The sequence below is a fragment of the Paenibacillus ihuae genome (genome assembly GCF_001368795.1).
GTDB lineage: Bacteria > Bacillota > Bacilli > Paenibacillales > Paenibacillaceae > Paenibacillus_AQ > Paenibacillus_AQ ihuae.
The window spans coordinates 308,960-360,381 of the sequence record NZ_LN831198.1; the positions used below are offsets into that span (position 1 = coordinate 308,960).

54 protein-coding genes and 1 pseudogene are annotated in these 51,422 nt (G+C 47.7%); 37 read left to right on the top strand and 18 right to left on the bottom strand.

The features are described 5' to 3' along the window. The 5 genes and pseudogenes from AQR02_RS01400 to AQR02_RS01420 form a co-directional block, all read left to right on the top strand. Window positions 1–2,226 (top strand): annotated as a pseudogene (locus AQR02_RS01400) (hypothetical protein); the annotation flags it as partial. Window positions 2,227–2,355: 129 nt separating this feature from the next. After that, entirely contained in the window at window positions 2,356–3,084 is a 729-nt protein-coding gene (locus AQR02_RS01405; RefSeq protein WP_054939070.1) for a hypothetical protein, read from the top strand. A gap of 598 nt (window positions 3,085–3,682) precedes the next feature. Beyond that, window positions 3,683–4,192: a phage holin family protein gene (locus tag AQR02_RS01410; protein WP_082451540.1), complete on the top strand. Its 510-nt coding sequence runs from the start codon at window positions 3,683–3,685 to the stop codon at window positions 4,190–4,192. A gap of 12 nt (window positions 4,193–4,204) precedes the next feature. Continuing rightward, window positions 4,205–5,122 (top strand): peptidoglycan recognition protein family protein, encoded by a 918-nt coding sequence (locus AQR02_RS01415; protein WP_054939071.1) that lies wholly within the window; start codon window positions 4,205–4,207, stop codon window positions 5,120–5,122. An 11-nt stretch (window positions 5,123–5,133) separates the two neighbouring features. After that, window positions 5,134–5,496, top strand: coding sequence for a phage holin, LLH family (locus tag AQR02_RS01420; RefSeq protein WP_054939072.1), 363 nt, complete (start codon window positions 5,134–5,136; stop codon window positions 5,494–5,496). 36 nt (window positions 5,497–5,532) lie between these two features. Here the strand turns inward: AQR02_RS01420 and AQR02_RS01425 are convergent, their stop codons facing one another. Then, the gene (locus tag AQR02_RS01425; protein ID WP_054939073.1) at window positions 5,533–5,760 is read right to left on the bottom strand and encodes a hypothetical protein; all 228 of its coding nucleotides are present in this window, start codon (window positions 5,758–5,760) and stop codon (window positions 5,533–5,535) included. Window positions 5,761–5,898: 138 nt separating this feature from the next. Here AQR02_RS01425 and AQR02_RS01430 point away from each other — a divergent pair, with 138 nt between their 5' ends. The 3 genes from AQR02_RS01430 (at window position 5,899) to AQR02_RS01440 (ending at window position 6,879) form a co-directional block, all read left to right on the top strand. Then, a complete protein-coding gene (locus tag AQR02_RS01430) occupies window positions 5,899–6,096 on the top strand; it encodes a hypothetical protein (RefSeq protein ID WP_054939074.1) in 198 nt (65 codons plus the stop codon). Next, window positions 6,093–6,308: a LexA family protein gene (locus tag AQR02_RS35405; protein WP_054939075.1), complete on the top strand. Its 216-nt coding sequence runs from the start codon at window positions 6,093–6,095 to the stop codon at window positions 6,306–6,308. Before AQR02_RS01430 ends, AQR02_RS35405 begins: the two co-directional genes overlap by 4 nt. A gap of 94 nt (window positions 6,309–6,402) precedes the next feature. Next, window positions 6,403–6,879: a YhjD family protein gene (locus AQR02_RS01440; RefSeq protein WP_054939076.1), complete on the top strand. Its 477-nt coding sequence runs from the start codon at window positions 6,403–6,405 to the stop codon at window positions 6,877–6,879. 57 nt (window positions 6,880–6,936) lie between these two features. On the opposite strand, the gene AQR02_RS01445 is transcribed toward AQR02_RS01440, so the two are convergent. Both AQR02_RS01445 and AQR02_RS01450 read right to left on the bottom strand, forming a co-directional pair. Further along, on the bottom strand, window positions 6,937–7,143 hold the full coding sequence (locus AQR02_RS01445; RefSeq protein WP_054939077.1) for a hypothetical protein: 207 nt from the start codon (window positions 7,141–7,143) through the stop codon (window positions 6,937–6,939). A 317-nt stretch (window positions 7,144–7,460) separates the two neighbouring features. Beyond that, entirely contained in the window at window positions 7,461–8,432 is a 972-nt protein-coding gene (locus AQR02_RS01450; protein ID WP_054939078.1) for a tRNA dihydrouridine synthase, read from the bottom strand. A gap of 291 nt (window positions 8,433–8,723) precedes the next feature. Here AQR02_RS01450 and AQR02_RS01455 point away from each other — a divergent pair, with 291 nt between their 5' ends. Further along, window positions 8,724–10,271 (top strand): hypothetical protein, encoded by a 1,548-nt coding sequence (locus tag AQR02_RS01455; protein WP_148449045.1) that lies wholly within the window; start codon window positions 8,724–8,726, stop codon window positions 10,269–10,271. A gap of 74 nt (window positions 10,272–10,345) precedes the next feature. Here AQR02_RS01455 and AQR02_RS32200 read toward each other — a convergent pair whose 3' ends face one another. The 9 genes from AQR02_RS32200 to AQR02_RS01490 form a co-directional block, all read right to left on the bottom strand. Continuing rightward, window positions 10,346–10,513 (bottom strand): hypothetical protein, encoded by a 168-nt coding sequence (locus AQR02_RS32200; RefSeq protein ID WP_159067660.1) that lies wholly within the window; start codon window positions 10,511–10,513, stop codon window positions 10,346–10,348. 1 nt (window position 10,514) lies between these two features. Beyond that, entirely contained in the window at window positions 10,515–11,930 is a 1,416-nt protein-coding gene (locus tag AQR02_RS01460; protein ID WP_054939080.1) for an S-layer homology domain-containing protein, read from the bottom strand. A 138-nt stretch (window positions 11,931–12,068) separates the two neighbouring features. Beyond that, window positions 12,069–13,892, bottom strand: a complete 1,824-nt coding sequence (locus tag AQR02_RS01465; RefSeq protein WP_054939081.1) for an ABC transporter ATP-binding protein — start codon at window positions 13,890–13,892, stop codon at window positions 12,069–12,071. 2 nt (window positions 13,893–13,894) lie between these two features. Further along, entirely contained in the window at window positions 13,895–15,061 is a 1,167-nt protein-coding gene (locus AQR02_RS01470) for a nucleotidyltransferase domain-containing protein (RefSeq protein WP_054939082.1), read from the bottom strand. 21 nt (window positions 15,062–15,082) lie between these two features. Next, on the bottom strand, window positions 15,083–15,487 hold the full coding sequence (locus tag AQR02_RS01475) for a lasso peptide biosynthesis B2 protein (protein WP_054939083.1): 405 nt from the start codon (window positions 15,485–15,487) through the stop codon (window positions 15,083–15,085). A gap of 66 nt (window positions 15,488–15,553) precedes the next feature. After that, window positions 15,554–15,871, bottom strand: a complete 318-nt coding sequence (locus AQR02_RS01480) for a lasso peptide biosynthesis PqqD family chaperone (RefSeq protein WP_054939084.1) — start codon at window positions 15,869–15,871, stop codon at window positions 15,554–15,556. Between the two features lie 5 nt (window positions 15,872–15,876). After that, window positions 15,877–16,791, bottom strand: coding sequence for a phosphoenolpyruvate carboxykinase (ATP) (locus AQR02_RS01485; protein WP_054939085.1), 915 nt, complete (start codon window positions 16,789–16,791; stop codon window positions 15,877–15,879). Between the two features lie 102 nt (window positions 16,792–16,893). After that, window positions 16,894–17,070: a paeninodin family lasso peptide gene (locus AQR02_RS35410; RefSeq protein WP_108721954.1), complete on the bottom strand. Its 177-nt coding sequence runs from the start codon at window positions 17,068–17,070 to the stop codon at window positions 16,894–16,896. A gap of 19 nt (window positions 17,071–17,089) precedes the next feature. Next, window positions 17,090–19,015 (bottom strand): asparagine synthase-related protein, encoded by a 1,926-nt coding sequence (locus tag AQR02_RS01490; RefSeq protein ID WP_054939086.1) that lies wholly within the window; start codon window positions 19,013–19,015, stop codon window positions 17,090–17,092. A gap of 260 nt (window positions 19,016–19,275) precedes the next feature. On the opposite strand from AQR02_RS01490, the gene AQR02_RS01495 reads away from it, so the two are divergent. The 20 genes from AQR02_RS01495 to AQR02_RS01585 all read left to right on the top strand — a co-directional run bounded on the left by AQR02_RS01495 (window position 19,276) and on the right by AQR02_RS01585 (window position 39,061). After that, window positions 19,276–19,524, top strand: a complete 249-nt coding sequence (locus tag AQR02_RS01495) for a hypothetical protein (protein WP_054939087.1) — start codon at window positions 19,276–19,278, stop codon at window positions 19,522–19,524. A 79-nt stretch (window positions 19,525–19,603) separates the two neighbouring features. Beyond that, complete coding sequence (locus tag AQR02_RS01500) at window positions 19,604–20,359, top strand: YveK family protein (RefSeq protein WP_054939088.1); 756 nt, start codon at window positions 19,604–19,606, stop codon at window positions 20,357–20,359. Next, entirely contained in the window at window positions 20,340–21,020 is a 681-nt protein-coding gene (locus AQR02_RS01505) for a CpsD/CapB family tyrosine-protein kinase (protein WP_054939089.1), read from the top strand. Before AQR02_RS01500 ends, AQR02_RS01505 begins: the two co-directional genes overlap by 20 nt. Before the next feature lie 178 nt (window positions 21,021–21,198). Continuing rightward, complete coding sequence (gene galU / locus AQR02_RS01510) at window positions 21,199–22,089, top strand: UTP--glucose-1-phosphate uridylyltransferase GalU (protein WP_054939090.1); 891 nt, start codon at window positions 21,199–21,201, stop codon at window positions 22,087–22,089. A gap of 20 nt (window positions 22,090–22,109) precedes the next feature. Then, complete coding sequence (locus AQR02_RS01515; protein WP_054939091.1) at window positions 22,110–22,805, top strand: sugar transferase; 696 nt, start codon at window positions 22,110–22,112, stop codon at window positions 22,803–22,805. Between the two features lie 21 nt (window positions 22,806–22,826). Further along, the gene (locus tag AQR02_RS01520; protein WP_425339953.1) at window positions 22,827–23,765 is read left to right on the top strand and encodes a GDP-L-fucose synthase family protein; all 939 of its coding nucleotides are present in this window, start codon (window positions 22,827–22,829) and stop codon (window positions 23,763–23,765) included. Between the two features lie 19 nt (window positions 23,766–23,784). Then, window positions 23,785–24,783, top strand: coding sequence for a GDP-mannose 4,6-dehydratase (gene gmd / locus AQR02_RS01525; RefSeq protein WP_054939093.1), 999 nt, complete (start codon window positions 23,785–23,787; stop codon window positions 24,781–24,783). 44 nt (window positions 24,784–24,827) lie between these two features. Continuing rightward, on the top strand, window positions 24,828–25,745 hold the full coding sequence (locus tag AQR02_RS01530; protein ID WP_054939094.1) for a glycosyltransferase family 2 protein: 918 nt from the start codon (window positions 24,828–24,830) through the stop codon (window positions 25,743–25,745). A 31-nt stretch (window positions 25,746–25,776) separates the two neighbouring features. Beyond that, a complete protein-coding gene (locus AQR02_RS33310) occupies window positions 25,777–26,550 on the top strand; it encodes a lipopolysaccharide biosynthesis protein (RefSeq protein WP_245237033.1) in 774 nt (257 codons plus the stop codon). Window positions 26,551–26,604: 54 nt separating this feature from the next. After that, on the top strand, window positions 26,605–27,120 hold the full coding sequence (locus AQR02_RS33315) for a lipopolysaccharide biosynthesis protein (protein ID WP_245237035.1): 516 nt from the start codon (window positions 26,605–26,607) through the stop codon (window positions 27,118–27,120). Window positions 27,121–27,352: 232 nt separating this feature from the next. Beyond that, window positions 27,353–28,603 (top strand): glycosyltransferase, encoded by a 1,251-nt coding sequence (locus AQR02_RS01540; protein WP_054939095.1) that lies wholly within the window; start codon window positions 27,353–27,355, stop codon window positions 28,601–28,603. Between the two features lie 220 nt (window positions 28,604–28,823). After that, window positions 28,824–29,762: a glycosyltransferase family 61 protein gene (locus AQR02_RS01545; RefSeq protein ID WP_159067661.1), complete on the top strand. Its 939-nt coding sequence runs from the start codon at window positions 28,824–28,826 to the stop codon at window positions 29,760–29,762. Between the two features lie 42 nt (window positions 29,763–29,804). Next, window positions 29,805–31,073, top strand: a complete 1,269-nt coding sequence (locus tag AQR02_RS01550) for a hypothetical protein (protein WP_209444107.1) — start codon at window positions 29,805–29,807, stop codon at window positions 31,071–31,073. After that, window positions 31,051–32,181: a glycosyltransferase family 4 protein gene (locus tag AQR02_RS01555; RefSeq protein WP_054939098.1), complete on the top strand. Its 1,131-nt coding sequence runs from the start codon at window positions 31,051–31,053 to the stop codon at window positions 32,179–32,181. The genes AQR02_RS01550 and AQR02_RS01555 overlap by 23 nt, the downstream gene beginning before the upstream one ends. 14 nt (window positions 32,182–32,195) lie before the next feature. Then, window positions 32,196–33,428, top strand: coding sequence for a glycosyltransferase (locus AQR02_RS01560; RefSeq protein WP_054939099.1), 1,233 nt, complete (start codon window positions 32,196–32,198; stop codon window positions 33,426–33,428). Beyond that, window positions 33,382–34,188 (top strand): WecB/TagA/CpsF family glycosyltransferase, encoded by an 807-nt coding sequence (locus AQR02_RS01565; protein ID WP_054939100.1) that lies wholly within the window; start codon window positions 33,382–33,384, stop codon window positions 34,186–34,188. Before AQR02_RS01560 ends, AQR02_RS01565 begins: the two co-directional genes overlap by 47 nt. A gap of 22 nt (window positions 34,189–34,210) precedes the next feature. Then, window positions 34,211–35,581: a sugar phosphate nucleotidyltransferase gene (locus tag AQR02_RS01570; RefSeq protein WP_054939101.1), complete on the top strand. Its 1,371-nt coding sequence runs from the start codon at window positions 34,211–34,213 to the stop codon at window positions 35,579–35,581. A 24-nt stretch (window positions 35,582–35,605) separates the two neighbouring features. After that, window positions 35,606–37,354: a phosphohexomutase domain-containing protein gene (locus AQR02_RS01575; RefSeq protein WP_054939102.1), complete on the top strand. Its 1,749-nt coding sequence runs from the start codon at window positions 35,606–35,608 to the stop codon at window positions 37,352–37,354. Window positions 37,355–37,374: 20 nt separating this feature from the next. Next, window positions 37,375–38,700 (top strand): UDP-glucose dehydrogenase family protein, encoded by a 1,326-nt coding sequence (locus tag AQR02_RS01580; protein WP_054939103.1) that lies wholly within the window; start codon window positions 37,375–37,377, stop codon window positions 38,698–38,700. Window positions 38,701–38,722: 22 nt separating this feature from the next. Further along, a complete protein-coding gene (locus AQR02_RS01585; RefSeq protein WP_054939104.1) occupies window positions 38,723–39,061 on the top strand; it encodes a hypothetical protein in 339 nt (112 codons plus the stop codon). 85 nt (window positions 39,062–39,146) lie between these two features. Here AQR02_RS01585 and AQR02_RS01590 read toward each other — a convergent pair whose 3' ends face one another. Continuing rightward, window positions 39,147–39,506 carry a helix-turn-helix domain-containing protein gene (locus tag AQR02_RS01590; RefSeq protein ID WP_054939105.1) on the bottom strand — a complete coding sequence of 120 codons (360 nt, stop codon included), beginning with the start codon at window positions 39,504–39,506 and terminating at the stop codon, window positions 39,147–39,149. Window positions 39,507–40,126: 620 nt separating this feature from the next. On the opposite strand from AQR02_RS01590, the gene AQR02_RS01600 reads away from it, so the two are divergent. Genes AQR02_RS01600 through AQR02_RS01605 form a run of 3 tightly spaced genes read left to right on the top strand, consistent with a single transcriptional unit; the run spans window position 40,127 to window position 40,927 of the window. Continuing rightward, window positions 40,127–40,438, top strand: coding sequence for a hypothetical protein (locus tag AQR02_RS01600; RefSeq protein ID WP_209444108.1), 312 nt, complete (start codon window positions 40,127–40,129; stop codon window positions 40,436–40,438). Then, on the top strand, window positions 40,435–40,611 hold the full coding sequence (locus tag AQR02_RS32205) for a hypothetical protein (RefSeq protein ID WP_159067662.1): 177 nt from the start codon (window positions 40,435–40,437) through the stop codon (window positions 40,609–40,611). Before AQR02_RS01600 ends, AQR02_RS32205 begins: the two co-directional genes overlap by 4 nt. Next, window positions 40,598–40,927 (top strand): hypothetical protein, encoded by a 330-nt coding sequence (locus AQR02_RS01605; protein ID WP_054939108.1) that lies wholly within the window; start codon window positions 40,598–40,600, stop codon window positions 40,925–40,927. Before AQR02_RS32205 ends, AQR02_RS01605 begins: the two co-directional genes overlap by 14 nt. A 102-nt stretch (window positions 40,928–41,029) precedes the next feature. Here the strand turns inward: AQR02_RS01605 and AQR02_RS01610 are convergent, their stop codons facing one another. The 5 genes from AQR02_RS01610 to AQR02_RS01630 form a co-directional block, all read right to left on the bottom strand. Next, a complete protein-coding gene (locus AQR02_RS01610; RefSeq protein ID WP_054939109.1) occupies window positions 41,030–41,539 on the bottom strand; it encodes an SRPBCC family protein in 510 nt (169 codons plus the stop codon). A 48-nt stretch (window positions 41,540–41,587) separates the two neighbouring features. After that, the gene (locus tag AQR02_RS01615) at window positions 41,588–41,923 is read right to left on the bottom strand and encodes an ArsR/SmtB family transcription factor (protein ID WP_054939110.1); all 336 of its coding nucleotides are present in this window, start codon (window positions 41,921–41,923) and stop codon (window positions 41,588–41,590) included. Window positions 41,924–42,065: 142 nt separating this feature from the next. Further along, the gene (locus AQR02_RS01620) at window positions 42,066–43,568 is read right to left on the bottom strand and encodes an NAD(P)H-binding protein (protein ID WP_082451544.1); all 1,503 of its coding nucleotides are present in this window, start codon (window positions 43,566–43,568) and stop codon (window positions 42,066–42,068) included. A gap of 145 nt (window positions 43,569–43,713) precedes the next feature. Then, a complete protein-coding gene (locus AQR02_RS01625; protein ID WP_054939111.1) occupies window positions 43,714–44,997 on the bottom strand; it encodes an ATP-binding protein in 1,284 nt (427 codons plus the stop codon). After that, the gene (locus AQR02_RS01630) at window positions 44,994–45,746 is read right to left on the bottom strand and encodes a LytR/AlgR family response regulator transcription factor (protein ID WP_159067663.1); all 753 of its coding nucleotides are present in this window, start codon (window positions 45,744–45,746) and stop codon (window positions 44,994–44,996) included. Before AQR02_RS01630 ends, AQR02_RS01625 begins: the two co-directional genes overlap by 4 nt. 195 nt (window positions 45,747–45,941) lie before the next feature. Between AQR02_RS01630 and AQR02_RS01635 the strand changes: the two genes are divergently transcribed. The 5 genes from AQR02_RS01635 to AQR02_RS01655 all read left to right on the top strand — a co-directional run. Beyond that, window positions 45,942–46,862: an ABC transporter ATP-binding protein gene (locus AQR02_RS01635; RefSeq protein ID WP_054939113.1), complete on the top strand. Its 921-nt coding sequence runs from the start codon at window positions 45,942–45,944 to the stop codon at window positions 46,860–46,862. Continuing rightward, entirely contained in the window at window positions 46,859–47,656 is a 798-nt protein-coding gene (locus AQR02_RS01640) for an ABC transporter permease (RefSeq protein ID WP_054939114.1), read from the top strand. Before AQR02_RS01635 ends, AQR02_RS01640 begins: the two co-directional genes overlap by 4 nt. Before the next feature lie 48 nt (window positions 47,657–47,704). Next, window positions 47,705–48,694, top strand: a complete 990-nt coding sequence (gene msrA, locus AQR02_RS01645) for a peptide-methionine (S)-S-oxide reductase MsrA (RefSeq protein ID WP_054939115.1) — start codon at window positions 47,705–47,707, stop codon at window positions 48,692–48,694. A gap of 201 nt (window positions 48,695–48,895) precedes the next feature. Beyond that, a complete protein-coding gene (locus AQR02_RS01650; protein WP_054939116.1) occupies window positions 48,896–49,987 on the top strand; it encodes a cobalamin B12-binding domain-containing protein in 1,092 nt (363 codons plus the stop codon). Then, a partial coding sequence (locus tag AQR02_RS01655) for an ATP-binding protein (RefSeq protein WP_082451548.1) occupies window positions 49,980–51,422 on the top strand: 1,443 nt, incomplete at its 3' end. The genes AQR02_RS01650 and AQR02_RS01655, both read left to right, overlap by 8 nt.

Sequence of the window (51,422 nt, forward strand, 5' to 3'; positions counted from 1 at the left end):
GATTCGACCGCAGCCCACGCTGCTGAGCACATAGCATATACGGGTCCAGTAGCTGGTGCCGGCAACATGAAAGCGGCTGTGGACAGCGTGCAGCAACAGCTTAATGAAGCCGTCATTTCTGGTGACAGCAGCGTTGAAGCAGCGCAGGCCCGGGTGAGCTCAACAGGGGAAACATACACCACATTGAAGCAGCGGCTTGACGATGAGCACGATACCGTTAGCGCGCAGTTGGCGGATATGGCGACAGCTGTTTTTTCTCAAACGGATATTCAAAGCGCTACTGCGCTGAATATCCCCTTAACTTTAAACATCGGCAGCGTTATCAGTATAAGCAGCAGTATCACAATCGGCAGTAAAATTAGGCTTATATTTCGTAATGGCGGGAAGTTGAGGGTGAAAAGTGGAGTAACGCTTACCATCAACGCTTATATTGATGCTGGATATTACAATATATTCGAATTTGAAGATGCAACAGCGCAGGTAGCAACACAAAATGTAGGTATCTGGAATGATGTATCCACGCCTACCATTGTGCATTATAAGGTGAAGGTGGACTGGTTTGGGGCTGTGCCAGATGCCGCGCCCCCTGTTAACGATACCGGAGGAAGTAATCTACCAACGGGCACAGACAGTTCAGATGCTTTTCGACGGGCGTTCAAATTCGCACTCCAGGCAAGTGTTAAAGGCACACCTTATTTTATCAAGCGGCCTAAAGTTACAGTGGAAGCTTCACCGAACGGAGCCTATTTTGTTCGTGGTAATAATCTAATGGGGTGTCAGGACGATTCTGTAAGGGCGGTATTGATTGATTTTGAAGGAAATAGTGCTCAAATATTTCATGAGGTGCTGCAAACAACCGATGTTTTGATTGACAATGCATATAAAATGTATGCCCCAAAGTACCGTAATTTCGATGTTGATGTATTCACGCAGACGGGAGCCACAAGAATCGGCAAGTTCATCGACCTTAAAGGTACGGGGAAATCCCGAATTGAATTTGTCACCCCAGTTTTTGAAAACGTAAGGATCGGCTGTGGCTTTATGAGCAGGGGGTACGATGTCATATTCAATATTGACGGATCTACCATGGCAGATAACGGATATATTGAAAATTGTCTCTTCGGTGCGTTTAATATACTTTTTAACTGTCTTAACGGAGAGGCGGTCAATTGGAAATTCGTTAAGTGCTATATCCAACCGACAACCATAAACGGCATAATATTTAACTTTTATAACACATACTCAGGTAGTTTCACTGCTGAAAATTGTGAATTTTTAATCTCATCAAATGGCGAACGGTTTATAAAAACTACTGGAGGTAATGATCCAGGAGGTTCCTTTAATTTTCTTAATAATCGTTCGGAAACACGTACCATCGTTGACACTATCTTTTTCGACTTAGATTATGGACAAGTAAATGTAAATGGGCTTAACTTTTTTGCCGGTGCGGGCACAGGAACAGTACCTGACAATGCAAGGATTGCAAGAATTGGTAACGGGGCATGCTTAAGGATCGCAGATAGCATTTTAACAAACAATAGGTTCGATATTGGGCCTTTAGACCATGTAATAGCAGGTAGCCCCCCGGCAAATGCACTATTTATAAACAACACTAATATATCAGCGTTAGGTCATGAGGGGTATCCGTATCTTAGTTTCAAACTTTTGAACGGTAGTGAATTAACCTTTAAACAAGCACTGGACGCAGGTTATCGTATTCGAAAGGTTATAATTGACAACCCTAATGCCTCCAGAGGTGTGTTTATGCCTAGCGTTTTTCAATCAGATTACGCAGACTATAAAAAGATTGTGTACGGGAATAATGTGTCAGGTAAAACAATTGCCCAAGGACTGAGTGTTAGAATTCCCTATAATACAGTAATAACATCTATGAAACTATTCTGTCCAGCCGTTGATACTGCAACTGTTAATAAATTGCAAGTTAATTTTAAGTTCATTGATGGATATGTAACCCCAGCATCATTTCAATATACATTTCCAGACGGAACACCTAAATATGGAGTTGAGTTAATTCCAGCAAATGAGCAGGTAGTCGTTGACACAGGAGTGGTGAGTCTTAGTTTTCAATTTATGGATGATGCTGTCGCACTTACTAACGATCAAGCGCCAAAAAGCTACATTGTCATTGAATATAGAGGATTAGCTAATTTTTCTGATTTTGGCTCAGGAGTAGGAGGAGGTATTGGAAAGGTGAGTGTAATATAAATGGTTATTCGATAGGTTTTAAAAATTTGTTGAAATGTAATATTTATCAATCCCTGTAATAATAATTACAGGGGTTGATTGATCCTTATGGTAATATTATCTAATAATAACCATTAGGGAGAGATATCATTGTATTTATCAGACATTCTCATTGAAACTAAATCTATTGATAGCCGTGCCTCAAGATTTTTAGTCAGTTTAAGTATTCTTTCGACTGTTTTTATTCAATTTTTCCTGGGTACGGATATTTACAGTGACATAAGAATTTTACTATATATGTTGCTTGCAGTAACTGTAGCCATAACCGTACCAAAACTAAAGATCGTAACGACTGCTTACTACCGTTTTTATATGTTGATCATATATCTAACTTATGTAATGTGTTTAGCATTGAGTTTTTTTAACAGCAGAATAATACTTTCACCAGCATTAGAAATAACTATGCCATTTGCTCTGTTAGCAATAGGCCATATAACTTCGTTCAAACTTGAAAAACTCCTTAATATGTATGTTCTTTTAACAACTTTGCTGGCCTTGTTTTTAGTATATTTTATGGGTAGTGGGTTTCAAATATCTGCTCAATACCTTATTTCTTCAAAAAATCAAGTCGGTCCATTTATCGCGAGTAGTGTCATTATTTTGTTTTTTAAGTTAAAGGAACAAAAAAATAAATTAAAAGTAAGTTCGAAAATTATTTGCTTTTTGTTGTTAATTACAAGCATCTCATGTGCATTAATTATAAGGAATAGATCAGGCTTACTCGCATTGACTATTTGTATTGGAGTCAATACCCTTATAAATGTTAGGCTTAAAAATACTCTTGGCAGTGTAGTAAAACTATTCTTTTTATTTTTTTAATATCATTAGCTTACATTTTCGGTTTTCTAAACCCTATCTATGAACTTATTAAAGAGTCGTTCTTTTTGAATTATATCTCGACTGATTTAAACTCTATTAGCGCAGGAAGGTTTGACGTCTATATTAAAGTAATTGATTTCCTAAAAGTTCACCCTTTTTTCGGGGAATTAATAGAAAGCTCTTATATTAATACCCAACCTCATAATTTCCTGTTAAATAAATTCCTTCAGTTTGGAGTTTTGGGATCATTCCCTGTAGCCGTTTTGTATATATCTTTATGGGTAAAAACGTTATACTCGATCATTATCAGAAAGGATAATAATTTATCTCTATACTTATTACTTTTTATGCTAATTGTTAGCATGTTCGAGTATACCTATCCTTTTGGACCATTAACCACAGTCTCATTAACATGGTTCATGTATGGGCGTTACTTAAAATCGAGTCTGTAAGAATAGGACGTAATAGGATCATACTGCGCAGCAAGGGAGGTGAGGCTCCGGCATGCAGAAACTGAATAGCACATAGACGACACGCCTGCACAAGGGCGTGTTTTTGCATTGTCATAAAAGTTATATAGACAGAGGGGAGCGAGGGAATGTTCAATCACATCAAGCAATTAACAACAATCATATACACGGCTGCTATCGGATCTGGAAGCCGTGAGGTTGCCACGGGGGGAGCAACAGCTATGGCGGGAGTATTGGCAACGGTAGCCGGGCTGCTGGGCGGGTGGGACAAGGGGCTGCTTGTGCTTATCGTCCTAATGTGCGGCGATTATGCAACTGGTGTCATGGGGGCGGTCAAGACCAAGACAGTGAGCAGTGACGTAATGTTTTGGGGCGGCGTGCGAAAGGCGGTAGTGCTTTTTGTCGTAGGGCTGTCCTCATTGATGGATGATTGGATTCAGCCGGGAGCGCCGATCTTTCGGACGGCCGCCATTTACTTTTACGCTGGCCGTGAAGGTTTATCTGTGGTTGAAAATCTTGGAGTCCTTGGCGTTCCATTGCCGCAGGCCATGAAAGACTTCCTACTTCAATTATCAGAGGACAAGTCGAAAAACAATCCAGCCAAGCCCGATCATCCGGATAACAATAAATCAGCATAAGGAGGGATAGACTTGATCAAAGATAAATACACGATCGAACGGCGCTACATAGACAAGCGCCAGAACGTTCGGCCCGGCTCTCGGCTTGTATCGGGAACGCCGGGCTTTTTAGTTGCCCATGATACGGGTAATCCCGGGGCTACAGCGGATAAACACTTCGAATATTTCCAAGGTCTTGTTAACCGCTCGGCCTCCGCGCAGGTCTTCATCGATGACAAGAAGATCCTGGAGATCATCCCTACGGGAACCGGGACGGATCCGGCTGAGAAAGCTTGGCATGTGCTCTACAATGTGACAGCGGATAACGAAAAGTATGGAGACGACGCGAACGACATCGCCCTGGGTGTGGAGCTCTGCTACGGCGGTAAGATCGACTTTCCCGAGGCGTACAAGCGATTTGTGTGGTATCTGGCTTATTGCTGTGACAAGTGGGGGCTTAACCCCCTGACGCATATTCCATCGCACAAGCAGCTGGACCCAACACGTAAGAGCGATATTGACCAGGCGTTGAAGACTGCCGACAAAACGCTGAAGGATCTTCTGTATGATGTTGCCAAAGAAATGCAGCAGGAACCTGTCGTGATCGTTGCTCCTACTGCTGTGCAGCTGCCGGCTAATGTTGCCCAGACACTTATTGATGAATATGTATCGCCGGCATGGTTCGCTGCCCGGCAGGCCGGTGACTCGGCAGGCACGCTGCATCTTCATAACCTGGCGAATAACCTGCGGATGGCTGCCAGGATACCCTTGCAGCCAGGATCGTCAGCGCCGTTCACGCAGCTGCCGAAGAGCAACGTCCAGGAGCTTGTGTTCCGGTGGCTTTCTCCGGGCTGGACTGCGGCAAAGGTGAAGGGTGACAAGACGGCCATGGCTTATTACAACAATACAGCAAATCACCTGCGGCGTGCCGCGGGGATGCCTACTGAATAGGAGAGGATACTATGCAATCATTTATTGATCAAGCACAGCCCTATATTACTGCTGCCGTGGTGGCTATTGTCGGAGTTCTTGCCACTGTAATCCTACGGACGATATCATTGCTACAGATAAAGGCGGACGCCTGGTTTGATGCTAAGCTATCTGTGTCTCAGCGGGAACTGCTGCATAAGATTTCTACGGAGGGCTTTGCCTATGCGCAGACAGTATACAAGGACTTAGGTGGGGCAGATAAGCTACAGCAGGCTTTGGCATATGCCTCTGATCAACTGGAGGTGCGGGGCATTAAGGTGGCGCCAGAGGAGATTAGGGCTGCCGTCGAGAAGGCTTATCTTACTTATAAAGCGACTGCATTGACCAAACAGTAAGTATTCTGCCCACTGGCTTTCAGCTGGTGGGCTTTTTTATTCAGTGGTTTCTCCCTCAATCCTTAAGCGCACTACTCGAGACACACTCTCAACTTCGCCAAAAGGTACCCACACCGGGCCTTCAATCGTGTTGATTTTTATCCTATCCGGATCTGCTGTTACCTCAGCAATACCCTTTATTTTTTCTCCGTTTGTGAGCCATGCCACAATCATTTCCCGCTTAATAGCTGCTGTCTTTAAATTTTGTTTTAATTTCTTGTCCATGTCTTCACACCTTAGCATTTTTGATCATTATAATTTATTGCGATGGTTTAAGCGATATCCAAAAAAGTTTCCATTGATTAACGAACGCATGTTTGGTTATAATACAAACAAATGTTCTTATTTTTGGAGGCGAGCAGCATGAAAATGAGCATCGGCCAAACCATTGAAATTGTATATCAAGCAAAGTCTGGAGAGATTACGCAGCGTAAGATCGAGGTAAATGGCATCAAAGGCGGCCACATACGGGCGACCTGCTTGACTACCGGTGCGCCGCGGGTATTTCTTACCGATAACATCCTCGCTTGGAGACTTATAAAGAGAGGTGTTGTAGCATGAAGCCAATAACATACCGACAACGCGCTGCACTGCAGGCTATTATTAAACTGACAGAGGCTCAGGGCTACCCCCCGACTGTACGAGAGATTTCAGAAGAGATCGGCCTTACATCTAGCTCAACAACACAAGGCCTCTTGGATAAGTTAGAAGAAAAGGGATATATAAAGCGGCAAGGACATACACCACGGGCATTGAGAGTGCTAAGAGATTGAAACTTCGATGAGTTTAAGCGCATTATCCGGGTTCGCGGAAGCATAATAAAAGCAATGCATGGATTACTTGGTTTACCATTAGGGAGGGGTCATTGTGACCAAATTGGATGGCAATGAGCGGTGGAAATCGAAAATGTTATTGACTGAACATGTGGAGCAGTATGAGGAGAAACACAGGGATAAGGGGATACGAAATAATATACTAACATCCGAAGAACTTTCTATGGTACGCGATTTAATCTTGTTACCTCATATAGACACGATGTTAAGCAGGAGTATGAAAGAAATAGAAAACTCAGGTAACATACTTACCAAGCTTTACTTACTGGCCGGAAGATTTATTCAAAATAAAATTATGCAGGATACATACAAGCTTCAAAAAGAATTGAGGCATCTGAATGTCAGATTTATTGCTGACGAACAGGACGAATTTATTTCCTATTACAAAATATTCTATCGTGGTTACCAGGAACGGTTTGGAATTACTCGCGATGTGATGCGATCCGAAATCAGCCTACGACTCACCAGATACACTGCTGATCTGGGTGATGTCTTAAAGAGTCACCTATAATAAAACAGAAGCCCCTGCTGGCCGTAATGGCCGTAATGGCTGACAGGGGATTCTGTTTTATATATCGAATTCTTCCCAACCTGGCGGAAGTGGATCTACAGGAGCCGGCTCCAGGTGTTCAGGTAGCTCACTGATCAGTAACGGCTCTCCGATGTCGAGCAGAATGGTTCTTGTACCGATCGCAATGACTGTGCCAGTACGATCTTTCCAGTGACCATCGGTGATTGAGACACGGAACCCCAGAGTTACATCTTCTAATTTCATAATAATCAGCCTCCTTAATATTAGAGGCTCAAATCCACTTGCCCATAATTTGCCCATAAAGGTAGGTTTGATAATGCACTTATTGCGAAAAATGCACGCTTTGCTTAAATTAATTCTTCAGTAATGGCGCTGTATTCGCATAATGTACGTTTAATCTGTTGATGGGCGGCATGATGTAATAAGGGTTTTCTTGATAGGAAACCTGCATTGACCAAATCGTGTTAAAAAAGAGACCTTTCGTAGTTATATACGAAAGGTCTCTTTTTTTTTTCTGGGTATTTCATATGCAAACTTGATGATTTTAAAGGGGGGATACATCAATCTAATACTTGATCTAAAAGAGGTTTTACTAAACGGCGAACTTCGTCTGTTGACGTGGTATCCATTAATTGGTTTCTTAGTTCGTCTGCACCTCTAAATCCACGAGTATAGATTTTGAAAAAGCGAAGAAGTGGTTTAAATGAACGCGGCAGGGTTTCTGTTGAATATTTATCGTGCAGATCCAACTGTAAAAGAAGTAAATTGAGAAAATCCTTCGCGCTATGTTCTTTGGGTTCTTTTTCAAAAGCAAATGGATTGGTGAAAATACCGCGGCCAATCATGATACCATCAACGCCGTGTTGTTCAACTATTTTTAATCCTGTTGCGCGGTCCGGAATATCTCCATTAATGGTTAACAACGTAGTTGGAGCAATTTCATCGCGCAATTTTTTTATTTCATGAATTAGTTCCCAGTGTGCCGCTACTCTGCTTTTCTCTTTTTTTGTACGAAGGTGAATGGAAAGATTCGCAATATCTTGTTTCAATATATGTCCTAACCAATCGCGCCACTCATCAATTTTAGAGTAACCCAATCTTGTTTTAACACTAACCGGCAATCCACCTGCTTTTGCTGCTTGAATAATTTCTGCTGCAACTTCAGGATGGCGTATTAATCCAGCCCCTTTTCCACTGGATGCGGCGTTTTGTGCCGGGCATCCCATGTTTATATCGATACCACGAAAACCAAGTTTTTGCATATCAATACTCATCTGTTCAAAAAGTGCAGGTCTATTGCCCCAAATATGAGCGACAATCGGTTGCTCATCAGCCGTGAACATTAACCGGCCACCTACATTTTCTTTTCCAACAGGGTTACAATAATTTTCTGTACTTGTGAATTCCGTGAAAAATACGTCGGGTGTTGCAGCTTCTCTAATGACCTGACGAAATACAATATCTGTGACATCTTCCATTGGAGCTAATATAAAAAACGGCTTCGGTAAATCCATCCAAAAATTCGGTTCCATGTTATCTTCTCCTGTTGCAATATATAAAAACGATAAAATCTATAGCAAGCTCTTTTACCCATCATTCATAGTATCATTATTTTTCGTTTGATGCACAGAATCAATAGTGTGATTGCCTGAACACCCGCTGGAAAAATAGGCAAGCAAGCAACAGGCGAGCCAGCAGTACAATGAATATATTAACAAGGTAATGCGGATTTATAACGCTGAGATAGGAGGGGGGTAACTTGGCTGACCTAAATGAACCAAGTAATATGAACAGCGCAGAATCTACGGATAAGATGTATTAAGGTGGACCTTGTTCAAGGATTGCCTGCTTTACTGGATACAATTAAGTGCTCTATTGGTGTTCAAGTGGAAGACTATCCAAGAATAGCCCCGGAAACGGATGATACGGGAAGAATACAAAGAGCGATTAACTATGCGAAGAATTTAAAGGTTGGCGAGAATACGATTGGAAACAGCTTATACTATGAAACCAAAACCAAGTTGATCTTCAACGCTAAAATATATACTACCAGTGCCGCGATAACGATCTACAAGGGAATTGACCTCGTGTCGGAAGGTCAGGCGATTTTAAAGTCTGCTTCTTCCAGCAGGGACGTTAAATGTTTTGTAGGGAATAACACTGCCGGACATCGTTTAGAACTTCGAAATTTAACCTTTGTAGGATATTCATCGGCTATAGAAATCAGTGGTGATGTAGATGCCTCGATGACCAAGCTGGAGGATGTAGTCTTCCATAAGTGCTTGATAGGTCTGGATACAGTCAGTTTCACCGGCAACCGGAGCAAGATCGTTCATCTTCTTCGCTGCATTTCCTGGAAAACGGATGTTTTCGTAAAAAATTACTGCGATAAAATGATTATTGATAGTTGCTGGGTTACCCATAGTGGCTGGGCAGGGGCAGCAGTCTATAATGACGGAAACCTAGTGATCCGAAGTTCTGTCTTTGTTCCGACGATTGGAGCGGGAGCACGCTGGGTTGATAATTATGAGAACAATGCCGGACAACAGGGTCTGTTCATAGAAGATTCCCGGTTTGGAGCCGAGGGCAGCGGTCTTCCTGTCGTATATAACTTTGCGGGGTATGAATCGAATATGGCCAAAAATCAGGGGAATCTCATTTCCGTAAATAATTGCCAGATGGCTTCTGCCGGGGGGAATACGGATAGCTGTATCGTATTGTTCAATATGCCGAACAGAATCAGCCTGACGAACTGTTTTGGATTCTTTGACTTGTTGAAGGGCATTATTTCGGTTGATCCAAGCTATGATCCGGCGGTTATCCCTAAGGAGCACAATAAGTATATCAGTATCCACATAGACCACACCATTTATCAGTCAGAGAGTTACCCTCAGTTTGACTCCCGGTTATCTCCTTTCATGACATTTACTAAACCATTACAGATCAAAACCACTCCCGTCTTGGAACGAACGAAGATTCTAACCCCTGCCGGGGGGAAGGCGGACGCAGGACAAACACTGATTGTATATAAAATTGGATTAAATTATCCCAATTCCACGGGACTTTTAACCGTCAGATTTACGGTGGGTAAGCGGGGGACGGAAGAGATAGACCGGAAACAGATCGATGTAGTAATCAAAAATAACGCAACGAATGTGCTAAACCATGTAAGCGGGTACTCAAAGCTTAAGGAGACCCCGCTGTACCAATACGGGACATCACCATTGGATTATAAAATATCGCTGGAGATCGTTGCAGGCTGGCTGGAAGTACGTGTCACTTCAGGTGCATATAATATCGATGTTGCCGCAGCAGGTGAGGTCAACTTGACATATGTCTATGCTGCCGGACAAAGTATATTTGAAAACTGACCGCTGGAAATCCCAAAAAAAATCCTGCGTTCTGTCTGCCGGGAGAGCACCGGCAGCAGTCGCAGGATTTTTGGTTAGCTGTCTCCGAGAGTTACCTGGTTTCTTTTCCAGAAGCCGCCAAACTCCTTGAACTCCCAGTAGTTATCTTCAGCATAGGTCTGTTCAATATCGAGCACCTCAAGCTTCGGTGTCATCCATATTTTCCGGCTGATGCTGTCTGCTGAATAGACATCCTTTTCCACGTTAGAACCTCCTTTGACTGGTTACTACGAAACTCACAGTACCTTTATTGAAGTCCATGACATGCAGGGTCTCCGAGTTGCCGGCCTTATCTACACTGTAGTATTCGACCTTCTCGACGGTTGCAGCATCTACAATAAATGGACTCGTATAATCGATCCATGAGCCGCCATTGATCCGATACTGGATCTTGCTTACGCCCGAAGAATTATCTGTTGCGGATAATGTAATCTCCAGTCTGTCGATGTAAGATCCGTTGGAAAGAGGTTTGGTGGTATAGGTGGTCACCGGTGCTACGGTGTCCGCGGTGCTGAGGGTTGAAGTGCTGCTGGTAGGTGTGGTGATCGTGATGGTAAGATCATCGAGCTTAGGATCCCCTTTTTTGACCGGGAATTTGAAGGCTTCCAATTTATTCAGGTAGTAGACCGAATACTCATAATCGGCTGGAAGGTAGATGCTGTAAGTTCCGCTGGCGGAAGAGGTCAGATCAAAGGTTGTAAATCCATTGTCGAGCACAACCTTGGTGCTACTCTGCACTGCACCGAATTGGTTCACAATTTTGCCCTTGACCAGCACCTTGGAGACCAGGTTCAGATCCAGCACATTCAGCTTGTTTTTGCTGATTTTGATCGGGACGGCGGCGTAGGCGTTGTCGGTATTGGCGACGGCCACATAGCTTCCGGGGGTGACAGTAAGTGAGTACTTGCCGTTTCCTCCGCTAAGGGTAGTGCCGCTGACCTTCTTGGTTGACGTATCAATCAGGTTCACCGGAATTCCGGAGGTGGGTGCCTTATCTAGCGTTACTGTGCCATACAGCTTATTGGCCAGTTTCACTGCTTTGTCGATCAGGACCAGCGCCTCTGCACGGGACAAGTCCCGCAGCGGCTTAAAGGTGGAGTCGGGATAACCGAGAATGACCGATTGATTACTGAGGAACGTAACTTCATCAAGCGCCCATGCCGCAATGTCATTCTTATCACTGAAGGTGATAGCGGTTAGCGGTGCAGCGTCGGGCTGAATGATGTTGGCGATGATTTTGGCTGCTTCCTGGCGGGTGACATTACTCTCTGGAAGGAAGACGCCATTACCCGGGCCGGTGATAATCTGATCCTCGTATGCTTGAAGCGCGTCCTTGTAGAACCAGTCGGTGGTCAGGACATCAGAAAATGGCGAAGTGCTGAGTGAAGGATTCACAGTAAACCCAAATCCGGTGTTGACGAGCCGTACAAACTCAGCCCGGGTAATCGTCTTATCGGGATAAAAATCCCCGTCCTCATACCCCTGTGCCTTGCCCTCATCCAGCCATTGCTGAATCGTTCCCTCCGCCCAGTGCCCTTTGATATCAGCGGCAGCAGCGTAGGAGGTGGTGGTGAATACAACCAGAAGTGCAATCACCAGAAGCATAGTCTTTTTCAGCATTTAAACGCTCCTCTCTATGAATAATTAATAATATTTCCAATGGTATAAATTATGCAATACGAATAATTATTTATTGTAAATAATTCAATTTGTATATATATGATAAATGGGTAAAGCGCAATATGAAAGTATGGCACATTATTTGACCGGAAAAGTGATGACACGCGAATCCGCCTGAACCCCGAGCAGTTTGTTAAAGGTTCCCCTCGACTCGCCGGAGAGCTGATGATAGCCGCCCTGCTGTACGATATGTCCTTTTTCAAGCACAATGACCTGGTCCGCATTGCGGATGGTGGAAAGACGGTGGGCGATGACGATTAAGGTTACAGAGCCTTTGAGCCGTTCCAGGGCCGTTTGGATTTTGAACTCGTTCTCTACATCCAGTGCGCTGGTCGCTTCATCAAGCACCAGGATGGACGGCTTTTTCAGGATGGCTCTGGCCAGCACAATCCGCTGTCTTTCTCCACCTGAGAGTTTAATGCCGCGGTCGCCGATAATGGTATCCAGGCCGTCCGGAAGCATCCGCACAAAATCTGCGGCGGCGGCAAACTCCAGCGCGGTCCATAATTCCTCCTCGGAAGCTGCCTGATTCAGCATCAGCAGATTCTCCCGCAGGCTGGCATGGAAGAGGAACGGGTCTTGAGAGACGTAGCTGATAGAGCGTCTTAAGGAAATCATGTTCTGGCTGGTTACAGGGTCATTATCAATCAGGATCTCACCGGATTCCGGTACGATCAGACCGGTCAGAATGTCGATCAGGGTGCTTTTGCCGGCCCCGGATTTTCCGACGATTGCAGTCATGCTGTTGACAGGGATATGCAGATTAATATTCTGAAGGGCATATTTCTTGCTCTTGCTCTCATACCTGTAGAATAAATTCCGGCATTCAATGCTTTGGGTAAGGTGAATCATACTGTGGGACAGAGAAGGCGATCCCGGATCTAGTTCGGCTGCTTCCCTAGTTTCGCTCATGACCCGGTTCAGCCTTTTGAATGCAGGAATATTCGTGCCAATCTGCTCCCAGTTCCCTTGCATCGAGGTGAATTTAGGCCACAGGCGGGAGAAGACGATCACAATCAGGATTAGCTGGCCGGCTTCAGCATGCAGAACTTGCATGGAGAATAACACGAATAGGGCGATCAGCAGGGAAGAAGTGACCTTGTAGAAAAACTGGGAGGTTGTCTGAAGCCGGACGAACTTTACATAATGCTGCTCCATCCGGGTGCATAAAACGCGTAACCAGGACAGGTGCTGAGCTTCCAGCATATTGCTCTTGGTGTCTTTCATGCCGCTGAAATGATCCGATAGACCGCCGAGATAGCTTTTGGACAGCTCATTGGTACGGTCACCCAGACTTTGGGCACTTCTGATGAATCTGCGGGAGAACAGCGCCATGAGCAGCCCGCCAATAAGTACAAATAACGTCAGCTTCACGGACAGCCATAGAGCAAAGCCGATTTGAATAAGGGTAAATATAATCGTTGTTGCCAGGCGCAGCACAAGCTGCGTACCTTGGCTGACCAGCATCAGCTCGGTGGTCATCAAATGATTCAGATCGGAATTTCTTTTTCTGAGGAAAAAATTCCAATTCGCGCTGAGTAAAGACTCGTAGACCTCTAAACGTAAGGCCTTCATGAAATCCTGTTGAATTTGGCTGTTCACAATCGTCTGATTGCGCTGCAGCCAGGCCTGAAGAATCACGATAATCACATAAATTACCAGCATCAGCGGCAGATAGGAGTGCGAGGGAAGTATGTTCAGACGCTGGATGATCCAATTAAAGTAGGACAAGCTACCGCTGGTAGTCTGCGCTAAAATCCCTGAGAGGCTGAGCAAGGGGAAGAGCAGAACGATACTGATCCCCTCAAGCGAGCTGATAAGCATCATGCTGACAAAGTTCATGTACAGCTTGATACCGGTGATTGTGCGTAATTTTTTGAAATAAGGCCAGACTTCCTTCATAACTAAAGCTCCCTTACTCGGGTCTTATATTTCAGCCTGCGCCACAGGAGAAGCAGCGGACGGATGGGGAAATAAAGAAAATGCAGTAAAGACGGCAGCGGCAGCGTAAGGGCATCCTGGGAGCTGGGATAATAGAAGCTTTTGAGATAAGAGAGCTTCTGCCGCATCTTTAACAAACTTAATAAATAGCGGGTAAATTTGAGGGCATAGGCATCAGGTTTTTCCATTTGGGCTATGTAGAGGGCGGCGGTCTGCGCGGCAGACTGACTTGCGGAAGAAGAGAGAAGCCGCTGCATAGCGGGATGGGGCAGTGTGCCTAACAGTTGATTGCATAGAATGAGAGCTTGACCTACGGCAATATGGCTGTTCTGCTGTTTCATTAACCCGGTGATCAGACGCCAGTCCAGGTCCTTCTTCAATAACTGCCTGATATCGAGCAGCCAGCGCAGCCGGAACCAGCTATGCCGGGCGCCGTGCACGGCCAGATACAACAATAAATCCTCATTGCCTGGCCGGTAAACCGGATTGTCCTGGTGAAAGCATTCCTGTCTACGGGACCAAAGTTCATCGAACGTTGGCTCCGGCCATGAGCCCGGCTGAAGTTTCCAATGAATTTCCACTTGGATTCCTGTGGTCTGATTTGTATAAGAGCAGTGGTGGAGGGTTTTTTTCCAGTTGTATATTCTCGGTGAAGCATCGTCCGGCATGAATCCTGAAGACTGCAGCAACCGGTCAGTAGGGTCAAATTCATCCGGAGGAATGAGAATATCTAAATCTTTGCAGGTGCGCAGAGAAGTATCCCCATACAAATCTTTGGCTAAAGCAGGCCCCTTAAGGAGTAAGGCAGGTATGCCATTGTCCTTGAGCAGGCGGAACAGCTGGTCCAGCGCCCGGGTCAGATGCAGCATCTGAAACGTATTGATCATATATTCGGTTTTTAACAGCTGTAAAATGGCGGAAGGCGCTTCTGAATCCTTAAGCTGCGCATAGAGGAAGGGATAGACACGGTGAAAACGGGCAAGTTCAAGAAAGAGCTCAGGGTCATACATGTTCCAAGGCGGCTCTGGAGGGCGGCCTGAAGCTTGGGCAGGATCGCTGCTTAACCAATGAAGCAGTAAGACTAATTCCTTGGGAAAAGCACTTGTATCCAGCTTGAACGGGTTATCCATGAAAGTGCGCCCCTTTAATTCTTAGTGGGTATAGGTTTTACTGAAGGTCAAGGCAACAGTGAATCTGTCCATTTCTTCCTGCCCGGCAAGGTAGAGGGAACCGCTGCGCAGCCAGGCATGGGCAATCAGCTTGCCGGACACATCCCTGGAGGTTCCCAAATACAGAGTGCTATCCATTCGCCGCCGCTCCAGCATCTTCATTATGGCTATAGCTTTAACGAGACACATACTTTCCCACCAGACATAGCGGCTCATGAGATGCACGGAATAGCTGATGTTGTGGAGTAGAGCAGTGTTAACTTGTGTTTCATATTCAGTCCATGATGTTTCTTCCATGGGTTTCCCTAGTACGGATGAGACTTTGGAGAAGGGCAATAACTTGAAAATTCTCGCCCAGGCCAGATAGAAACAGGCTTCCAGCAGCATCAATTTTTTTCCTGAATCCAGCGCTACGACTTTCCTCAGTCTTCTAAGTAATTTATTTATAGGTGTTCACTCCCAGCCCCGAACCACCATTTGATCCTCGCTGAGTACAATTAGCTGCTCTTTATTCATTTCTTCCAAGAAAGGTACAACTTGCTCAAGACAGTCCTGGCTGGAGATTTCGTATTCGGCAGTAAGTGTTGAGATTAAATCTGTCAGCAGGGTGGGCACTTGCACGATCTCCCAGATCCTGCCCCCGATGTGCCCGAGATTATAATATTTGCCGGAATGGATACCTACCATAACCTTCTCTCCATCCATATCGCTGACAAAGAAATTGCCGGCTTGGACAATGCGGTGATTGGAATGTATCTGTGATTTTGCCATAACGCCTACGCTCCTTTTTGGATCAGATTCAGTATTTGAGCGGTAAGATGATCGGCTGTAAAAGCCGCATTTGACCGGGTGATCGTCATGAAAGAGGCTTTGGAAATAATTAATGCCGACATTTTGAAATGCCAATCCTCCAGATTGAGCAGAGGGACCAGAAAGTTCCGGTAAGTATGATTGAAGAGAACGGGAAAACGATGCAGGCCAAGCACCGGGCGGATTTCCGTCATATCGTTTCTGGACACGGTAATCTCAAATATTCCTGCTAAAGGAACTGCTTCCTGACTGAATTGCCCGGTGACCGGAATAGCATATTTATCGACTTCCTGATAGAGAGGGGAATAAGAGAGAGCATTGAGTCCCAGGGCGTCGATACTTTTCTTCCACAGCTTCTGCTGGGGATAGGCCGGGATAATGATCGGAATATTCTGTTCGTTCAGCGTAACCGGGATCACATCGTCAGTCAGTAAAGGCAGTCCGATGCCCCGCATTGCGGCGGCGAGTGTGGATTTTCCCGCACCGGAGTGACCGATAAAGGCAAAAGCTTTTCCATCTATAACGACGGCACTGCCATGCAGCGGCAGGATTTTTCTTTGCAGTAGCAGAGCGCCCATGCAGCTTCCAAGCAGGTACACACGGATCATTCGTTCATCGGAACCCTCAAAGGGAGAGATGATGATGTTATTTCCTTGCTTCACCAGGAAAATTGCCGCTCCCGGCATATTGAAGGCGATATTGCCGTTATCCACTGTGTAATAATCCTGCTGCGGGCCCAAGCTGTCCCAGTATTCCGTTAGATCTCCCGTTTCAATGGTGACATCGATTTCACGATCCTCACAATAGGTTTGGGTGAGTTCCGGGAAGAGATATTCACTGGATATGTTTAACCCGAACGCTGTATATATTGTTTTCTTCATAGGGTTCATCCGCCACTTTCTTTGAAACTTGAGATGATGGCCTCACCGGTTCTTCCAAACCAAGTGAAGCCATGGATATGGATATCTGTAATGGGAAATTACCTAGGATGGCGGAACTCCAGGAATTGTTGGAAGAGGATATCCTGTATCCGTATCCGTAATATCCAAATCCAGTTTGCCTCCAACAATAGTCCAATCTACAAAGTGGGTTCCCTCGCCAAGCATCGTTTTACTGACATTCAGAACTTCCAGTTGAGGAGTTTTCCATTCTTGCTTCATCATTTTCACCTCCCTTCAGTTAAAATGCCTTCAGAAAACGGTACACGATTAAACTTCGCATCAGGAACCGTGTGTCTAAATCCATGGCCTGTTCCGGTTTAGCAACAGTACCTTTGCTGCTTAATATTTCTTTAACTTTGAGTGTATTTAAAAAATGTGCTGCCTTCGGATCGGAACAAAGCTCTTCAAGCTCTTGGCGGAAGTCATCCCAGGAAGGAAGCATCCGGTGAATCCAGTCCACGCCCTGAACGCCGCGAATATGCTGGTTTAACCGGACCTGATCAGGCAAATGATGCTTCGTGGCCCGTCTAACCAGTGCTCTGCCCATGCCGTCGTGAATGTATTGTTCTGCAGGCAGAGACAGGCAAAAGCGGATGAGCCGAAGATCAGCGGTCACATCTCTTTCCCATAATCCATAGCGCACAGAGAGCCTTGCACCAAAGCTGCCCTGAAGGCTTAACAGTGAGGGATTGCTGAAATAGGCCTCCCGGTCTTTCATCGGGTTGTTTACGGATGCAGTCAGCTTCTTTTGCTCTTCTTGCAATTTGCTGAAGACCCGTGTACGTTCCGCAAACTCCGGACTGATCAGCAGGGGGAAATCCGCCTGCGTCGCCGCAGTTCTGTCAAGGGAGGGATAAGCGTTTTTAACCAAGAGCGGGAATAGTTTGGCTCGGCGAATGCCCATCTGACGGCTGAAATTCTTCATTTCCTGATGAAAACGGAGATATCTAAAGCTCTGCAGCAGATGAACGCAATAATTGACGGCAGATCCCCAGGAGATCGTGTAATTACCGCGCGCTCCGGTTAGCAGAACGCCGACATCATCTTGAACCGACCGCTCGTAGATGCCTTTGATCCAAAAGGAATTTTCAAAATTTTTATAGGGAGCTTCTAATACTTGCAGCATCGTGTCGATTTCTGTAAACGGGCTTTGGCCGGGAAGGTTTACGTAAGTATCCTTAATATTTCCGACATGATTCACCGTAGCCTTAATGTAAGGCCGCTCATCGGCCATCCGGCTTTTCCCCGTCCAATCCTCGAAATCGTCGGGTGGCACATAGCTGTACGTATGCAGAATTTTATCGTTTGTTTGTAAGGCTCTTGCTGCCTGACTGACCACAGCCCCGGAATCCAGTCCGCCGCTTAAGGTTGCTCCTACGTGGCGGAACGTGCGCAGTCTGGCTGCTGTGGCTTCTTGAAATAGTGCTTGAAAGGCTTCTAGAACTTCCCCGCTTGAGCCAAATTTCATTTTGTGTGCCGGTAGTATGATGTTATTGCTGCTGGTGATACGGAGCATTCTGTCCTTAACGGTAAAGCTGTGGGCGGGAGGCAACTGCAGGATGTTGCGGTATGGGGTGCTGGAGGCATCGTTTGATTCATGCATGCCGGGAATGGCCAGGAAATCGGCGATCCAGGTCTCATTCAGATGTTTGTGTACGGTAGGGATCCTGAAAAATGGAGCAATTATAGTGCAAAACGAGAACTTTTGCTCATCATGACTGTAATAGAGCGTTCGATTACCCAAATGATCTCTGGAGCCGAACAAAAGCTGTTTTCTGGCGTCCCATATGACAAAAGCATAATCCCCGATCAAAAAATCGTTTACCTCTGCTCCCCATTTCAGATAGGCTAGCAGGATCAATTCACTGTCGGACATGCTGCTCCGCAAGCCGGAATCGACTTGTAACCGGTCAAACAGCTCCTTGCGGTTATCGATAATGGCATCTGCCGTAATCACGAGCTGATGCCGGATATCGTAGAAAGGTAAGGGCTGATTCACTGATTCAGGAGTAATCCAGCGTGCTGCGCACCCCAAGAATATCCTTTGATCAGACCAGGTCCCGGTATCATCCGAAGGGTATTGTTCGAGTGCCTGTATCATATTACGGCCCTCTTCATGTGCAGAATCGTTGTGGAAATTGAGGATGCCGGTAATGACGCTCATGATTACCTCCATCTGGGACATTTTGTTATAATCATGACCATATTATACATAAAGTTATTCGTAATGCAAATATTTTATGGTATATAATCTATTTAAGATTCAAAACGAATGGTATTGATGTTATGGAAAGAAAATTAAGGAAAATAAAATGATTTACAAATATATTCGAAATGAATATAATCAGTCCTAAGGATTCTCTATATGAATTAAGTTGTGGAAAATCAAAGCTGGATTGAACTAAAGAAGGGAATGAAAATTCGGTGAGAGTAACAGTTACAGAAATTGAAATCGGCGACACTTCAGAGGCTTGGACCACCCTTGCCCGGGTGGCGGGCAAGGCAGGTAGTAAGCAGAAGCAGATCATGCCATATGAGCAGCCCAAGCTGAATTTTCTGCCAGTTCCCAAGCCTTTTTTTATTGCCGGATATGAAAAAGCTTATGAAAAGGGTATGTGCTATTCGACACAAGATGTAAATCCCAGAGGGCAAGTGCTGGATCAGAGAGGTTAATTTGCTTAGTAAAAGAAAAGTTCTCGCTATGAATAATTTATCGGGCAATAGACATATCTGTACATTTGGAGGAGAGAAAATGGAGTTAAAAGGATACTGGGCGATTATCCGCAAACGCCTTTGGTTAATTCTGATGCTGATGATCGTGAGTGGTGTGCCGACAGGAATTTATTCATACACCATGACCGAGCAGCTGTACACGGCGTCGTCGAAAATTATTGTGAACCAGAATGAGAATCGAAGCTTGTCCTTAGAGAACGGCAGGCTGGATATTGCAACGATCAATTCAGATATTCAATTAATCAAGACCTACAAAGAAATCATTATGACCCCCCGCATTATGAACGTTGTCGTCGAACAATATCCCCAGCTCCACTTAACCGCAAATGAACTAATACACAAAATCGGCGTTTCATCCGTCAACGATACCCAGGTCATGTCCATCTACTCTATCGACAACTCCTACAGCCGCGCAGCTAATATTGTGAACGCCGTTTCAACTGTATTTCAGAATGAAATTCCTAAGTTAATGAAGATCGACAATGTGAGTATCCTGAATGCTGCCGATCCGCAGGCCAATGCGGCTCCAATCGCAACCAATGCCAATTTTAATATCATGATCAGCCTGGTGCTCTCATTCATGGTGGGTCTGGGTCTGGTATTCCTGCTGGATTATTTGGATGACACCGTGCGGACGGAGGGTGATGTTGCCGGAATTATCGGTTTCCCTGTCATGGCAACAGTTCCCCGTGTAAACGCAAAACGGAAGAATAAGAATAAGAGAGACAACAATACTTCATTAAGGAGGGGTACGGATGTCACGCTCAACGCCTGAATACCGTCTGATTACAGAAATGGACATCGACATCGAAGTTTCCGAAGCCTATAAGCGGCTGCGCACCAATCTTGAATTCTCAACGCGCAGCGAGAAGCTCCAGACAGTCATGATTACCTCCACCCACCGGAATGAAGGCAAAAGCACGATTGCCGCCAATCTGGCTGTAGCCTTTGCCCAGGCGGGCAAGCGTGTGCTGCTGATTGATGCCGATATCCGGGGCGCCTGCCAGCACCTTATTTTCAACACTTCTAATGAAGCGGGAATATCCACGCTGCTTAACGGCCAGAGCCAGCTGCGGGATGCGGCGATGAGTACACTGCTCCGCAATCTGGAGCTGATTCCCGCAGGGCCTGTGCCTTCCAATCCTTCGGAGATTCTGGCTTCCAGCGAGATGTCCGGTCTATTAACGGAGCTGAAACACCGCTATGATCTCATCTTTATTGATACACCGCCTGTATTATCTTTTGCCGACAGCCAGATACTAGCGGCACAATGCGACGGGGTTCTGCTGGTAGTTAATTCAGGCGGCGTTAAGCAGGAGGCCTTAGCCAGGGCAAAAGCAAGCCTGGAGATCGTGAATGCCCGTATCTTAGGTGTTGTTCTCAATCAGAAGAAGCCTAAAAAAGTGGATCAGAAGCTGAAATCCTACAGCTATTAAAATAATTCCTTCTATAATAAGGTGATGTCTCCTAACCGTTATCAATGGAGGCACTCGGTCATGCTGTGGGTCAGGCGACCTTAGACGTTAATCGTCAAGGGTGTGACGTGAGGAGGGGTTAAATGCCCTTTTTTATAATATGTAATATGAGATTGAACAATAAGGACGGGTGCTCAAGATGAAGAAGGTAAGAAAAGCAATTATACCGGCTGCCGGTCTTGGCACTAGGTTTCTTCCGGCCACCAAGGCCATGCCGAAGGAAATGCTCCCGATTGTGGATAAGCCGACGATTCAATATATTGTCGAGGAAGCCATTGCTTCGGGGATCGAAGATATTATTATTGTTACGGGTAAGGGCAAGCGGGCGATAGAGGATCATTTTGATATTGCTTTTGAGCTGGAGCATATGCTGCAGGACAAGGGGAAGCTGGATCTGCTGGATGAAGTCAGACGCTCGTCTCATGTGGAGATTCACTATATCCGCCAGAAAGAGGCAAGAGGCCTCGGGCATGCCGTCTGGTGCGCGCGGAATTTCATTGGCGATGAGCCGTTTGCGGTACTGCTGGGCGATGATATTGTTCAGGCGCAGGTGCCCTGCACCCGGCAATTAATCAAGCAGTACGAACTGTCAGGCAAATCGGTAATCGGTGTGCAGACGGTTGACGTCGACCAGACTCACCGCTATGGCATTGTTGATCCCAGCGATGCTTATGGCAGGCTGTATGAAGTAAGCCGTTTTGTTGAAAAGCCGCAGCCGGGAGAGGCGCCTTCGAATCTTGCTATAATGGGCAGATATGTTCTTACTCCGGAAATATTCAGTTACCTGGAGAGACAGGAGATTGGCGCCGGCGGTGAAATCCAGCTGACCGATGCGATCCAGAGGTTGAATTTGGCCGAAGGCGGCGGTGTACTGGCTTATGATTTCGAAGGCAAACGGTATGATGTGGGAGAAAAGCATGGCTTTATTATGACGATGGTTGAGTTCGCCCTGGAACGCAAAGAGCTTAAGCACACCCTTCTCCCGGCGCTGGAAGAGCTGATCAAGCGGGAACGCGAGAATGTCTATTAAGCGGCAAGAGGTGATAATGAATGATCCCTTCACAGTCTAATGAAGCAGAACTGACGGTGAATTCTACAGGCTACTACGTCAGTACAGGATTGAAAAAGCAGCGCAAGCAATTATTCTACTTAATGGTGAAACGGTCATTAGATATTACTGCAGCAGGCGCGGGGCTAATATGTTTAGCTCCGTTTTTGCTGCTGCTATCGCTAATGATACTAGTGGAAGATCCCAAAGGCCGGGTGTTCTTCAGCCAAGTAAGAATCGGAAAGGATCAGAAGCCATTTCGCATCTATAAGTTCCGTTCCATGATTTCCAACGCCGAGGAGTTGCTGGATAATTTGCTTGGGCAGAATGAAATCCGCGGTGCCATGTTCAAAATGAAGGATGATCCGCGGATCACCAGAGTAGGCCGCTTTATGCGCAAGACCAGTCTGGATGAACTGCCGCAGCTGTTCAATGTTCTAAAGGGCGATATGTCTCTCGTCGGCCCCCGTCCTCCCCTTGTACGGGAAGTAGCGGAGTACACGGAATATGACAAGCAGCGCCTAGTGGTTACACCAGGCTGTACAGGGCTATGGCAGGTTAGCGGACGGAACGGGCTTAGCTTCGCAGATATGGTGGAGCTCGATCTGAGCTACATAGATAACAGGGGATTTCTGCTGGATATGAAAATTATCTTCAAGACGTTCAAGGTGCTGATCGGCTCCAAAGACGCTTATTAAATGAACCGGAGGTGCTGTAGAGTGAATGTAACTGACCGTATTTATGTTGCAGGACATAAAGGCTTAGTGGGTTCTGCTATCATGCGGGCACTAGAACAACAGGGCTACAGTCATTTGATCACCCGCAGCAGCTCAGAGCTTGATCTAAGAGACCGGCAGCAGGTGGATGATTTTTTCGAGACTGAAGAGATTGATTATGTTTTTCTGGCCGCTGCCAAAGTAGGTGGGATTGCTGCTAACAACGATTATCCTGCGGATTTCATCAGGGATAATCTGCTGATTCAAACCAATGTCATTGATGCGGCTTACCGGGCAAAGGTTCAGAAGCTGATGTTCCTGGGCTCCACCTGCATTTATCCCAAGTATGCTCCACAGCCGCTGAAAGAGGAACATCTGCTGACAGGTGAGCTGGAGCCGACGAATATGCCATATGCGATCGCCAAAATTGCCGGGATCAATATGTGCCAGTCGTATAACCGGCAGTACGGAACAAGGTTCATCTCGGTAATGCCGACAAATCTATACGGGCCGGGTGATAATTTCGATCTGCATACCTCCCATGTCCTACCGGCACTGATCCGTAAATTCCATGAAGCCAAAGTGCAGAATCAGCCGGTCGTTGAGGTGTGGGGCACCGGCAATCCGAAACGGGAGTTTCTGCACTCCGATGATCTGGCGGATGCCTGCATCTATTTAATGAAGAATTATGAGGACAGCGAAATCGTAAATATTGGGGTAGGCGAAGATATTGCGATCAAGGATTTAGCCGGTATGATTATGGAAATCGTCGGGTATCAGGGTGAAATCAGCTTCAATTCATCCATACCGGACGGGACACCACGGAAACTGGTAGACGTGTCCAAGATCAACGCACTTGGCTGGACGGCGCAGACTCCACTGGCCGAAGGACTGCAGGAGCTGTATAGGACTTTCCAAACAGAGTTTCTGGTCAAACAATAATTAGCGGTGGAGGGCTTATATGAAAAAGCGCGCATTAATCACTGGGGTTACCGGCCAAGACGGGTCTTATCTGGCAGAATTTTTACTGGAAAAAGACTACGAGGTCTATGGCTTGAGAAGAAGAACCAGTACACCTAACTATGAAAATGTTGCCCGTATCAAGGATAGAATTAAATGGATTTCCGGCGACCTGACAGATCTCGCTTCGCTCATAGAAGCGGTGAGACTCTCAGATCCGGACGAAGTGTATAATCTGGCTGCGCAATCTTATGTTGCCGCATCATGGCCGCAGCCGCTGCTAACCGGACAAATCACAGCAGTTGCTGTTACCAATATGCTGGAAGCCGTCCGCATTATGAAGCCGGGCTGCCGGTTCTATCAGGCGTCCAGCAGTGAGATGTTTGGCAAAGTTCAGGAAACACCGCAATGCGAAACAACACCCTTTTACCCAAGAAGCCCGTATGGTGTAGCCAAGGTATACGGACACTGGATCACGGTCAATTATCGCGAAAGCTTTAATATGTTTGCCTGCTCAGGTATTTTGTTTAATCACGAATCCCCAAGACGGGGCATTGAGTTCGTGACCCGAAAGGTGACGGATGCCGTCTCCAGAATAAAACTGGGCCTGCAGAACGAGTTGCGTATGGGGAATATCGATTCACTGCGCGATTGGGGCTTTGCTGGTGATTATGTTAAAGCGATGTGGCTGATGCTCCAGCAGGACTACGCGGATGATTATGTGATCTCGACCGGGGAAATGCACTCCGTAAGGGAACTACTGGAAGTCGCCTTCTCTTATGTGGGCCTGGATTACCGCGATTATGTAGTGATTGATCAGGAATTTGTAAGACCGGCGGAGGTCGATTTACTGCTTGGGGATTGCAGCAAGGCGAAGCAGAAGCTGGGATGGGAGCTTGAAGTGGGTTTTAACGAGCTTATTCAGATGATGGTTGACCAGGATTTGCTCCGGGTAGAGTCGGAGCTCAGAGCTGTAGAACATTTGAAGCTTCCGATTTAACGATTAACCTAGAGAAACGCATTTAAGGGAATGGAGCGTAGAGGATGAAAGCGACTGTTGCCATTTGTACACATAACCGGGGATTCGACCTGAAGGAGGCGATCGATAGCTGCATCCGCCAAGATTTTGACCCCGGTGTATTCGAAGTCATTGTGATCGACAACCGCTCCACAGATAACACCAAAGAGATTGTCTTGGGGTACCAAGATTACTTGGAACCCCGGATTCATTATGTGCTTGAAAAGAATCTGGGCCTGTCCTATGCCAGAAACCGGGCGATCCGCGAAGCCAGGGGTGAATATATTCTATTTATTGACGACGACGCGGTGGCAAGCGAGAGCCTGATTCAGAAAATGCTTGAGGTCTTCGAAATGGATGAATCCATCGGCTGTGTAGGCGGCAGAATTGATCCGATCTGGCAGGGAAAGGCCCCTCAATGGCTGCCTGCCAAGTATAGAACCTTATATTCCATACTGGATTATTCGGATGTGCTGAAAGAAATGGATAGCGGGATTCCGTTTGGTGCGAATGTCGCGTTCCGGACAAGTATTTTTCAGGTGCTTGATCCCTTTCGGGTTGATTTGGGACGGATCGGAAGCAATCTGCTGTCTGGTGAGGAAAGTGAACTGATTGCCCGCATCAGGCAGAAATACAAGATATTCTACTCGCCTTTCGCCAGCGTTGAACATAAAATTGCTGAAAGCCGGTCGACCGCTAAGTGGTTTCTGAGAAGAATGTACTGGCAAGGGGTAACGGATGCGCTAAGAAGTGAGAAGAAATCAGAATTTTGCTGGAAGTCGGCTGTTAAGCTGGTAGCTGCGTCGTTTGCTCTCCTGTTCACTTTTTATAATGTAAAATTCAGAATCAGATTCTTAACCAATGTTATGTATGGCAGCGGGGTTATTGCCGGAGTCCTCGGTTCCCGCGCCAGACAACCTATAAATCAGAGTAAAGCTGTGTGATGCCGGTATGAATGTAATAGCAATCAGAAAAGTGTTTAGAGGAAAGGGAATTGCCGGCGTCATTTTCCGCACAAGCTTCACCAATGTTGTCGTGCTGGTATTGACGACTCTGACGTCTATTCTTACAGCAAGGATGCTGGGGGTAGTGGGGAAGGGCGAACTGGCGGCCATTACGTTCTGGCCAATTTTATTTGCAGGCTTAATGAGTTTCGGGCTGCCGACTTCCTTAATCTACAATTTGAAAAAGGACCCGGAGCATGCCTCCGATTACATTAAGATTTGCACTTCGATTATTGTTCCATTAGGAGCAATAGTTGGTGTCATTCTATGGTTCTTTCTTCCAATAATGCTGCAGCAATATTCCCAATCAGCAATTCATATTGCACAATTATTTACCTTAGTAATGGTTCCATTGCAGATCATCATTAACATCCTGCTCTCTTTATCCAAAGCTATTGATCAATTTCATATTTATAATGGCATGAAGTTAAATTCTTCACTGATCACTTTGATAGGTTTAGTCCTGCTGTGGCTGCTTGGAGGGTTGAGCCTCTTTTCATCAACGCTTGTATATCTGTGCACCTCCATTATTGTATTGATTATATGTATTAGACATTTAATGACGCATATGACGATTGATTTTAAGAAATTTTCCAAGACAAGGGTAAGACCCCTTCTGAGCTATGGGATTATAATTTATGGACAGGAAATCCTGGGAACGGTGTATAACCAAGCCGACAAAATTATCATTATTTCTTTATTGTCTCCCAGAGAATTTGGACTCTATACTGTTGTATTTTCATAGTCCAGAGTTTTCAGTGCCGTGCAGACTGCGATTTCGGAAGTAATTTTTCCAAAAGTGACAGGCAAAGATTCAGAATTAATTATTGCAACCGTAGGCCGTGCTTTTCGAACCTCCATGTTTATAATGACGATCATTCTGATCCCTAGTATGTTTATCGGCAGATATCTTTTGGGCTTACTATTTGGGAGTCAGTTTCTGGAAGAGAGCTCTTCCTTCTATTTATTGTCTATGGAGTGCATTGTAAGCGGCGGTACATTAATTCTTTCCTCATCTTTTATTGCCATTGCGAGGGCAGGGAGTGTGATATTTAGACAGCTTGTCGGGATTATCGTAACCATCAGTTTGTTTTTTTTACTAGCTCCGCTGTTAGGATTATTCGGTGTTGCGCTGGCCTTGTTAACAGGCGGTTTGGTAAGGCTCATCATCACCTTGTTTCAGCTCCCGAGAGTTTTTAACGTTCCGTTAAAGAGTATCCTGTATGACCGCAATGACTTCAAGTATATGAATAGCGTCATTAAAGAGAGGTTCCTGCGAAAAGGAGTGAGCGTGAGTGCAAACCATAAACAATAACTATCCCATGGATACCATCAAAGAGAAGCTGTAGATGATCTTAAAGGCGATTCCGCCAGGTATACCATTGCCCGGATCTGGCCCATTAGCTATTATCGATGTCTTCTAACAACGCAAAAAGTAAGGATGCCTTGTGCTTCTTGCGGACCGATATAGAGACAGACCAGGTGCAGCAGTCATTAACATAGGCACAGGCGGCTGAAACTCATAAAGCAGAAAGGAGAGTGCGGCATTGAATCCGATACGGGTACTGGTACTGACAAGGTTGTTCCCCAATGACACCAATCGGGTGAAAGGCATTTTCGTGGAAAATCTGGTTGATAAGCAGGCCGAGCAGGAGAACTATCACTTTACAGTATTGGCCCCAGTTCCGTATTCGAATAAGCTTCTCTCCAGAATCAGCGGGAAATTCCGGCAATGGTACGGCCATTCCCGCGAAGCCGGGCGCCCTGGCTACACCGTCTATTATCCAAAGTATCTAAAGCTGCCGCTGCTGTATCCGCTGGAGTGGCTGTTCATGCTGATCAGTGTCTGGCTGTTCATCAAACGCAATAAAATGGAATTTGATATCGTACACACCCACTGGCTATACCCTGACGGTACGGCAGCCATCCTCCTGGCTAAATTACTGGGAATAAGGGTTGTTGTTCATAATCATGAAGCCCAGATGAGTTTTCATACCGACAGGAGAATCATCCGCTGGTATTTAAACAAGCTATTAAAAATAGCCGACGTCATTATTCCTGTAAGCCAAAGTGCGGAGAGCGAATTGCTGAAATCAGTCCGGCTGCCAGCGGATTCGGTTAGAACAAAAATCATTTATAATGGCGTGAATCTAAGCAAGCTGAATATTATTGACTCCCGTAGCGCCAGAGCGTTACTGGGCCTGGATCAGGATGTCCTGCATTTTATGACCATAGGAACGCTTAATTATAAGAAGGGGCAGGATATTCTAATTGAAGCACTGGGTCTGCTGAAACAAAACCGCCCGGAGCTCCGCTTCCACTGGCATGTTCTGGGGGAAGGCAGCGAACGGGAGGTATACCGTGAATTAATAATCCGGCATCACATCGAGCAGGAAACAACGATTTATGGGAATGTGGATTATGATCAAGTAGGGCTTTATATGTGTGCCTGCGACTATTTCATGCTGACCTCAAGGCATGAGAGCTTCGGGATAGTGTTTCTTGAGGCACTGATTTGCGGGAAGCCGGTCCTTGGCAGCAAGACCGGAGGCGTTCCCGAGTTTGTGGACAGCTCTTCCGGAATCCTCGTGAATGTTAATGACATGATGGATACCTATCAGGGAATCCTCCAACTGTTAAGTACCAAGTGGGACGGGGAGAGCATTAGATTATTTTATAAAAAACATTTCGACTTGTCCGTCTTTGCGGATGAAATCAATGAATTGTATGCAAGCCTGCTGTATGCGAAGCCGATCAGAAGCTGGGGAGGGATCAAGAACAATGACATTGAAGGTTAAAGCTCGGAAATTTGTTCCAAGGAATTTGCACAGTACGCTAAAACGAGTAAAAAGATACTCTTATGCAACCTTCAGTACGGTCTGCAAAAGCTATATTCCTGTTTCTTGGTCTAACTCAGCTGTCTTTGACGGGCAAGCCGTTCATGTCATCCGGACAATCGACGAAAATTCAGAATATACACGGCCTCCCGTATTCCCGGAGGAAATTGATATAGCATCTATGAATCCCCTCAAGGCCCAGAATAAAATCACCCTCGTAGAAACCGCTGCCGGCAGCGGTTTTTCTTTTCGCAATAACCACTTGCTGGACGCGGCGCTGAATGTATATTACGAACCCGGAATGCAGTTTGCCAACCTTCCGATCTATCATCAGCCGCTGGGCAAACCGGAAAAGCTGAACGGGGTGATTGCTTATCTCTCCAATACAGATACTACAAACTACTATCACTGGTTATGTCTAACCCTGCCGCTTTTGGGAATGTATCGAAAGTATTACGATCTTGATCACATTCCTTATTTTTATTTTGGAGCGGGGCCGCTGCTGCCGTTTCATATCGAAAGCCTGGCCAGAGCAGGAATTCCCCGGGAGAAAATCATTCAAAAACCGTGCAGCGCGGATACGCTGATTGCTGCTTTCAGTGAAAGGAAGCCGTTTAACGGGTTCTCTCCGGTGACAGAAGCGAACTTCCGGTTCACCCGGGAGCTGTTTGCCGGATCTGCTCAAGTAGAGATTACAGCCGGCAAACGGCTGTACGTAAAGCGGGGAAATGTGACTCAACGGAAAGTTTTAAATGAGGAAGACATTATAGAGCTACTCAAACCGCTGGGCTTTGAAGAGGTGGCGATGGACGGGTTGTCCATCCAGCAGCAGGCGGAGCTGTTTGCAGCCGCAGAATTTATTATCGCGCCTCACGGTGCTGCACTGACCAATTTATTATTTATCAGGCCGGGGACGGTAGTTGTTGAACTGATGCCGGATGGATACTCGCACAATTGCTTCTATACACTCGCTAATTACGCAGGAGCCAGGTATTCCTATCTTAAAGGGAAAAACCTGAGGAATGTGCAGGCGGAAGCGAAATATGGTGAAGGAAATAAGCTAGATATAATGCTGGATCTGGAGAAACTCCAGGCGATTTGTGACCATTACTTAAATTGACCAATTAACGAGGCGATGAACATGTATTCAAATGCTTTGCCGATGAAAGAGAACAAATTATCACTTTTATTGCTTCAGCTCATCATGCTCATCATCGCTTTCAGGCCCATCATTGATCTGCAAGGCAGATTTGATGGAGAGTCCTTAAATATGGGCGGAGCCGCCGGACTGGTGCTTATTGCATGGGTTGCGCTGTTTTTTTTAATGACCCGTAAGAAAAGTGAGCCGGTACTGAATGTTGCTCTATACGCAATGTTATTCATAGCCATACTGTGGCTGATCAATCTGTGGTTTACCCCTGCCAAGGGATCAGCGCTTGTAGATATTACAAGATTCGCAGCAGGGTTCTCACCCATGCTTCTACTCTATTGCAGCGGCTACATGGAAGAGCATTTTCCGGCTAAAAGATTCTATACATTCTATATCCTGGTATGCATAGTTCCGATGATTATTGCCTTTCTTCAATATTTGGGGGTGGTGGAGTACACCTATTTCGACGTTGTAGGCGGAGAGTGGGTAGGAAGGTCTTCAGGCGGCTATATTCAGCCCAGCTCGCTCAGCAGACTGATGATATTCTCGGTGCTGCTATCCTACATTTTTTATTCCGCAGGCCAGATCAATGCGCTCACTAAATATTCCGTCGTCTTATTGTCCTTATTTATAACCGTACTGTCGACCCATAGAACATCCACATTTATTATTGCGGTGATTATGGTTTCCTTTGAGCTGTATGCCTTAGTAAAGGACAGCAAGCAGGGCGGGCAGAAAAAAATCATGATCGGCCTTAACACGGCATCGTTATTGGGGATTGTATATTTAATTAATCTGAGAATGAAATTCTTCTCATTAAATTTTATTGAAGGCAGTTTGACAGTCATGACTGGTGCTGTCGGGACTTTAGATGTGAGCGATGATTCCTTCCTGCGGGGACGCGGATACCGCTGGCAGCGGACTTTGGAGTATATGAGCAATCTGTCCACCGGCGAGAAGCTGGTCGGCAAGGGACATGAAGTGTTCGAGTCGCACAACGATATTATTAATATGTATCTGGTTTCAGGCCTCGTAGGCTTACTGTTATATTTCATCCTGTATACTGCACTGTTCGTCTATATATGGCGGGGAGTGAACCCGCTGGGCCGGTTCTCCCTTATCATCCTGTATACAGTGATCATACTGTTTGGCATTACTCTGCAGCCGTCGACCTATCCTAATTTCATGTGGATGTTCTTTGCCACACTGATTGTGATCAAATGTTTGACTAAAAAATCGGATAAAGGATTGGGTCCAAATGCGAATCTTATATCTCCGTAATTTTGCCAGCAAGGTTAATCCGGATTCCTATAATCTGCAGGAGATCGGATTCGGCAAGGCGTTAATCAGAAAAGGCCATGACTGTGACATTGTGTATTATGTGCCGAAAGAGGATGAGTCGGTCCAGGTGGTGGATCAGGCTGACGGGCATACGCTGCGGATTCTATGGATGAAGGGTCTGAAGGTACTCAGCAATAGCATTTACAGGCGAATTCTCCGGAAGCCGTTTCTGGATCAGTACGATCTGATCATCACCACGGAATATAACCAGATCATGAGCTATATGCTTGCGAAAATATGTCCTGAGAAGCTGGTGCTCTATCATGGGCCCTACAGCGACAACAATAACCTCCTGGTCCGCAGAGCCTACGATGTTGTGTGCCTGCCGAAGATGAAGCGGAACATGAAATATAATTTTGTGAAATCCGATTTAGCCAAGCAGTTTCTGGCGGATAAAGGGTTTGCCAATGTGCATACGCTCGGTGTGGGGCTGGACCGGGATAACATTAATATGCGGCGGGAACCTAATCCGGTTCTGGAAGAGAAGCTGGAATGTTTAAAAGATAAGAAGGTGCTGCTGTACATTGGAGTATTGGAGGAGCGGCGCAACATTTTATTTCTACTCCAGGTATTCAATGCCTTAAAAAGCAGGCTGGAGGAAGACATTGCGCTGTTAATTGTCGGTGACGGCAAACCGGAGGATACCGGCAGGTATTTCGAATTCAGCAGAAATCATCAGTTGGATAGCCATATCCTCCATCTCCCGAAAGTAGCGCAACAAGATCTATGGCAGATCTACGAGGCCAGCGATGTGATGGTGTTTCCTACGAACTATGATATTTTCGGCATGGTGCTGATGGAAAGTATGTATTTCCGGGTGCCGGTCATTTCATCGGTAAACGGGGGAGCTTCTACGCTGATTAAGGATAACTTCAACGGAATCATTATTGAACAGTTTGACGAAGAATTATGGGCAGAGGCTAGCGGTAGGTTGTTAAGCGATGAAATCCTTCATAAGCGGCTGCAAACTGAGGCGTACAATACAATAAGTGCAGTGACCTGGGATCAGATTGCCGATGACATGCTGCAGGCGATCGGTTTTGAATAAGGAGGGGCTGGACGATGAAAAGAGTGCTGCTTATTCATAATTATTACCAGCAAAGCGGCGGCGAAGACAAGGTGGTTGCCCAGGAGGCCGAACTGCTCCGCTCCAGGGGCATCGAAGTACAGATCTATTCTGTACATAATGATGACCTGAAGAACCAGGGGACCGCCGGAAAAGTGAAAACAGCACTAAGTGCCGCATGGTCCCCATCCGCATACAAAAAAATAAAACAACAGCTGCTGGACATGAAACCTGATGTGGTTCATGTCCATAATTTTTTTCCGCTGATTTCCCCGTCCGTTTATTATGCCTGCAACCGGATGGGCGTTCCTGTTGTACAGACGCTGCACAACTACCGGCTGCTCTGTCCGGCAGCTACTTTTTTAAGGGATGGCAGCGTATGTGAGAAATGCCTGCATGGTTCGTTAATCCACTCCGTTATCAATGGCTGTTACCGCGGATCCAAGGTGGAAACACTGCCTGTTGTTTCAATGATTGCGATGAATCAACTGCTGGGAACCTGGAACAACAAGGTGGACCGTTATATTGCTTTAACCGAGTTCTCCAGGAACAAATTTGTTGAAGGGGGGATTCCAGCGGAGCGGATTACTGTCAAACCCAATTTCATATCAACCGTAGCGCACTCCACTGTTCCAGAGACTGGTGCCGGCAAATACATGTTATATGTAGGAAGAATTTCTGCCGAGAAGGGGGTTAAGAATTTACTTAAGGCTTGGAGCGGGCTGGCCAATAAAGATTGCACGGAACTGCTGGTTGTCGGAGACGGTCCGGAGAAAGAAAAGCTCGAGGACCAGTATAGCGGAGGCAGTATTCATTTTCTGGGAAATCAGCCTGGAGAGAAAGTGCTGGAGCTGATGAGTGAGGCCAGGTATCTGGTGGTTCCTTCCATTTGGTATGAAGGATTCCCGATGACCATTGTTGAGGCTTATTCTGTCGGAACTCCGGTTCTTTGCAGCCGGATCGGATCCTTGCAGGAGATTGTACCGGAAGGGGTAACCGGCTTTCAATTTGCCCATGATGATATCGGCAATATGGCCAGCGTGCTGAGACAGGCGTTAGATTACGAGGAGTACCCACGACTCAGGGAAACGGTTAAGGAGCGGTTTAATGCCTTGTATACGGAGGAAGCCAATTTTATCGCTTTGTCACAGATTTATGACGAGGTTGTAAAGGAGAAGGATAATGAGAACAGATTCGCTTTACAGTACGGCGAGAATTATAAACTCTAATATCTCGGCGCTGAATTTTAACCAGACGGTTTCCGTGATTGAAGATTGGATTGTGGGCAAAGAGAGCCGCTACGTGTGTATCTGCAACACGCATTCGCTGGTTACTGCGAGCAATGATGCGCAACTGGCCGAAGTGCTGGAAACGGCCGACCTCTGTACGCCGGACGGAATGCCGCTTGTCTGGGCGCTCAAAATGTACGGGTTCACAGAACAGGATCGCGTTGACGGCCCGAATTTAATGCTGCGCCTATGCGAAGAAGCACGCAGGAAGAAATATAAGATTTTTCTGTACGGCGGAAAGGAAGAAACGTTGGAAAAGCTGGTGCACAGCCTAAATCGTGATTATCAGGGGGCGGATATTGTGGGCAGCTATTCCCCACCGTTCAGGGAGCTTACGGAGGAAGAGCATCAGCAGGTGACGGGCATGATTAATGACAGCGGGGCAGAGCTGGTATTTGTCAGCCTCGGCTGCCCTAAACAAGAAATCTGGATGTATAACAGCCGATCACAGATCAACGGTGTCATGATTGGCGTCGGCGCCGCCTTCGACTTTATCTCCGGGACGATTAAACGCTCGCCTGTGTTCTTCCAAAAGTCCGGTCTGGAGTGGTTGTACCGGTTAGGTAGTGACCCAAAGCGGTTATGGAAGAGATATGCGTACAATAATCCGGTATACATTTATCGTTTCTTGAAGACCTTCCGGAAAAACAAAAAAAGTTCTGCCATTGCGAACAAGTCTCTGGAAAGAGGCTTTTTTTAATGCAGAGTGGAGGAATATGCAGATGAAATTGGTTCTATTGTCCGGGGGTTCCGGAAAAAGACTATGGCCGCTGTCGAATGATGCCAGGAGCAAGCAATTTCTCAAGGTGCTGGAGAATGAAGACGGCGATTTGGTATCTATGGTTCAGCGGGTATGGGGACAGATTGAAGCAAACGGGCTCGCCGGGTCCAGCTACATTGCTACAAGTACAGCGCAGATAGAAATGATGAGGCTTCAGATCGGGGCAGAGGCTCCTTTGATTATTGAGCCGGACCGAAGGGATACATACCCGGCCATTATACTGGCGGCTTCATATCTGTATTCATGCGAAGGTGCAACGCCCGAGGATACCATCGCCATCCTGCCGGTAGATCCTTATGTGGATAAGCAATTTTTTGAAGCAATAAAACATTTGGAACAGGTACTGGACCAATCGGAAGCAGAACTTGCCCTGATCGGAGTAACGCCTACGTATCCTTCCGCCAAATACGGGTATATCGTTCCGGCGCGGGAGCAGCAGCCTGGAGTGGATTATCAGAAGGTAGACCATTTCCAAGAAAAGCCGACCGAAGAACAGGCGGCTCTACTTCTGGAGCAGGGGGCGTTATGGAATTGCGGCGTATTTGCCTTCAAGCTCGGTTATCTACTGGACATTATGGAGCGCAGTGGTTGCCCGCTGCAGTACGAGGACTTAGTCAACCAGTATCATCTGCTTCCCAAGATCAGCTTTGACTATGAGGTGGTGGAGAAGACAGCGCATATTGTGGTTGTTCCTTATGCGGGCTATTGGAAGGACCTTGGCACCTGGAATACATTAACGGAAGAAATGAAGCAGGAGCAAATCGGCAAAGGCACTATCAGCGCCGACTGTGTGAATACGCATCTCATTAATGAAATAGACATTCCCGTTTCCGTTATTGGCTTATCGAATATTGTGGTGGCTGTCAGTCCGGATGGCATACTGGTGGCGGACAAAAGCGCCAGCACGAGAATCAAGGATTACATTGACTACGGCCAAGGGCCGATGTTCGAGGAACGGCAATGGGGCTGGTTACGAATTCTGGATGACCAAAATTATGAGGACGGGCGATGTGTGGCAACGAAGCGCGTGTGTGTGAAGGATCAGCGGAATCTTGGTTACCGTATGCATCAGTACCGTGAGGAAGTTTGGACGATTGTGAGAGGGGAAGGGGAGTTTATCCAGAACGGAAATTACATGAAGGTGAAGGCTGGCAATGTTCTGCACATTCCGATGAAGATTCTGCACAGCATCCGGGCGATTGGCGATCTGGAGATGATTGTTGTGCAGAGCGGGCTGCAGCGGGAAACTAACAGAATCGTTGAAATCTACCAGACTTGGGATGAAATTATCGGTAACTGCATGAAGGCATAAACAAGGGGTAGAGGAGGGCGTTCGATGATTGCCAACGTGGACCCTGTGGAACAGGAAATACAATATAGGTACAGCCGATGGCGGAATAGTGATCTGCCGTCTTATTTAATGAAGGAACTTCATGAGATGAAGGTTACAGAAATTATGGATTGCTTTTACCGGAAGCCTTCGCTTGGAATGGAAGGAATAGTCAGCAAAGTGGGTGTCGGGACCAACCGGCTCAATATTTTTACGGTCCGGCACATTTGCCAGGCGTTGTCTTATGAGATTGTATCCCGGGGTCTTGTCTCCCAGCATCGGGTAATCGTCATCTCCTATGATTCGCGGCTGCATTCCAGGAGCTTCGCAGAACAGGCGGCACTGGTGCTGGCGAATAACAACATAAAAGTCTATCTCTTCGATCATCCCCGGCCAGCCAGCGAGCTGGCCTTTTCTGTACGTTGGCTCCATGCGATTGCCGGCCTGAACTTCTCTGCGGGGAGATTATCCCCACAATATCATGGACTGCAAATATTCTCGGATTACGGTTGTCTGGTTTCAGACAGCTATATTACCCGAGTCCAGACTTATATGGATCAGATCGGGGATGGACTGGATATTGAAGTTTTGCCGGCTGAGGAAGCTATAGCAACAGGTAAACTGGCCATGGTAGGTACTGAAATTGACAAAGCTTATATAGAATATATGGAGAATACCCCGCTCTCCAGAGAAAGTATTCAAATCATGGGCTCCTCCATGCGCGTGGTGCTCGCACCATTGTTTGGAACAGGCGGGGGAATTATTGGACGTGCCTTCGCCGCACTGGGGTACACGGAAATTCATCAGACAGAGGTCAGGGATTCTGAAACGGTCTCCTTGGCAAGGGCCCCTGATCCTCATCAACTGGAGGTACTCCTTCCAGCTTATCACTTGGCCCGGACAATTCAGGCCGACATCGTGCTCGGGTTTAATCCGGAGGAGAATGAGCTCAGCTTGTCCGTTAAGGATGGTAAAGGCGGATATCTGCTGCTTCATGCTAGCCAGACAGCGGCGCTTCTGTTGCACTACATTATTCAATCCCGGGAAGCGATGAATAATCTGCCGCTGGGCGGTATTGTCGTGAAGACGCTGCTGTGTTCAGATCTCCTGAATGGAATGGCAGCAGACCACGGTTTGCAGCTTATCGAATCCACCCAAGGCTTTCAAGGCATTGGTGCCAAGATGGCCGAATGTGAACGTACGGGGAAACAAGCTTTTGTGTTCGGGTTCGATGAGTATGGAGGCTATGCCCTGGGCAACTTTGTCCGGGGAAGGGACGGCATTCATGCAGCATTGCTTGTTGCGGAGATGGCAGCAAATTATAAAGCCAAAGGCAGTACGGTCTACCAGGAGCTACTGAAGCTCTATGAAAAATATGGCTGGTTCGCGGAAGAGAGAATTATCCTCAGCTTTGCTGATGTTAACTGGTGGCAGCAGTCCGGAATTTTGATGGACCGGATCAGTATTGAATCTCCGATGATTGTAGGCGGGTTGACGGCTGTGAAGTTCCACGATTACCGGAACGGTGAAGTGAGAGACTTAATCAAGCAGCGAAGTACTAGTTTAGCGCATGCCCCTGCCTACGCCTTGAAGTTTGAGCTGATGGGCGGTTCATGGTATGGGGTGCGCATCACAAAGGATATACCGGAGATTGAATTGGTTGTCGGCAGTAGACATCCGGAAGAAAAAGCCTGCAAATATCAATTGTCCGCGATTCGTTCGGACGTGCTTCATATGATTGAATCTATCATTTAGAACAGTAGAGGTGGGTAAAGATGAATATTGCTGTAATCGGTACAGGGTATGTCGGGTTAGTCTCAGGAATCTGTTACGCGGAGCTGGGTCACCGGGTATTGTGTGTGGATAATGACGAGGCCAAAATCAATATTCTTCGCACAGGCGGTATCCCGATTTACGAGCCGGACCTGCTGGAGCTGTCCATTAAAAATGCCGCGGCCAATCGGCTGGAGTTCACTACAGACCTTGCCTATGCCACCCGGCACGCAGAATTGGTCATTATTGCTGTCGGCACCCCGCCGCTCCCCAGCGGTGAAGCCAATATGGCCTACATTGAATCGGCAGCGAGAGAAATCGGACTGTCGATGAATGGCTACAAAGTGATCTGTGTTAAAAGCACGGTTCCCGTCGGCACCAATGACCGTGTCCGCAGTCTGATTTCCGGGCTGTATGACGGGGCGTTCGATATCGCCTCTCTGCCGGAATTCCTCCGCGAAGGCACTGCAGTCCGCGACACTCTGTATCCTGACCGGATTATTATCGGCACGGACAGTACAGCCGCAGCGGAGCTGCTGACTGACCTACATAAACCCCTTACCGATCAGATTATAGTGACAGACATCCGGAGTGCAGAGATGATTAAATACGCCTCGAATGCTTTTCTGGCGACCAAGATTTCTTTTATCAATGAAATCGCCAATATCTGTGAGAAGGTCGGCGCTGATGTTACGGAAGTTGCCAAAGGGATGGGGCTGGATAAGCGGATCGGCAGCTCGTTCCTGCGGGCAGGTATCGGTTATGGAGGCTCCTGTTTTCCGAAGGATACGAAAGCACTGATCCAGATTGCAGGCAATGTGGAGTACGACTTTAAACTGCTGAAGTCCGTAGTAGAGGTCAATAAGCATCAAAGATTCAGTGTTATCGATAAACTTCAAGCCGCGCTCGGTGATGTACTCGGCAGAAGCATTTGCATTTGGGGACTAGCCTTTAAGCCGGAGACAGATGATGTGCGGGATGCTCCTGCTCTGGAAATTATTCATAGATTAATAGAGCTGGGAGCGAAAGTACAGGTCTATGATCCGATAGCAGCCGGGAATTTCCAGGCCATGTACGATCATCCGGCGATTGGATGGTGCAGTACTGCTTTGGAAGCTGCTAGCGGCTGCGAGGCGTTATGCCTACTGACGGAGTGGAAGGAATTTGCCGAAGTCGATCTGGAGCAGGTCCGCTCGGTGATGATTGGGACTGTGCTGATTGATGGAAGGAATGTTTATGACGATCTTCGGGTAAAGGCAGCAGGGATGAATTATTATCCAGTGGGCAGATCAGCTGAGCCAGTGCAAGCCTTGAAAATATCGAAGTAGTCAGAAAGGAGGTGCCGCATTAGTGGATAGCGACAAACAGGAGCAATTCAACCGGTTTATGAGCCGGCTTGCCGAAGATCCGGTTCTGAGAAGCAACACCACAGGCAGTAGATATACGCTTGAAGAGATTCTGCAGGAGGCGAGGTATCCGCTGAAGCAGGAGTTCCGGTATGATTACGGGCAGCAAAAGCACGTCCCGGTTGAAGCAAGCCATGTAATTGATGTGGCCCTGCTGCTGACCCTGCTGTTTCAGGAGAAAGGGCTGAATTGCACCAGCGAGGACTTGATGAATCATGTATTGAATGGAGGTAGCGTGGAGCAGTTTATGCAGCAGGCTTACGGGAGCAAGGACCTTCAGTGATGATGATTTGAGGGGATTGTGTTATAAGCTGCTTCTATTGTAATGCGGAAGGAATGCCCTATTCCTCCGGAGAGATAAAAGCAGCTTACTTCTTATTGCCGTCTTTCCCGGCTCTCGTCTGAATTACATGCTCAAGGATACTCTTGACGAGTAACAGGTCCTCGCGTTCAAGCGGGATGCCGTCCCAGTGGAGCTGTTCGAGATTCAGCAGTTCTTTTGCATTATTGGATGGTTCAATAACATCAGGGTATTCGGTTAGGCCCAGCAGATAGTCAGCCGTGGTATTAAGTTTTTTTGCAATAATCTGTACAGCATCAAGCGTTGGCTGGCGAAAACCCGATTCGTAACCGGAGTATGTGCTTTTGGCGACTCCGATGGTATCGGCAACCTCTTGAATCGTGAAGTTGCGCGCTTTTCTTAGCTGTTTAAGTCGTTTCGAGAACATAAATTAGTGCCCCCCAGATGTGAGTCGGTCAGGTTATTATTTTACAGTATATCACAAAAGAAACGCGCACAACCATTCCCGTGAGGCTTTCCGGGGGACATTTATTATACATAAACGAAAACAAAAAAGAGGGCTTAGCCCCCCATGATATTACAGCTCTGTCTGAATAGAGTAAGATATGTATGTGAAATTAAGCGAAGCGGTAGGAATTTCGGGTTCGGATTTTTATGTCCAGGAGTTCTAACGCTGTCCGGTCCAGAAATTCATTGTCAGCATATACAATATGAAGCATATAAGCTAAATTATCCGAGCATTCTGTAACATTAAAACCTAAATTTACTAACAGAACCCTTACCTCCGCTTGTAAATCCACCAGAATACCTCCTTCCTTTATTTTTTATTTCCATTATTTTAGTTCATCAGGGAAATAAATACTGTCACTTTGTGTCGGAGCAAAATATTGTTAATTTTCTACTTTTATACAGCACGGTCCCGGATTTATGGTCTATCTTTTCGCATCTTTGCAATAAATCATCATTATCCTAACAAAATACTGAATTACCCATTCCATAGTTTTGTAAAATGAATAGATTATAGTAGATGTTCTTCCGGCAGAAGCTATGGATTTGTTCACAAATGGGGTGATATTGATGGATTTGAATGCATTGACTGGCTTGTTCAATAACAATGACGGCTCAGTCGTGCTTAATGTCCTTTTATCCGTCGCTTTAGTCTGGAGCATCCGGCAGATCGCGAATAAGGAAAAGGTCATACAGAATTATCAGAAACGGGATGAGGAGAACGAGAAGCAGCTCAATCAATACAACCGTTCACTCGTCAAGCTGCTTATTGAAAGAGAAGACACGGCAAGAGAGACCAAGGGAAGAGAGATCGCTGATAAAACTAACAGTGGGGAGGTCGTCGACAAGTGAAGCTCCTCGATATTTTCAGAAAAAATGAGATCAAGCCCAGTCGTGTGAAGAAAGAAATCGAGAAGTTAGGCAAAATCCAGGCAGCGTATGAAATGAATGATATCGAAAGCCTGATGGACCTGCATCATTCCGGCCTGGGCAAGAGAGGAGATGATTTGCATGGGAATTATTGATCTGACACTTGTCACCCTGGAGTTAACCGCTTTTATAGTGTTTACGGCATATGTGGTGCGGTACAGCCGCTATTTTATCGGCAACGGGCCAAAACGCACCTATAACCTCTATCTCCGCAGTGTATGGATCACCTACTCCACCGTGGCTTTGCTCTGTCTTAACCTGTTATGGGGCCGCATGAATATTGTTTTTGGTTACAACGTAGACAGCATATCGAACACACTTAGAGAGTTTGTAATGATCCTTTCGCTGATTCTGCTTGTGTTTGCCGGACTAATGCACAAGGAATTGTGGGACAGCAATCATAAGGATTGATTAGCCCGTCTGATGCAGCGTATTAATAGATCTATCCATCTAAAAAAACACCCGCTGGTCTCCAGCGGGTGCCTGTTGTGTGTGCTGTATCTAACCGATGTTCTAACGTATGCTAGCCAAATGCTCAACCAGTCTGTTCCAGGTTTCCGTGATGCCTTGGAGCATGCCCATATCCATTACCTGCTTCAGGTCTTCGGGGGTTGCATAATCCGAGCGGCAAATAACCAATGTTCCGTTGTCCGTTTGGGTGAAGGTCAGTGTTACCAGCGTCTCTGCCAAATCTTCGTTCACATTGCCCTCAGCATCAGAGAAATAATCAACATAGACAATCTTCTCGGGTTCGATGATCTCGCGGTACACGCCCTTGCCCCAGGATTCCATTCCGTAGAAATCGCCCTGACTCTTGTCCTCGCATTTCATACAGTAATGCCAGACTCCGCCTTCGCGGAAATCGATATGGCATACCGGAAGACTCCAGCCGCGCGGCCCCCACCAGTGCTTCAGATGCTCCGCCTGGGAGAATGCCTGAAATACCAGCTCACGCGGAGCCTTGAATTCACGTTCAAGAATAAGCGATTTGTCCTCTACTCTGGATACCATTTGATTCGTCATTTGCCCTCATCCTCTCTGATTGCATGAAATGTGCTTATCACGTCCAGCTTAGTCTTGCTGCTCTGCCGGCAATCTCTTCTCCAGCGACTGTAAGTAATCATCCAGGCGGCTAAGTCTGTCCTCCCATAGTACACGGTAGTTCTCCAGCCAATCGTCCAGTTCGCGGAAAGGAGCCGGGCACAGACTGTAGATTCTGCGGTTGGCATCGACCTTGGACTCCACGATTCCAGCCTCGCTTAAAACCCGCAAATGCTTAGAGGCTTGGGGCTGCCGAATCTGCAGCTGCCGGGCGATTTCTCCTACTGTGAGCGGATGCCCGCGCAGCAGTTCAACCATCTGCAGGCGGTTAGGTTCGGCCAAGGCACTCATAACCGTTGCATTCATATTCATCATCCATTCGCTTGCGGTGCTTTTTTACTGCTGAGTACAATATACCATAATAGGAATATTCCTGTAAAGGAATATTTAAAGCAGATCCCCGCCCTCCTATTAATGAACCGGCAGGGGATCGGAGGGAGGGCGAAGATTAAGACCTGTTGCCTAACCGCTGCAAATGTCTCCGGAAAGCGGCCATTACCCACAGATGGGCTTTGGCTTGTGTGTATTTATAGAGAAACCACGGCAGGGAGGGCAGATAATCATGGATGGCAATTACGCATTCACGGGTGCCGGGAATCTGCAGGAATTCAAGCCTGCCTTCATGGGTGTCGCCTTTTTTGGTGAAGGCTCCGCCGGAAATTTGATACACGGTGCTCTCCGCACTGCTCCTTTCCGGGAGATAGGTCAACTCCAGAATAGGTGTGCGGCTGGCCCGCAGATGCACCCGGTAGATATTCCTCCCGTCATAATCAATACGGACCAGCGGCTTCAATGTTCTGCCCAGCCACTCCAGATAATAACGGGCGGCCCAATCGGTATTGGTATTGCCCGGCAGTACTACGCGCTGAATGGAGCGGACATCGGCGGCCGGTTTTGGTTTGCTTCCTGAATTTGATTTGGCAGGGGCTGCGGATTTCCCTTTGGGCTTCTTATCGGCTTCGTCCTCCGCCTTCAGTGCCTCCCGCGCAGCTTCGTCAAAAGGAATCCGGCCATCGCTGATCCCGGGAACCGTCCGCGCGGGATGAACAACCATCGGGTGGGCCAGGCTTTCAATCAGCGGGTAGGCCATCTCCTTCGGCGCTCCGGTGATCAGCGTCACCCAGAGGCGCGACAGATGGATGGTCAGCAGCGGAATATCGAATAATCTCCGTTTTTTGTGCAGGACCTCCGCGGTGTTCAGCATCATTTCTTTATAAGTCATGCTGCCGGGACCGCCGACATCGATCGCACGGCCGTATAACTCAGCGCTGCCGATACATTTGCGGAGTGCAAGGAGTACCTCTGACAAGGCGATTGGCTGGGTGGTTGTCCGCGTCCATTTCGGCAGCAGCATGACCGGCAGACGCCGGACCAGCTTGACCAAGATCGGGAAGGAAGAGCCCTGCGGACCTACAATCAATCCGGCACGTATGGTTGTAACGGGTACCCCGTAAGAGCCGAGGATCCGCTCCACCTCAAGCCGGCTGCGTAAATGGCGGGAGAGCTGCTCCTGCGGGATATTGCCGGGAATAATGCCGCTTAAGTAGACGATCTGCTTAATGCCGTTCTTGCGGGCTGCCCGGGCAAAATTGTCCGCCAGTATGGCATCCATGTCCTCAAAGGCCGCTTGGGTCAGCTTAGCCGACGGCAGCATCGAATGAACGAGGTAGACGGCATAGTCTGCGCCCTGCAGCGCCTGCTCTGCCGATGACATCGAGAACAGCTCACATGAGCGCCACTCCACATTCGGGCTGTTGTCCTTCTGGTTCCCGTGCCTTGACAGGGCGATTACGTTGTAATCCCCGGTTAAGAGTTTCAGCTGATTATGGCCGATATATCCGCTCGCTCCGGTTAATGCGATACGCGCTCGAAGGCCGGTGCCTTCACTCCCAATGACTGGTTCAGGCCTGTTTTCGTTGGTTACTTCATTTGCAGTTCCGGGTGTATTCATCGATTATCCCTGCTCCCATTAATAATAGATATGACCGAACGAAGTATCGTGCTGTTCAGTACCCTTTTCCGCACTGCTTCAATCTCAGTTGCTGAATAGCACAATCGTGCCTGGCGCGATAGGAATGAATGGATGGAGGTGGGCTTTAAGCGCTGTGTCTTCTCTGGACATGAAACAAAACGATTTCAAGCTGAAACAGCCCGCTGTCATAAGCGATTTCAAGTAGCCCGCCCCACTCACTGACGGTTTGCCGGATGTTCTGAAGTCCGATGCCGTGAGGGTGTGGACCGGCTTTAGTCGAAGAGATCTCACCACGGCTGCCGGTGCGGATTTTATGTGCGAAGGGATTCCGGATTCTGATAAACAGGCTGTCGTTAAGATAGTTCATCTCTATGCTGACATATCTTTCCGGGAGGGAGGGTTCTCCGCAGGCTTCGATCGCATTATCCAGGGCATTGCCGAGAATGACGCTGATAACGGTGGCATCCAGCTCCAGCTGCGGCGGAATTGAAAGTCCTAGGCGGAAGCCGATCTGCTGTTCTGCTGCGGTCTGCTTCTTGTAGTTGACGATGGAGTCAATGACCGGATTTCCGGTATCACAGCCGCCCGGTGGATGGACCAGTTTACCGAGCAGACGGTCGAGTTCAGCTGAGGAGGAGTGTTCATCACCTGATTGCAGCTTGGCGCGCAGGCCCAGGAGAATATTTTTGAAATCATGCTGGAATTTGAAGGCCTCCTCCTGATGGTCCCGGGTCATGAGATACTGATGCACGTAATAGGTATTCTGCTGTTCCAGCAGCTGCCTTCTGGTCTTCTCAGATTGCACGTACAAGGCATGGTCGCTCAGTACAAAGACCAGCAGGTTTATGGCCAGCAGCAAGGTGGGGACTATGGGAAACAGGTTCGGATAGACCTGGAAGAACGGGCTCTCCGATAGCCAGAATAAGGCGAATATACTTAGCACAGGACAGAGGAGCAGGACCATCAGGTACCCCCCAGCAGGGCGGCCGTGCCCGTCTCCCTTGGTTGTCCGCAACAGGAGGAGAACCAGCGATAAGGCAAGCAGCTTGGATAGAAGGAGGTTGGCTACGTATCCAGTGTCTGTATAAGCATAGGGCATAACGGCTTCGCTGAGCACAAGCAGGGCAGTGATAAACAGAACGCAATATGTCTGCCGTATCCATTCGCCACGGTAGAGCAGCGAAAATAGAATAGTGAGCCCGACGTTCGCTGCAAGAAGAAGCAGGCCTGGAAGTGAGCTGTAGTGCAGAGCGAAATTGCAGGCGATGTAAAGGAAACCGCTAAGCACAACCGGCCGTTGTCCAGTCAGCCGGCAGGTGAGGAAGCGGCTGAAGAAATAATGAAGAATAACCGGAACAAGGGGGAAGGTCAGCAGGTAGACAAGCTCTTCCCGCAGCACAGTATTCATTGCAAAGCCCCCCTAAAGCCGAGATAAGCTCTGCGGACGGCGGTGCTGTGCTTGTCGCTGACCGGCAGTTCCCCTCCTGTAACAAGCTTTACCCGCTTACCGCTGATCTCGCGGATATAGTGGAAGTTCACGATGTAGGATTGGTGAATCCGGATGAAATAACCGGCGGGCAGCTTGCGCTCTTCCTCCTTAAGCATACCGTAGTATTGCACTTCACCCTCCTTCAGGGTCAGTGTAATCCGTCTGATACTGCTCTCGAGATAGACAATATCCCGGTAAGGGACCAGCAGCTCTTTTCCTTTTTGCTGAACGGGCAAGAATTGGGTCTGACTCTGGCGGCGTATGCGGATGGCCTTCTGTAGCGCCGGGAGAAGCTTATGCAGAAACGCTTCCGGCTCTACCGGCTTCCTGATAAAGCCCGATGGCCGGACATCAAACAACTGCAGATAATATTGTTCATGACTGGAGATATAAATCAGCTGCGTCCAGTCATTCCTGTCATCTTCCCGCAAGATCTGCCCCGCTGTAATTCCGTCCATTCCACCAAGTTCAATATCCATAAATATCAGATCATAGCGGCAGCCGCTTTGCAGGTCCCGGGCAAAGGCTTCACCGCTGTAATAGAGGGCTATCTCCAGTTCGTCTGGGACTTTATCCCGTGTATCAAAAATAAGCTGCTCTATCAGCCCTGCTGTCTGCGGATCATCATCACAAACGGCGATATGAATCATGTTTTCACTCCGTTTCACTTTTCTTGCTCCATTATACATTTTCAGGGAAAATCAGACTATAACGTTCATGGAGCGTAGATGCTTAAAAATGACAATAACACGCTTAAAAATGACAAGCACAGCTTTTATGCTTTTCTCTCATGCTATGTTGGTTCTGCCGGCGCAGCAGTACTCGGCATAACAGCATAACAGACCAATGAAGGAGTGTTCCGCTTGAAACCATCTGTTTTTGAAGCCAGGGGCTTAACCAAAACCTACAGATCTGCTTTTGCCCTCCAAAGTTTGGATATGACGATTAAGCAGGGAGATATTTATGGACTCATCGGAGAGAACGGGGCAGGAAAAAGTACACTGATGAAAATAATAGGCGGCCTGGTGCACCCGGCAGGCGGAGAAATATCGCTGTTCGGGCAGCAGGGGAAGCATGAGCTGGTCAGGGCAAGGCGGCGGATCGGATTTCTGATCGAAACCCCGTCCCTATACCCGCATATGAATGCCAAGGAGAATCTGACCTTCTACTGCAGGATATTCGGCATACAAGAGAAGGCTAGGATTGGAGAGGTACTGCAGTCTGTAGCTCTAACGGATGCCGGAAGTAAACCAGCCTCCCAGTATTCGCTGGGCATGCGCCAGCGTCTTGGTCTTGCTATAGCGCTGCTCCATCAACCGGAGTTTCTGGTTCTGGACGAGCCTGTAAACGGGCTGGATCCCGTAGGTATTGTGGAGCTGCGGGAGATTCTGGTGCGGCTGGCGCGTGAGGAAGGTGTAACAATTCTGCTGTCCAGCCACATTCTTGGAGAACTGCAGCAGCTCGCCACCAACTATGGCTTCATCCATAAAGGGAAACTGATTCAGGAAGTGTCAGCAATTGAATTGCTGGAGTCAGCGCAAACGATGATCTCGGTAGCAACGAGCTGTCCGGCAGTGGCAGCTGATGTGCTGAAACAGGAGCTGCAGCTAGACACGATTAAGATTACCGGCTCTGGAACTGTTGAGATTCCCCGGGAGGAGGCGGACCTGGAGCGGCTGATGTCTGTTCTTCTGCAGCAGGGGATTCCTGTTGACGGGATCCAGTTGTCCGTACCAAATCTGGAACACTACTATTTGAAGCTGATCGGGGGCGGAATACAATGAGAGATTTTTTGCGGGCAGAGCTTTATTATCTGAGAAAAGACACCGCGTTCAAGAGTATCAGTGCCACTTTTTTACTGGGGTGCATCGTCCTGATTATAATTATTGGCACCAAAGGCGGGTATGAGCTGGATAGTGCTGTGCAGCCGCTTAGCATCGCCGCAGAATTTTCCCTGTTCCTGTATCTTATCATCCCGCTGCATGCCTGCTTTTTTGCCACGGAGGGCTTTGAATACGGTTCGATACAGAACATAATTGCCGCAGGTCGGAGCCGCAGGTCATATTTCATGGGCAAGTATATCCTGGAGATTCTAGCGGTCTGCTGGTGGCTGCTGCAATTTTTCGGGCTGTTCTATATTCTTTATCTGGCAGCAGCGTTGGTCACCGGGGCGCGGATCGGAAATGAAAGCTATGGGGATGACTTCAGCATGGCGGTGAGGGCCATCGGATTTAATATATTATATCTGTCTGCTTACGCCGCTGCGGTCATGATGCTGGGTATGCTGATGCGCAAGGCGTCTTCTGCTGTGGTAGTAACGTTTTTCTTTATTTTTGGCAATTTATTGCTGTCGGGTTATCTGAAGGATTCCTCCTCACCGTTACTGCGGGCCGTATCCGATTATTCGCTCATGACACAGATTATGAAATTCTCCGGAATGTATAGTGACGGTTCGCAGCGGATTCCGCTATCGGGTACGGGAGATTATGTACGGGCAGTGGCGGTACCTGTCCTTGTTATCGCCGTCTGTCTTGCTATAACCCTGATTTTTGTGGAGAAAAAGGATATTCAGTTATAATGAAGTTCATAAGCATTAAATTTGAAACAAATGAGGGAGGCAGGCCGGATGAATGATCAGCAGAATACCGGGCAGCAGCTCGCCACCTTTGCCGGGGGCTGCTTCTGGTGTATGGTCAAGCCGTTTGATGAGCTTCCGGGCATTGTCTCCGTGGTGTCCGGCTATACGGGCGGGCATACCGGGAACCCGACATATGCTGAGGTCGGAACCGAGACCACCGGACATTACGAGGCGGTACAGATTACCTTTGAGCCGGAGCTGTTTCCGTACACGCGCCTGCTGGACATCTATTGGCAGCTGATTGATCCGACAGACCGGGGCGGCCAGTTCATGGACCGGGGGAGTTCCTACCGGACGGCTATCTTCGTGCACACTGAAGAGCAGCGGGCCCAGGCGGAGGCATCCAAAGCCGCGCTTCAGGCAGAGAAGCGGTTCAAGTCTCCGATTGTGACCGAGATCCTGCCCGCAACGCCATTTTATCCGGCTGAAGCGGAACATCAGGACTACTATAAGACCCATCCGCTGGATTATAAGCTGTATCTGAAGGGCTCCGGCCGGGGGGACTTCACCGAACTCCATTGGAACGGGCGTGAAGACAAGGAACGGCTGCGTTCCCGGCTGACCGCTCTGCAATACGAAGTGACCCAGCATAAAGGGACGGAGCCTGCTTACGACAATGCGTACTGGAACCAATTCCAAGACGGCATTTATACCGATGTGCTGAATGGCGATCCGCTGTTTAGCTCCAGGGATAAGTTCGATTCAGGCACCGGCTGGCCCGCGTTTACCTCACCGCTCGAACCGGGGCTGGTCCGCAGGGAAGCGGACTATAGCGGCGGCGGGGTGCGGACATTGCTGCGGAGCAGGCTGAGCGGTGCTTACCTCGGGCAGTTCTCCTACGACGGTCCGGAGCCTTCGAAGCTGCACTACCGGATTTATTCAGCCGCAATCCGCTTTGTTCCGAAGGGGGAGCTTGCTGTAAACGGGCTGGAGCGTTACCTGGCAATGTTTGCGGATGATAAGCCGGTGGAGGCATAGCATCCAGGTATAGCATCAGCGTGGACTGTCCCGCCGTCCGGATGTAAGCCAGCCTTGGAGCTGAACAGGCCGCGGAAGGAATATTGTGCCCCTCCAATATATTGTAGGGATTTCCTGGGCCTTTCCCGGCAGGCTTGCGAAATATTGTATAATATTATAAAAAGCGTTATTTTTGCGTTTGAACACTAAAGGAGTGACCGCATGCATCTTGATCAGCAGAATGCAGGAGAACGGCTGAAAGTGATAGCCGATCAGCTGGCGGAGGAAATCACTACACGCCAGTATGAACGACAGCCTGACCTAGAGCAAAGATTCGGTCCTTCTGGAAGAGCAAGAACAAAGCAGGATTCTTTATATCATTTGCGGTATCTGGCGCAGAGTGTGGCGCTGGAGAGTCCGCTTCTATTTATTAACTATGTTGCCTGGCTGAAAGTACTGCTTGTGCAGTACAAGATTACGGCTGAGGATCTGCGGATTAATCTCAATCTGATGAAAGAAGCGATAAGTGTCCGGGTAGAGCAGCCGGAAAGAGAGCTGATTCTAAGTTATCTGGACATGGGCCTTTATCATACACGCGGGGAGCAGAGCCTGCCTTCCTTTCTTCAGCCGCAGAAGCCCTATTTCCGGGAGGCGGACGAATATCTGAAGCTGCTACTGGACGGAGAACGGCGTAAGGCTTCGGAGTTTGTACTGGGCTTATATAAGGACGGCATACCGATCCACGATATTTATCTGCATATCTTTCAGGCAACCCAATATGAGATTGGACGGCTATGGCAGATGGGGCACATTACGGTAGCCCAGGAGCATTACTGCACAGCTTGCACCCAGAGCATCATCTCCCAGCTCTATCCACAATGGATCCGGGCACAGAATGGCAAGAAAAGACTGGTTGCGGTTGGTGTGGGTGAAGAGCTTCATGAAATCGGACTGCGGATGCTGGCTGATTTCTTCGAAATGGAGGGCTGGAATACGATCTACCTGGGCTCAAATATGCCCGTAGAGGGCCTGGTCCGTCATTTGAAGGAGCAGCCTGCCGAGCTGCTGGCTATTTCGATTACTATGACTTTTCATGTATCCGAGGTCATTCGCGTAATATCGTCCATCCGCAGCCACCGTGAGCTGGACAGCCTCCGCATTATGGTCGGCGGAATGCCGTTTAATATAGACACGGAATTATGGAAGAAGGTCGGTGCTGACGGCTATGCCCCGGACGCGAAGCTTGCACTGGAGGTGGCGGAACGGCTTGTTTCTGAAGAGGGCATACTGAAGGCGGGATTTCCAAATGATTGACCATGAGCAGGAAATCCGCAAACTGAGGGGGACCATCGAGAAGCTCTCGCATCAGGTGATTGACGGCCAGCAGCGGGAAGAACAAATCTTAGCTGAATTTTCAGCGATGAATAATGAATTGATTACGATGCACCGGCTCCTTGCCAAGAATAATGCCGAGCTTAAGGAGCTGAAAGAAGAGGCGGAAGCGGCCAACCGGGCGAAAAGCCTGTTTCTGGCTACAGTCAGCCACGAAATCCGCACACCGATGAACGGTATTCTGGGGATGACCGAGCTGCTCGGGGCAGAGGGGATGGCGGAAGAACAGCAGAGTTATCTGCAGGTGATCCGTGAATCCGCTCAGTACCTGCTGCAGATGATTAATAATCTGCTCGATAACTCCAAGATTGAAGCGAGAAAAATGGAACTGAACAAGATATCCTTCAGCGTTCATGATCTGCTGGAGCATGCATTCAAACTGCTCTCTCCCGCTGCTGTAAAACGCGGAAATACTTTGAAATGGAAGGTTGGAAGCGGTGTGGAGGCTACGCTTGAAGGAGATTCCCCCAAAATCCTTCAAGTGCTCATTAATCTGCTCGGCAATGCGGTGAAGTTCACGCAGAACGGGGAAGTAGAGCTGACAGTAAGTCTGGCCGGTGAGGATGAATTCTGTCAGAGGCTTTGCTTTGCAGTCCGGGATGAGGGTATCGGCATCCCGCTGGAGGATCAGGCGGCTCTGTTCCAGCCGTATTCGCAAATGAGCCGGGACGGGGAGATGGCCGCAGAAGGTACCGGACTCGGCCTGTCGATCTGCAAGTCTATGGTTGAACTGATGGGCGGAACAATTAAGGTGGATAGTTCACCTGGACAGGGTTCCACCTTCTCCTTCGGGCTTGTGCTGGACAAACCGTCAAGCCTGCCGGAGCCGCAGCCGCAGTCTCCTGCTGAAGCTTCATTACCGGAGGGCCGATTCAATGCGCTGCCCATACTGGTTGCAGAAGACAATGGGCTGAACCGCACACTGCTGCAGCAGCAGCTCAAGAGGCTGGGGATTACAGAGGTGCATTTGGTCGGCAGCGGCAGTGAGGCTGTAGAAGCCTGGCAGCAGCAGGAGTATGGGCTGATTCTGATGGACAGCAGGCTCCCGGGCATGAATGGCGACGAGGCGGTCCACCTCATCCGCCAGCTGGAACTATCCGGGGGAAGGCCGAGGATTCCCATCATTGGTGTGACCGGAGACGGGGCGGAGGAGAGCCGGTTGCAGTTCGTCCGGGCTGGCCTGGATGACTGGGCGGTGAAGCCGCTGAGTCTGCAGAAGCTGAAGCAGCTTTTGGACAAATGGTTTGGCAGGGAGCCGTATATTCCCGTCCTTCAGCAAGACACGCTGACCGGCATCCGGGAGATGGACGGTGACGAAGAGCCGCAATTTCTCCGCATGCTGGTAGAGATATTCAAG

Excerpts from the sequence above, each read along its gene's own strand:
- AQR02_RS01625 (WP_054939111.1), bottom strand. The coding sequence starts at position 44,997 with ATGAATACTGTGCTGCGGGAAGAGCTTGTCTACCTGCTGACCTTCCCC.
- AQR02_RS01465 (WP_054939081.1), bottom strand. The coding sequence starts at position 13,892 with ATGAAGGAAGTCTGGCCTTATTTCAAAAAATTACGCACAATCACCGGT.
- AQR02_RS01640 (WP_054939114.1), top strand. The coding sequence starts at position 46,859 with ATGAGAGATTTTTTGCGGGCAGAGCTTTATTATCTGAGAAAAGACACC.
- AQR02_RS01450 (WP_054939078.1), bottom strand. The coding sequence starts at position 8,432 with ATGGAACCGAATTTTTGGATGGATTTACCGAAGCCGTTTTTTATATTA.
- AQR02_RS01445 (WP_054939077.1), bottom strand. The coding sequence starts at position 7,143 with ATGAAATTAGAAGATGTAACTCTGGGGTTCCGTGTCTCAATCACCGAT.
- AQR02_RS01570 (WP_054939101.1), top strand. The coding sequence starts at position 34,211 with ATGAAATTGGTTCTATTGTCCGGGGGTTCCGGAAAAAGACTATGGCCG.
- AQR02_RS01480 (WP_054939084.1), bottom strand. The coding sequence starts at position 15,871 with ATGGCAAAATCACAGATACATTCCAATCACCGCATTGTCCAAGCCGGC.
- AQR02_RS01580 (WP_054939103.1), top strand. The coding sequence starts at position 37,375 with ATGAATATTGCTGTAATCGGTACAGGGTATGTCGGGTTAGTCTCAGGA.
- AQR02_RS01430 (WP_054939074.1), top strand. The coding sequence starts at position 5,899 with ATGAAAATGAGCATCGGCCAAACCATTGAAATTGTATATCAAGCAAAG.
- AQR02_RS01575 (WP_054939102.1), top strand. The coding sequence starts at position 35,606 with ATGATTGCCAACGTGGACCCTGTGGAACAGGAAATACAATATAGGTAC.
- AQR02_RS01530 (WP_054939094.1), top strand. The coding sequence starts at position 24,828 with ATGAAAGCGACTGTTGCCATTTGTACACATAACCGGGGATTCGACCTG.
- gmd (WP_054939093.1), top strand. The coding sequence starts at position 23,785 with ATGAAAAAGCGCGCATTAATCACTGGGGTTACCGGCCAAGACGGGTCT.
- galU (WP_054939090.1), top strand. The coding sequence starts at position 21,199 with ATGAAGAAGGTAAGAAAAGCAATTATACCGGCTGCCGGTCTTGGCACT.
- AQR02_RS01505 (WP_054939089.1), top strand. The coding sequence starts at position 20,340 with ATGTCACGCTCAACGCCTGAATACCGTCTGATTACAGAAATGGACATC.
- AQR02_RS01565 (WP_054939100.1), top strand. The coding sequence starts at position 33,382 with ATGAGAACAGATTCGCTTTACAGTACGGCGAGAATTATAAACTCTAAT.
- msrA (WP_054939115.1), top strand. The coding sequence starts at position 47,705 with ATGAATGATCAGCAGAATACCGGGCAGCAGCTCGCCACCTTTGCCGGG.
- AQR02_RS01610 (WP_054939109.1), bottom strand. The coding sequence starts at position 41,539 with ATGACGAATCAAATGGTATCCAGAGTAGAGGACAAATCGCTTATTCTT.
- AQR02_RS01420 (WP_054939072.1), top strand. The coding sequence starts at position 5,134 with ATGCAATCATTTATTGATCAAGCACAGCCCTATATTACTGCTGCCGTG.
- AQR02_RS01500 (WP_054939088.1), top strand. The coding sequence starts at position 19,604 with ATGGAGTTAAAAGGATACTGGGCGATTATCCGCAAACGCCTTTGGTTA.
- AQR02_RS35405 (WP_054939075.1), top strand. The coding sequence starts at position 6,093 with ATGAAGCCAATAACATACCGACAACGCGCTGCACTGCAGGCTATTATT.
- AQR02_RS01460 (WP_054939080.1), bottom strand. The coding sequence starts at position 11,930 with ATGCTGAAAAAGACTATGCTTCTGGTGATTGCACTTCTGGTTGTATTC.
- AQR02_RS01410 (WP_082451540.1), top strand. The coding sequence starts at position 3,683 with ATGTTCAATCACATCAAGCAATTAACAACAATCATATACACGGCTGCT.
- AQR02_RS01555 (WP_054939098.1), top strand. The coding sequence starts at position 31,051 with ATGCGAATCTTATATCTCCGTAATTTTGCCAGCAAGGTTAATCCGGAT.
- AQR02_RS01550 (WP_209444107.1), top strand. The coding sequence starts at position 29,805 with ATGAAAGAGAACAAATTATCACTTTTATTGCTTCAGCTCATCATGCTC.
- AQR02_RS01650 (WP_054939116.1), top strand. The coding sequence starts at position 48,896 with ATGCATCTTGATCAGCAGAATGCAGGAGAACGGCTGAAAGTGATAGCC.
- AQR02_RS01605 (WP_054939108.1), top strand. The coding sequence starts at position 40,598 with ATGGGAATTATTGATCTGACACTTGTCACCCTGGAGTTAACCGCTTTT.
- AQR02_RS01490 (WP_054939086.1), bottom strand. The coding sequence starts at position 19,015 with ATGAGCGTCATTACCGGCATCCTCAATTTCCACAACGATTCTGCACAT.
- AQR02_RS01515 (WP_054939091.1), top strand. The coding sequence starts at position 22,110 with ATGATCCCTTCACAGTCTAATGAAGCAGAACTGACGGTGAATTCTACA.
- AQR02_RS01615 (WP_054939110.1), bottom strand. The coding sequence starts at position 41,923 with ATGAATGCAACGGTTATGAGTGCCTTGGCCGAACCTAACCGCCTGCAG.
- AQR02_RS35410 (WP_108721954.1), bottom strand. The coding sequence starts at position 17,070 with ATGAAGCAAGAATGGAAAACTCCTCAACTGGAAGTTCTGAATGTCAGT.
- AQR02_RS01545 (WP_159067661.1), top strand. The coding sequence starts at position 28,824 with ATGAATCCCCTCAAGGCCCAGAATAAAATCACCCTCGTAGAAACCGCT.
- AQR02_RS01620 (WP_082451544.1), bottom strand. The coding sequence starts at position 43,568 with ATGAATACACCCGGAACTGCAAATGAAGTAACCAACGAAAACAGGCCT.
- AQR02_RS01590 (WP_054939105.1), bottom strand. The coding sequence starts at position 39,506 with ATGTTCTCGAAACGACTTAAACAGCTAAGAAAAGCGCGCAACTTCACG.
- AQR02_RS01485 (WP_054939085.1), bottom strand. The coding sequence starts at position 16,791 with ATGAAGAAAACAATATATACAGCGTTCGGGTTAAACATATCCAGTGAA.
- AQR02_RS01470 (WP_054939082.1), bottom strand. The coding sequence starts at position 15,061 with ATGGATAACCCGTTCAAGCTGGATACAAGTGCTTTTCCCAAGGAATTA.
- AQR02_RS01475 (WP_054939083.1), bottom strand. The coding sequence starts at position 15,487 with ATGCTGCTGGAAGCCTGTTTCTATCTGGCCTGGGCGAGAATTTTCAAG.
- AQR02_RS01600 (WP_209444108.1), top strand. The coding sequence starts at position 40,127 with ATGGATTTGTTCACAAATGGGGTGATATTGATGGATTTGAATGCATTG.
- AQR02_RS01425 (WP_054939073.1), bottom strand. The coding sequence starts at position 5,760 with ATGGACAAGAAATTAAAACAAAATTTAAAGACAGCAGCTATTAAGCGG.
- AQR02_RS01560 (WP_054939099.1), top strand. The coding sequence starts at position 32,196 with ATGAAAAGAGTGCTGCTTATTCATAATTATTACCAGCAAAGCGGCGGC.